General features: G+C 59.3%; 52 protein-coding genes and 1 pseudogene (2 of these 53 cut by a window edge). 20 read left to right on the plus strand and 33 right to left on the minus strand.

Features of this window, described 5'->3' with window-relative positions; genetic code table 11:
- From C3Y91_RS30555 to C3Y91_RS30610, 12 genes are all read right to left on the minus strand, one after another.
- On the minus strand, positions 1-1537 hold the 5' portion of the coding sequence (locus tag C3Y91_RS30555; RefSeq protein WP_024322142.1) for a putative PEP-binding protein. It extends 41 nt beyond the left edge of the window; only the first 1537 of its 1578 coding nucleotides appear in the window; the start codon lies at positions 1535-1537; its stop codon lies off the left edge, out of view.
- Positions 1521-1865, minus strand: coding sequence for an HPr family phosphocarrier protein (locus C3Y91_RS30560; RefSeq protein WP_018074530.1), 345 nt, complete (start codon positions 1863-1865; stop codon positions 1521-1523). The genes C3Y91_RS30555 and C3Y91_RS30560 overlap by 17 nt, the downstream gene beginning before the upstream one ends.
- Complete coding sequence (gene dhaM / locus C3Y91_RS30565) at positions 1865-2263, minus strand: dihydroxyacetone kinase phosphoryl donor subunit DhaM (protein ID WP_018480881.1); 399 nt, start codon at positions 2261-2263, stop codon at positions 1865-1867. The genes C3Y91_RS30560 and dhaM overlap by 1 nt, the downstream gene beginning before the upstream one ends.
- Entirely contained in the window at positions 2260-2880 is a 621-nt protein-coding gene (gene dhaL / locus C3Y91_RS30570; protein WP_024322141.1) for a dihydroxyacetone kinase subunit DhaL, read from the minus strand. Before dhaL ends, dhaM begins: the two co-directional genes overlap by 4 nt.
- A 47-nt stretch (positions 2881-2927) precedes the next feature.
- Positions 2928-4571, minus strand: a complete 1644-nt coding sequence (locus tag C3Y91_RS30575) for a dihydroxyacetone kinase subunit DhaK (protein ID WP_024322140.1) — start codon at positions 4569-4571, stop codon at positions 2928-2930.
- 53 nt (positions 4572-4624) lie between these two features.
- The gene (locus C3Y91_RS30580) at positions 4625-5632 is read right to left on the minus strand and encodes an ABC transporter ATP-binding protein (protein ID WP_024322139.1); all 1008 of its coding nucleotides are present in this window, start codon (positions 5630-5632) and stop codon (positions 4625-4627) included.
- Positions 5625-6722, minus strand: a complete 1098-nt coding sequence (locus tag C3Y91_RS30585) for an ABC transporter ATP-binding protein (RefSeq protein ID WP_024322138.1) — start codon at positions 6720-6722, stop codon at positions 5625-5627. The genes C3Y91_RS30580 and C3Y91_RS30585 overlap by 8 nt, the downstream gene beginning before the upstream one ends.
- A gap of 3 nt (positions 6723-6725) precedes the next feature.
- Positions 6726-6938: a hypothetical protein gene (locus tag C3Y91_RS30590; RefSeq protein WP_024322137.1), complete on the minus strand. Its 213-nt coding sequence runs from the start codon at positions 6936-6938 to the stop codon at positions 6726-6728.
- Positions 6935-7888: a carbohydrate ABC transporter permease gene (locus tag C3Y91_RS30595; protein WP_024322136.1), complete on the minus strand. Its 954-nt coding sequence runs from the start codon at positions 7886-7888 to the stop codon at positions 6935-6937. Before C3Y91_RS30595 ends, C3Y91_RS30590 begins: the two co-directional genes overlap by 4 nt.
- Positions 7885-8853, minus strand: a complete 969-nt coding sequence (locus tag C3Y91_RS30600; RefSeq protein WP_024322135.1) for a carbohydrate ABC transporter permease — start codon at positions 8851-8853, stop codon at positions 7885-7887. The genes C3Y91_RS30595 and C3Y91_RS30600 overlap by 4 nt, the downstream gene beginning before the upstream one ends.
- 121 nt (positions 8854-8974) lie before the next feature.
- Positions 8975-10300 carry an ABC transporter substrate-binding protein gene (locus C3Y91_RS30605; protein ID WP_024322134.1) on the minus strand — a complete coding sequence of 442 codons (1326 nt, stop codon included), beginning with the start codon at positions 10298-10300 and terminating at the stop codon, positions 8975-8977.
- 80 nt (positions 10301-10380) lie between these two features.
- On the minus strand, positions 10381-10701 hold the full coding sequence (locus C3Y91_RS30610) for a hypothetical protein (protein ID WP_155249528.1): 321 nt from the start codon (positions 10699-10701) through the stop codon (positions 10381-10383).
- A 168-nt stretch (positions 10702-10869) separates the two neighbouring features.
- On the opposite strand from C3Y91_RS30610, the gene C3Y91_RS30615 reads away from it, so the two are divergent.
- From C3Y91_RS30615 to C3Y91_RS30635, 5 genes are all read left to right on the plus strand, one after another.
- Positions 10870-12315 (plus strand): MFS transporter, encoded by a 1446-nt coding sequence (locus tag C3Y91_RS30615; RefSeq protein WP_168576155.1) that lies wholly within the window; start codon positions 10870-10872, stop codon positions 12313-12315.
- A gap of 276 nt (positions 12316-12591) precedes the next feature.
- On the plus strand, positions 12592-13656 hold the full coding sequence (locus C3Y91_RS30620; protein ID WP_168576156.1) for a sensor histidine kinase: 1065 nt from the start codon (positions 12592-12594) through the stop codon (positions 13654-13656).
- Positions 13657-13883: 227 nt separating this feature from the next.
- Positions 13884-14435 (plus strand): DUF924 family protein, encoded by a 552-nt coding sequence (locus C3Y91_RS30625; RefSeq protein WP_168576157.1) that lies wholly within the window; start codon positions 13884-13886, stop codon positions 14433-14435.
- A 92-nt stretch (positions 14436-14527) separates the two neighbouring features.
- A complete protein-coding gene (locus C3Y91_RS30630; protein WP_168576158.1) occupies positions 14528-17062 on the plus strand; it encodes a mechanosensitive ion channel family protein in 2535 nt (844 codons plus the stop codon).
- 112 nt (positions 17063-17174) lie between these two features.
- Positions 17175-17441, plus strand: coding sequence for a hypothetical protein (locus C3Y91_RS30635; protein WP_017994411.1), 267 nt, complete (start codon positions 17175-17177; stop codon positions 17439-17441).
- 21 nt (positions 17442-17462) lie between these two features.
- On the opposite strand, the gene arsK is transcribed toward C3Y91_RS30635, so the two are convergent.
- The 7 genes from arsK to C3Y91_RS30670 are packed head-to-tail and all read right to left on the minus strand — an operon-like array spanning position 17463 to position 21850.
- The gene (arsK, locus tag C3Y91_RS30640) at positions 17463-18698 is read right to left on the minus strand and encodes an arsenite efflux MFS transporter ArsK (protein WP_130681931.1); all 1236 of its coding nucleotides are present in this window, start codon (positions 18696-18698) and stop codon (positions 17463-17465) included.
- Complete coding sequence (arsH, locus tag C3Y91_RS30645) at positions 18695-19420, minus strand: arsenical resistance protein ArsH (protein ID WP_012757882.1); 726 nt, start codon at positions 19418-19420, stop codon at positions 18695-18697. Before arsH ends, arsK begins: the two co-directional genes overlap by 4 nt.
- Positions 19395-19823 carry an arsenate reductase (glutaredoxin) gene (gene arsC, locus C3Y91_RS30650; RefSeq protein ID WP_033182206.1) on the minus strand — a complete coding sequence of 143 codons (429 nt, stop codon included), beginning with the start codon at positions 19821-19823 and terminating at the stop codon, positions 19395-19397. The genes arsH and arsC overlap by 26 nt, the downstream gene beginning before the upstream one ends.
- Complete coding sequence (locus C3Y91_RS30655; RefSeq protein ID WP_062943711.1) at positions 19820-20527, minus strand: aquaporin; 708 nt, start codon at positions 20525-20527, stop codon at positions 19820-19822. The genes arsC and C3Y91_RS30655 overlap by 4 nt, the downstream gene beginning before the upstream one ends.
- Entirely contained in the window at positions 20524-20967 is a 444-nt protein-coding gene (gene arsN2, locus C3Y91_RS30660) for an arsenic resistance N-acetyltransferase ArsN2 (RefSeq protein ID WP_075224899.1), read from the minus strand. The genes C3Y91_RS30655 and arsN2 overlap by 4 nt, the downstream gene beginning before the upstream one ends.
- Positions 20967-21497, minus strand: a complete 531-nt coding sequence (locus C3Y91_RS30665) for an arsenate reductase ArsC (protein WP_029870665.1) — start codon at positions 21495-21497, stop codon at positions 20967-20969. Before C3Y91_RS30665 ends, arsN2 begins: the two co-directional genes overlap by 1 nt.
- Positions 21494-21850, minus strand: coding sequence for an ArsR/SmtB family transcription factor (locus C3Y91_RS30670; protein ID WP_003540616.1), 357 nt, complete (start codon positions 21848-21850; stop codon positions 21494-21496). The genes C3Y91_RS30665 and C3Y91_RS30670 overlap by 4 nt, the downstream gene beginning before the upstream one ends.
- Before the next feature lie 42 nt (positions 21851-21892).
- Between C3Y91_RS30670 and C3Y91_RS30675 the strand changes: the two genes are divergently transcribed.
- On the plus strand, positions 21893-22417 hold the full coding sequence (locus C3Y91_RS30675) for a DUF6428 family protein (RefSeq protein ID WP_130681927.1): 525 nt from the start codon (positions 21893-21895) through the stop codon (positions 22415-22417).
- 107 nt (positions 22418-22524) lie between these two features.
- Here the strand turns inward: C3Y91_RS30675 and C3Y91_RS30680 are convergent, their stop codons facing one another.
- Entirely contained in the window at positions 22525-23508 is a 984-nt protein-coding gene (locus C3Y91_RS30680) for a squalene cyclase (protein WP_168576159.1), read from the minus strand.
- Positions 23509-23908: 400 nt separating this feature from the next.
- Here C3Y91_RS30680 and C3Y91_RS30685 point away from each other — a divergent pair, with 400 nt between their 5' ends.
- Together C3Y91_RS30685 and C3Y91_RS30690 are read left to right on the plus strand one after the other, a co-directional pair.
- Entirely contained in the window at positions 23909-24739 is an 831-nt protein-coding gene (locus C3Y91_RS30685; RefSeq protein WP_024322123.1) for a response regulator, read from the plus strand.
- A 186-nt stretch (positions 24740-24925) separates the two neighbouring features.
- Positions 24926-26257, plus strand: a complete 1332-nt coding sequence (locus tag C3Y91_RS30690; RefSeq protein ID WP_018074553.1) for a diguanylate cyclase — start codon at positions 24926-24928, stop codon at positions 26255-26257.
- 109 nt (positions 26258-26366) lie between these two features.
- Here the strand turns inward: C3Y91_RS30690 and C3Y91_RS38795 are convergent, their stop codons facing one another.
- The 3 genes from C3Y91_RS38795 to C3Y91_RS30705 all read right to left on the minus strand — a co-directional run bounded on the left by C3Y91_RS38795 (position 26367) and on the right by C3Y91_RS30705 (position 28965).
- Positions 26367-27386, minus strand: coding sequence for a GlxA family transcriptional regulator (locus tag C3Y91_RS38795; RefSeq protein WP_003540607.1), 1020 nt, complete (start codon positions 27384-27386; stop codon positions 26367-26369).
- A gap of 295 nt (positions 27387-27681) precedes the next feature.
- Entirely contained in the window at positions 27682-27882 is a 201-nt protein-coding gene (locus tag C3Y91_RS30700) for a hypothetical protein (RefSeq protein WP_024322122.1), read from the minus strand.
- Between the two features lie 714 nt (positions 27883-28596).
- Positions 28597-28965 (minus strand): helix-turn-helix domain-containing protein, encoded by a 369-nt coding sequence (locus tag C3Y91_RS30705; protein ID WP_168576160.1) that lies wholly within the window; start codon positions 28963-28965, stop codon positions 28597-28599.
- Between the two features lie 58 nt (positions 28966-29023).
- Here C3Y91_RS30705 and C3Y91_RS30710 point away from each other — a divergent pair, with 58 nt between their 5' ends.
- Together C3Y91_RS30710 and C3Y91_RS30715 are read left to right on the plus strand one after the other, a co-directional pair.
- Positions 29024-29326 carry a DUF6634 family protein gene (locus C3Y91_RS30710; RefSeq protein WP_168576161.1) on the plus strand — a complete coding sequence of 101 codons (303 nt, stop codon included), beginning with the start codon at positions 29024-29026 and terminating at the stop codon, positions 29324-29326.
- A 1-nt stretch (position 29327) separates the two neighbouring features.
- Positions 29328-31187 (plus strand): AAA family ATPase, encoded by a 1860-nt coding sequence (locus C3Y91_RS30715; RefSeq protein ID WP_168576162.1) that lies wholly within the window; start codon positions 29328-29330, stop codon positions 31185-31187.
- A 604-nt stretch (positions 31188-31791) separates the two neighbouring features.
- Here the strand turns inward: C3Y91_RS30715 and C3Y91_RS30720 are convergent.
- Entirely contained in the window at positions 31792-32424 is a 633-nt protein-coding gene (locus tag C3Y91_RS30720; protein WP_168576163.1) for a hypothetical protein, read from the minus strand.
- A 99-nt stretch (positions 32425-32523) separates the two neighbouring features.
- Here C3Y91_RS30720 and C3Y91_RS30725 point away from each other — a divergent pair, with 99 nt between their 5' ends.
- The 4 genes and pseudogenes from C3Y91_RS30725 to tnpB form a co-directional block, all read left to right on the plus strand.
- A complete protein-coding gene (locus C3Y91_RS30725) occupies positions 32524-33102 on the plus strand; it encodes a hypothetical protein (protein WP_168576164.1) in 579 nt (192 codons plus the stop codon).
- A gap of 237 nt (positions 33103-33339) precedes the next feature.
- Positions 33340-36600, plus strand: a complete 3261-nt coding sequence (locus C3Y91_RS30730; protein ID WP_168576165.1) for a hypothetical protein — start codon at positions 33340-33342, stop codon at positions 36598-36600.
- On the plus strand, positions 36597-42461 hold the full coding sequence (locus C3Y91_RS30735) for a DEAD/DEAH box helicase (RefSeq protein WP_168576166.1): 5865 nt from the start codon (positions 36597-36599) through the stop codon (positions 42459-42461). Before C3Y91_RS30730 ends, C3Y91_RS30735 begins: the two co-directional genes overlap by 4 nt.
- Positions 42462-42474: 13 nt before the next feature.
- Positions 42475-42792, plus strand: a pseudogene (gene tnpB / locus C3Y91_RS38225) (IS66 family insertion sequence element accessory protein TnpB); the annotation flags it as partial.
- A 265-nt stretch (positions 42793-43057) separates the two neighbouring features.
- Here tnpB and C3Y91_RS30745 read toward each other — a convergent pair.
- The 3 genes from C3Y91_RS30745 to C3Y91_RS30755 form a co-directional block, all read right to left on the minus strand.
- Complete coding sequence (locus C3Y91_RS30745) at positions 43058-43738, minus strand: hypothetical protein (protein WP_168576168.1); 681 nt, start codon at positions 43736-43738, stop codon at positions 43058-43060.
- 73 nt (positions 43739-43811) lie between these two features.
- Entirely contained in the window at positions 43812-44720 is a 909-nt protein-coding gene (locus tag C3Y91_RS30750) for an ImmA/IrrE family metallo-endopeptidase (protein ID WP_343227751.1), read from the minus strand.
- Positions 44717-45043, minus strand: coding sequence for a helix-turn-helix domain-containing protein (locus tag C3Y91_RS30755; RefSeq protein WP_168576169.1), 327 nt, complete (start codon positions 45041-45043; stop codon positions 44717-44719). Before C3Y91_RS30755 ends, C3Y91_RS30750 begins: the two co-directional genes overlap by 4 nt.
- A 194-nt stretch (positions 45044-45237) precedes the next feature.
- Between C3Y91_RS30755 and C3Y91_RS30760 the strand changes: the two genes are divergently transcribed.
- From C3Y91_RS30760 to C3Y91_RS30770, 3 genes are read left to right on the plus strand one after another with little or no spacing between them, the layout of a single operon-like run.
- A complete protein-coding gene (locus C3Y91_RS30760; RefSeq protein WP_168576170.1) occupies positions 45238-46677 on the plus strand; it encodes an SMODS domain-containing nucleotidyltransferase in 1440 nt (479 codons plus the stop codon).
- A gap of 12 nt (positions 46678-46689) precedes the next feature.
- Positions 46690-47460 carry a hypothetical protein gene (locus C3Y91_RS30765; protein WP_168576171.1) on the plus strand — a complete coding sequence of 257 codons (771 nt, stop codon included), beginning with the start codon at positions 46690-46692 and terminating at the stop codon, positions 47458-47460.
- Positions 47461-47469: 9 nt separating this feature from the next.
- Positions 47470-48333 carry a CBASS oligonucleotide cyclase gene (locus tag C3Y91_RS30770; protein ID WP_168576172.1) on the plus strand — a complete coding sequence of 288 codons (864 nt, stop codon included), beginning with the start codon at positions 47470-47472 and terminating at the stop codon, positions 48331-48333.
- A gap of 829 nt (positions 48334-49162) precedes the next feature.
- Here C3Y91_RS30770 and C3Y91_RS30775 read toward each other — a convergent pair.
- From C3Y91_RS30775 to C3Y91_RS30790, 4 genes are all read right to left on the minus strand, one after another.
- Complete coding sequence (locus C3Y91_RS30775; protein ID WP_168576173.1) at positions 49163-50290, minus strand: hypothetical protein; 1128 nt, start codon at positions 50288-50290, stop codon at positions 49163-49165.
- 157 nt (positions 50291-50447) lie between these two features.
- On the minus strand, positions 50448-50933 hold the full coding sequence (locus C3Y91_RS30780) for a hypothetical protein (RefSeq protein ID WP_168576174.1): 486 nt from the start codon (positions 50931-50933) through the stop codon (positions 50448-50450).
- 289 nt (positions 50934-51222) lie between these two features.
- Positions 51223-51960 (minus strand): abortive infection family protein, encoded by a 738-nt coding sequence (locus C3Y91_RS30785; protein WP_168576175.1) that lies wholly within the window; start codon positions 51958-51960, stop codon positions 51223-51225.
- A gap of 223 nt (positions 51961-52183) precedes the next feature.
- Positions 52184-53212 (minus strand): hypothetical protein, encoded by a 1029-nt coding sequence (locus C3Y91_RS30790; RefSeq protein ID WP_168576176.1) that lies wholly within the window; start codon positions 53210-53212, stop codon positions 52184-52186.
- Positions 53213-53359: 147 nt separating this feature from the next.
- Between C3Y91_RS30790 and C3Y91_RS30795 the strand changes: the two genes are divergently transcribed.
- On the plus strand, positions 53360-54715 hold the full coding sequence (locus C3Y91_RS30795; protein ID WP_168576177.1) for an SIR2 family protein: 1356 nt from the start codon (positions 53360-53362) through the stop codon (positions 54713-54715).
- A 307-nt stretch (positions 54716-55022) separates the two neighbouring features.
- On the opposite strand, the gene C3Y91_RS30800 is transcribed toward C3Y91_RS30795, so the two are convergent.
- Together C3Y91_RS30800 and C3Y91_RS30805 are read right to left on the minus strand one after the other, a co-directional pair.
- Positions 55023-55793: an SOS response-associated peptidase family protein gene (locus C3Y91_RS30800; protein WP_168576178.1), complete on the minus strand. Its 771-nt coding sequence runs from the start codon at positions 55791-55793 to the stop codon at positions 55023-55025.
- 97 nt (positions 55794-55890) lie between these two features.
- Positions 55891-56346: a hypothetical protein gene (locus C3Y91_RS30805; RefSeq protein WP_168576179.1), complete on the minus strand. Its 456-nt coding sequence runs from the start codon at positions 56344-56346 to the stop codon at positions 55891-55893.
- A 152-nt stretch (positions 56347-56498) separates the two neighbouring features.
- Between C3Y91_RS30805 and C3Y91_RS30810 the strand changes: the two genes are divergently transcribed.
- Both C3Y91_RS30810 and C3Y91_RS30815 read left to right on the plus strand, forming a co-directional pair.
- Positions 56499-57011: a thermonuclease family protein gene (locus C3Y91_RS30810; RefSeq protein ID WP_168576197.1), complete on the plus strand. Its 513-nt coding sequence runs from the start codon at positions 56499-56501 to the stop codon at positions 57009-57011.
- A 309-nt stretch (positions 57012-57320) separates the two neighbouring features.
- Positions 57321-57671: the 5' portion of a hypothetical protein gene (locus C3Y91_RS30815; protein WP_168576180.1), read on the plus strand. Its footprint extends 1047 nt past the window's final position; 351 of the gene's 1398 nt are visible here — the first part of the coding sequence; the start codon lies at positions 57321-57323; its stop codon lies off the right edge, out of view.

Genomic DNA, 57671 nt, shown 5'->3' on the forward strand with positions numbered 1-57671 from the left:
TGATCGCCGATCTTATCGCGGGACGCCGGGCCGGCGCCACGGAAAAATGCCGGAGGCCGGCGGCGAGCAGCCCGGGCAGATAGTGCGGATTGCCGGCCATGTCGCCGCAGATGCTGACTGGCTTGCCGGCGGTCAGCTTCACCGCCTGGGCAAGCAGCCGGAGCACCGCAGGCGCCGCATTGCCGGCATCTGCGTCGATATCGTCGCGAGAGGAGGCGGCGAGATACTGGGTAAGATCATTGGTGCCGAACGAAAAGAATGCTGCTGACCCGAAAGTATCGAGCATCAACGCTGCGGCCGGCACCTCCACCATCATGCCGATCGGCGGCATCCGGTGGAGCAGGGATCGGCGGCCGAGCTTTTCGGCTTCCTCGCGGAACAATTCGCGCATCCTGTCGATCTCGTCGGGAAAGGTCACCATCGGCAGCATCACCGAAAGCCTGCCAAAGACGGCGGCGCGCAGCAGGGCGCGGGCCTGGACGCGGGCGATTTCCGGCCGGGCAAGCAGCAGTCGGATGCCGCGCAGGCCAGAGGCCGAGAGACCCGGCAGGTCTTCGGGGCCGGCAAGCGGCTTGTCGCCCCCGATATCGAGCATGCGGATCGTCACTGGCCTGTCACCCGCCTGCTCCAGCACGCGGCGATAGATCGCCAGCTGCCGTTCCTCATTGGCGGCATCGGCGACCGAGGTGATTGAAAATTCCGAGCGCATCAGGCCGACGCCAGCCGTTGCCGGATCGAGCGCGTCGATCTCGGCGGGGTCGTTGATGTTGATGGAGAGCAGGATCGGCACGCCGTCCGCCGTGCGCAGTTCGCTGCTTTCGTTCTGCGTGTCGGCGGTAGGCGCCTGTGCAGGCGCGAGCGGCGGGATCAGCATGCCGCCTGCCTTGAGTACGACCGCACCGGCGTCGCCATCCACGCCGACAGGATCTCCGTCTGCGGCCGAAAAGCGACCGGTGCCGATCACCATCGGTACCGATTTGGCCCGGGCGAGCAGGGCGACATGGCCGGCGGTGCTGCCTGCGAACAGCGCGATGCCGCCGCCTTTCGACCAGTCATGGGCGAGAAAGCGGCTCGGCTCCATATCCTTGCCGACGAAGATCGAACCGGGCGGAAAATCGGCGATCGGGGTGCCGGCGAGCGCCCCAAGCACACGGTTCTTGATGTCGAGAATATCGACGGCGCGTGCCCGCATCTGCTCCTCGTCGGCCGCTTCGAGTTCGCCGATATAGGCGTCGAGGGTGGCGACCCAGGCAAAGACGACGTTCTCGTCGGCTTCCATGCGCGCGCCGGTCGCTTCCGCGATGGTCGGATCGCGCAGCACCTCGATCTGGAAATCGATGATATCCCGGCTTTCGGCATCGGCTCCATCGGCAAGGCGCTCCAGCTCGCCTATCGAGATGTCGATCGCCTTCTCGAGCGCGCCGTATCCGCCGGCCGTGCTGGGCGCGGGAGCGTCCGGCCGCTCGGCCAGAAATGCCGGGCCGGATGCGATGCCCGGGGATGCGCTCTTTGCTGTCAGCCTAAGCGGTGCGGCCATGTTTCTTTTCCTCATCGAAGTTGCGCTCGATGAGTTCCTTCAGGGCGCGGATCGCCTCCTCGGCGAGAATGCCGTCGGCGCGAATCCTGAGGATCGATCCTTTTCGGATTTTCGCACCCATGATCTTGATGATGCTCTTGCCGTTCAGCCAGACGTCGCTGCCGTTGACGGCGATCTCGATCGAACAGGGGAAGGACTTGGCAAGCCGCGTGAAGGTAACGGAGGGGCGGGCATGCAGCCCGACGCCGTGCTTGACTTCTACCTCCGTCTGGCAATTCACGTGCAATGGATGGGGCTCCTGTTTTTCACTACGCAATCCTGTTGTCATCAGGGGGACAGTTCCTCGGCTGTGGCGACGACCTTGGCCAGCGACGCGCCCCCCGACGCCTCGGCGGCGGCGATGACGGCGCCTTCGACCAGCGGCGCGTTGCAGATGGAGACGAGGGCCGAGCGGGGAAGCCCCAGCATTTCGATCGCCATTTCGCTGTTGGTTTCGGCGCCGCCGAGATCGACGAAGACGGCGACGCCGGCATCGGACCAAGCGGCCTCGATTGCCCTCAGGATGCCGCCGGCATCGGTGCCGAGTTCACCATGGACATTGCCGCCCGACCAGGCGAGCGGTACGCTGTCGCCCACCATTTGCCGCACCATATCGGCGATCCCCCGTGCCACCAGCGGCGAGTGGGAGACGATCACGATACCCACATTTGCGGTCTTTCCATTCATTGCGGACGATGCTCCCCGAGATAGCGACAGATCGCCGTGGTCAGCAGCGCACAGCTCGACGCGCCGGGATCGACATGACCGATCGAGCGGTCGCCGAGATAGGCGGCGCGCCCGCGCATCGCCTTCATGTCAGCGGTGCGGTTGGCGGAACGCTCGGCCCTGCGGGCGATTGCGCCGAGCGGCGAGCGGCTGGCGAGTGCCGCATGCACGGGATAGAGCACGTCGAGCAGGGTTTTGTCGCCGGCATGCGCCCGACCGCGTCTTGCGACGGCGTCGATCGCCTGTTTCAGCACCTGCGAAAAATCGGCCTTCTCGTCGTTTTTGCGAAGCTCGCGACCGATCTCCATCAGCAGCGTGCCGTAGAGCGGCCCGGCCGCACCGCCGACATTCATCACCAGGGTCAGGCCGATCTTTTCCATGGCGTCGGGGAAGGGCAGGCTGGACAGGCTTTCGCCTTCGGCGCTCACCGCCTCGCAGCCGCGCCGCATATTGGTTCCGTGATCGCCATCGCCGATGGCGCGATCGAGCGCACAGAGGTGATCGGTGTTTTCCGCGATCGTCGCGCGGCACACCTCGATCAATCCTGCCACAAGCACCGGTTCCGCCTGCACTGCCATCCCTCCCTGTCGCCGCGCCGCCCGCGGGCTTTTGAATTTCACCCCGGTCAGGCGAGGCTTGCCGCCACGCCAAACGCGCCGGCAACCGCCACGGCGCCGGGATCGGCAACGCCCGCCAGATCCCTTTCGCCGACATAGGAGGCGCGTCCGGCGCGCGCCTTCATCATCGTCTTCGTCGACTCGGCACCGGCTGCCGCTGCCTTTGCCGCTGCGACGACATCGCCGGATGCAAGCGCCTGCAGGGCAGGCGACAGTGCATCGACCATCGTCCGGTCGCCGACTGCGGCTCCGCCATAGAACGTCATCCTGTCGAGCCCGGCAAGAAGGGCGGCTGATATATCGGCCTTGCCAGTCATCGCCTTTGCTGCGGCGGTGAAGAAGATCGACAGCAGCACGCCGCTCGATCCGCCCATGCTGGTGCCGAGGATATCGCCGAGCGAGGCAAGCGTTGCGGCCGGCCGGTCGAGCGGCAGCGTGTCGAGGCGGGCCAGCACGCTGCGGGCGCCCGTCGCCACCGTCGAGCCGGTATCGCCGTCGCCGACGCGGCCATCCAGCCGGTTGAGCTCGCTTTCCTGTGAGATCAGATGCTCGCAGAGCGCCGTGATCAGGCGGCGGTTGCGATCATTTTCTCCGGCCTTGCCGTTGGCGCCGTTCAGTCCGGCTGATGTTCTCGGTGCGGCGATGATCCTAATCTCGTGGCGTTCGACGGCCGGCATCCAGGCATGCGGCTCGACCGCCGCCGCCAGCGCCGCCTCGCGCTCGGCATCCAGCCGGACCAGCGACAGCGAGAAGCCGTTCATGTTGAGCGCGGTCATCATCGGCGCCGGGCCGATGATCAGCTGGACGCGGCGGCCAAGCGGCGAGGACAGCACGGCATTGGCGATGACGGTCATTTCGAGCGGCGGCACGGCGCCGAGATTGTTGATCAGAAGGGCATGGCTTCCCCCTTCGCGCAACGTCGGCAACAGGCGTGCCACCATGGTGGCGACGATATCGGCGACCGGCTGCAGCGTGATACGTTCGACGCCGGGCTCGCCATGGATGCCGAGTCCGAGCTCGCCTTCGTTCTCGCCGAGGCGGCTCTCATGCGCCTGGCCGGGCACGCTGCAGGTGGACAGCGACATGCCGAGCGAGACGATATCGCCGGCTGCTGCCGCGGCATGGGCTGCGACCGTCTTCAGATCCTCGCCCCTCTCGGCGTGATAACCAGCGATCTTGTGAACGAACAGCGTGCCGGCGACGCCGCGCGGCTGGTTGATGCCGGGGATGGCGATATCGTCGGCGACGATGACCATCTCGACGTCGAAGCCCTCGGCGCGCGCCTTTTCGGCGGCAAGGCCGAAATTCAGCCGGTCGCCGGTGTAGTTCTTGACGATCAGCAGGGCGCCCTTCGGGCCGGCAACGGCGCGGATCGCCGTCAGCGCGGCATCGACGCTCGGCGAGGCGAAGATTTCGCCGGATACGGCCGCCGTCAGCATGCCCTTGCCGACAAAGCCGGCATGGGAGGGCTCATGGCCGGCGCCGCCGCCGGAGATGATCGCCACTTTCGACTTGTCCCAGTCCGCGCGCAGGATCACCTTGATGTCGGGAAAGCTGTCGAGGCGGGCCAGACGACCGGCACTGCTGGTCAGAAGCAGACCATCCAAGGCTTCGGTGACGATGTTTTCCCTGCGGTTGAAGAAGTGTTTCATCGATTGAGACCCGTCTGTTTGTTTTTCATGCCATCATCATGTCTGTCTGCCGGTCAGGAAAGACGCTGTCCACCGGCGTCGAAATACAGTGGATCGCGCAGCGTTAGACTGATCCGGTCGCCCGGGGCGATCGCCAGATATGGATCTGCAAGTGTGACGAGCTTGTGATTGCCAGCCCTGATGTGCAGATGGTTCTGGTCGCCGAGATGCTCGATCCAGTCGATCTCGGCATTGGCATCCTTGCCGACAATGATGTCGAGATGTTCGGTGCGCGCGCCGACGGTTTTCGTGCCGGCCGGCGGCTGGCCGCCGGGGAGCAGGTCCGCCGGCAACAGGTTGATATGCGGCTGGCCGAGGCGGGCGGCGACATGCAGGTTGGCGGGATTGCCGTAGATTTCGCGCGGTGTTCCCACTTGCATCAGCCGTCCCTCGGCGACGATGCCGATACGGTCGGCCATGGTCATGGCTTCCACCTGGTCGTGGGTGACATAGAGCAGCGTCGAGCCAAGCTCCTTCTGGATACGCTTCAGCTCCAGGCGCAGTTCGGCGCGCAGCTTGGCGTCGAGCGAGGACAGCGGTTCATCCATCAGATAGATCGCCGGCCGGCGCACCAGCGCGCGGCCGATCGCGACACGCTGCATCTCGCCGCCGGAAAGCCTGGTCGAGCGGTTCTCCAGCTTGTGGTCGATCCTGACCATGCGCGCGACCTCGCGGACGCGACGGTCGATCTCTTCGGTGCTCAGTTTGCGGACCGGCGCCTTCAGCGGGAAGGCGAGGTTCTCGTAGACCGTCATATGCGGATAGAGCGAATATTGCTGGAAGACGAAGGCGACGTCGCGTTCGGCCGGAGCTTCGGCGGCGACATTGCGGCCGCCGATTTCGATGCGGCCGCTATCGGGCTTTTCGAGGCCGGCGATCAGCCGCAGCGTCGTCGTCTTGCCGGCGCCTGTGGGACCGAGCAGCACGACGAACTCTCCGTCGCGGATCGAGAGATCGAGATCGACTAAGGCCTGGGTGTCGCCGAAGCGTTTGGCGAGGTTCCTGAGAACGACATCAGCCATGCCGGGTCTCCTGATAGAGCGAGGACGGTACGGCACGGCCCGACGTGCAGTCGAAGAGCGCGAGTTTCGCCGGATTGAATTCCAGGCCGACCCTCTCGCCGATCTGGAAGCTGCGATGGGCGGGAACGCGGGCCTTGATCAGGCCGCCCGGGGTTTCCACAGCCACGACCTGGTTGGTGCCGAGATATTCGCTGCCATAGACGGCGCCACGCAGCGCCGAGGCATCGTTGAAGCGGATATGCTCCGGCCGCACGCCGAGGGCCAGCTCGCTCTCGGCCATGTCCTGGTGGATCTCGGGAACGGCGACGTCGATGCCGTCGAGCAGGATGGATTTGTCGCCGCTTTTCAAGCCGGAGGTGAAGCGCATGAAGTTCATCGGCGGCGAGCCGATGAAATCGGCGACATACATGGTCGCCGGCTTGGCATAGATCTCCTGCGGCGTGCCGAACTGCTCGATGACGCCATGGTTCATCACGGCGATCTTGTCGGCCATCGCCATTGCCTCGTGCTGGTCATGGGTGACGTAGACGGTGGTTGCGTGGATGCGGTTGTGCAGTTCGCGCAATTCGTGGACCATGATCTCGCGGAACTCGGCATCGAGCGTGCCAAGCGGCTCGTCCATCAGGAAGCATTTCGGACGCCGGACGATGGCGCGGCCGAGCGCCACGCGCTGCCGGTCGCCGCCGGCAAGGCCCGATACCGAGCGGTTGAGAATATGGTCGATCTGCAGCAGGCGCGCGGTCTCTTCCACGCGTTGACGGATTTCAGCCTTGGCCATGCCCTGCGACAGCAGCGGGAAGCCGATATTCCTACGCACGTTCATATGCGGGTAGAGCGCGAAGAGCTGGAAGACGAAGGCGATGTCGCGGGCGCTGGCGCGGTTGAAGGTGACGTCCTCGCCGTCGAGATAGATCTTGCCGCTGCTTGGCAGCTCGAGGCCGGCGATCATGCGCAGCGTGGTGGTCTTGCCGCAGCCGGAAGGCCCGAGCAGCGCCAGGAACTCGCCGTCATGGACGGTGAAGCTGGAATCCTGAACTGCGACGAAGCTGCCGAATTCCTTGCGAAGATTTTCGATCCGGATGTCCGCCATGGTTTACTCCGGGAATTTCGAAACGATGATGAACATGACGGTGCCTGCAAGCAGGGTCACCAGCGAATAGGTGTAGAGTACCAGCAGGAAGGGCTGGAACAGCATCAGGAAGCCCAACCCGATCAGCACGGTCGCGATGGTTTCCATCGGGCCGCGGCGCAGGAAGAACGGCCGTTTCGGACGGGCAGGGGTGGGTGTTTCGATCAGATGGCTCATTTGCGGACGGCTCCGAAGGTGATGCCGCGCAGCAGTTGTTTGCGCAAGAGAATGGTGAAGACGAGGATCGGGATCAGGAAGATCGTCGTACCGGCCGCGACCGCCGGCCAGTCCTGTCCGCCTTCGCCGATGATCGTCGGGATGAAGGGCGGCGCGGTCTGGGCCTCGCCCGAGGTCAGAAGAGCAGCGAAGGCATATTCGTTCCAGGCGAAGATCAGGCAGAAGATCGCGGTCGCGGCAATGCCCGTCGTTGCCTGCGGCAGCACGACCTTGCGGAAGGCCTGCAGTCTCGTATAGCCGTCGATCATTGCCGCTTCCTCGTATTCGCGCGGGATCTCGTCGATGAAGCCCTTGAGCAGCCACACGGCGAGCGAGACGTTGACGGCGGTGTAGAGCAGGATCATGCCCAAGGCCGTGTCGGACAGGCCGAGCTCGCGATACATCAGGTAGATCGGGATGGCGACGGCAATCGGCGGCATCATGCGCGTCGACAGAATGAAGAACAGCAGGTCGTCGGCGAGCGGCACCTTGAAGCGGGAGAAGCCGTAGGCGGCGAGCGTGCCGAGAAAGACCGCGAGGAAGGTGGAGCCGAAGGCGATCACCAGCGAATTGACGAAGCGCGGCACGAAGTTCGACGGGCCGGCAATCACCATGTTGCGCTTGCGCGTGACCTCATCGCAGGCGCCGGCCGGCGCCGGCAGCGAGGCGATATAATCGGGCGTCTGCCGCGTGCGCGTGGTGAACAGGTTGCAATAGCCTTCGAGCGACGGCGTGAAGACGATCTTGGGGGGATAGCTGATCGAATCCGGCGGCGACTTGATGCTGGTCAGGAAGATCCAGACGAGCGGAATGAGGGTGATCAGCGCATAGACGACGACGATGGTGCCGGCGATGCGCTTGCTGGACAGGCTCGGTTCGACGACCGAATGGGCTGAGTTGGCGGCGCTCATCGTTGCTTCACCTTGTTCAATGCCTTGACGTAGATGTTGGCGAGGCCGAACACCGCGACGAAGAGGATGATGGCGAAGGCCGAGGCCCGACCGGTCGCCCAGCTTTCGAAGGCGGCGCGTTTCAGGGTGATCGAGGCGACCTCTGTGACCGAACCCGGCCCGCCGCCGGTGAGCAGCGTCACCATGTCGAACATCTTGAAATTCTCGATGCCGCGGAAGAGCACGGCGAGCATGATGAAGGGCAGGGCCATCGGCACGGTGATCGACCAGAACTGGCGCCACGGCGAGGCACGATCGACCTCGGCCGCCTCGTAGATATAGTCGGGGATGGAGCGCAGGCCGGCGAGGCAGATCAGCATCACATAGGGCGTCCACATCCAGGTATCGACGATGACGATCGCCCATGGCGCCAGCGAGACATTGCCGAGCATCTGGATATCCGATGTCGGAATGCCAGACACCAGCGACACGGCATAGGCGAAGAGGCCGATCTGCGGCTCGTAGAGGAAGCGCCAGAAATTGCCGACGACGGCGGGCGACAGCATCATCGGGATCAGGATGATCGTCGTCCAGAAGGCATGGCCGCGAAACTTGCGGTCGATCAGATAGGCGAGCGTGAAGCCGATCACTGTCTGCAATACGATCGTCCAGAAGACGAAATGCGCGGTGGTCTGCATCGCCTGCCAGATATCGGGATCGTTGAGGACGCGCTGGTAATTTCCGAAGCCGACGCCCAGGACCGGCGCATTCGGCCGATTGGCGCGGTAATTGGTGAAGGAGAGATAGACTGCCCAAAGCAGCGGGAAGATGTTGATCGCCAGCAGCAAGGTGATGGCAGGCGCAATGAATAGCCAGGCGATCGCCCTGTCGGAGAGGCCACGGACGCGCCGGGCGACCGAGACCGGCGTTGCCCTGGCTGTCGCGTCGGCTGCCTTCTCGACGATGGAGGATTGGGAAATAGTCAAGTTTTCACCTGGTCTTTTTGGGTACGGGGCTTTTGGGATATGAGAGATCTGGCGGCCCGGCTCGTCTGCCGATCCGGGCCGCCACCCTGTCGAGGATGGCGCGCATCAGGGATGCCACGCGTCAGATCTTGCCGTCGTCCTTGAAGACGTCGCTCCAGTCTTTCACCAGACCGTCGAGCGCTTCCTTGGCGGTGCCATTGCCGGCGACCGCGTAGTTATGGACGCGCTTCTGCATGGCCTGCAGCAGCGAGGCGTAGCTCGGCTCGGCCCAGAAATCCTTGACGATCGCCATCGAGTCCAGGAAGGCCTGGGCATAGGGCTGGCTCTTGGCGAAGCCCGGCGCGTTGACGACGGAGTTCAGGCAGGAAAAGCCGCCGAGTTCCCACCATTTGGCCTGCACATCGGGCTGTGCGAACCACTTGATGTATTGCAGGGCGGCATCGCGCTTGTCGGAATAGGAAACCACCGAGATGCCCTGGCCGCCGAGTTGGGCGAAATGCGCCTTTTCAGCTGGATTGGGGAAGAAGCCGATCCTGTCGCCGCCGACCTTCTCGTCCTTGTAAAGGCCGGGCCAGGTGAAGGCGAAGTTCATCTGCATGGCGACCTGGCCGGATTTGAAGGCGTCGGCGGATTCGACCATGTAGACGTTGGAGCTGCCGGGCGGGGTGCAGCAATCATAGAGCGACTTGTAGAATTCGAGGCCCTTGACCGCGTCGTCCGAGTTGACGAAGCCTTCCATGTCATAGGGCTTCTTCGGGTTCTCGTACTGGAAGCCCCAGTCGTAGAGGACGTTGGTGACGCCCATGGTGATGCCTTCGGAGCCGCGCTCGGTATAGATCGAGGCGCCGTAGACGGTCTTGCCGTCGATCTGACGCTTCTGGAAGAACTCGGCGATCTGCTTCAGTTCGTCGTAGGTCTTCGGCGCTGCGAGATCGTGGCCGTATTTCTCCTTGAATTCCTTCTGCAGTTCCGGCTTTTCGAACCAGTCCTTGCGGTAGGTCCAGCCGACGACGTCGCCCATGGCGGGCAGCGCCCAGTAGTTCGGGGTGTTCTTCGGCCATTCCGAGTAGCCGACGACCGTCGCCGGCACGAAGTCATCCATCTTGATGCCTTCCTTGTCGAAGAAGTCGTTGAGCTTGACGTAGTGGCCATTCTCGGCCGAGCCGCCGATCCACTGGCTGTCGCCGATGATGAGATCGCAGAGCTTGCCGTGGGAATTCAGCTCGTTGAGGAAGCGATCGGCATAACTCGTCCAGGGAACGAATTCGAACTTCATCTGCGTGCCGGTCTTGGCGGTGAAATCCTTCGACAGCTCGACGAGCGCATTGGCGGGGTCCCATGCGGCCCAGCACAGCGTCAGTTCATCGGCTTTGGCGAGATTGGGCAATGCCGACGACATGACGAATGCCGTGGCCAGCCCGAAAAGGGCTTTCGATGTTTTCTGCATAAGTTCCTCCCAGAACCAAGGGCCGGCTCCCCGCCGGCGTCGCATGTTCACCCACTTCAGAGAATGCTCACATGAACTCCTCAATCATCATGTTTAGCAATATGTTTAGTGATATCTATTTTTATAAACATTGCAAGCGCCAATCGTTGCTGCAATGCGACAGGTGTCGCACCACATCGGCGGATAGTTTTGGGGCCGATCTTTTCGGCAGATCTCGAAAAATTCTTTGGCGAGCGTACCGATGCAGCGACATCTGGCCTCGCTGCGACATGGATCGCACGGTATGGACTGCGCGCCGCTCCTGTTTTTCCCCGGAACGGATCAAGCTTGGCCTCGCTTCGGCGGGGCCTTTTTCTTGAATCCTTTCTTGGGATCGATAGTGGCCAGCTATCCGGCTGCATCGGGAATATTCCTGCGTAGTGCGAGATTTAGCCTTTCCGGCCGGATGCAACGGGCGTATTCAGCCAGTGCGCGGCTTTCCATGTCCGCGCTCCTCAGCGCGGCAGATCTTCGATCGGCTTCCTTCCCGTTTCCCTGCCGCGTCATCCGGAATTTTCATTGGCAGATCGATGACCACGGCAGAGACGAGCGAGAATGGGCAAGAGGCGGCGAGCGGCCGCCAGGCAAAGATCGTGGCGCTGGTCGTTGCCGTCTCCTTCTTCATGCAGATCCTCGACGGCACGATCGTCACCACCTCGCTGCCGCAGATGGCGGCGAGCTTTAACGTGCAGCCGGTGTCGATGAGCATCGGCATCACCGTCTACATGCTGACGATGGCCGCCTTCATTCCGCTGTCCGGCTGGCTCGGCGATCGGTTCGGCGCGCGCCGCATCTTCCTGATGTCGATCGCCGTCTTCACCGGCGCCTCGCTGTTCTGCGGGCTGTCCGGCAGTCTTGCGGAATTCGTGCTGTGGCGCGCCGTCCAGGGCGCAGGCAGCGCGCTGATGACGCCGGTCGGGCGCATCATCGTGCTGAAGAACGCCCGCAAGTCGGAACTCGTCCAGGCGATCGCGCTGATTACCTGGCCGGCGCTGACGGCGCCGGTGCTCGGCCCGGTGCTCGGTGGCTTTATCACCACCTATGCCAGCTGGCACTGGAACTTCCTGATCAACATCCCGATCGGCATTCTCGGCATGGCGCTGGTGCTGCGCTTCGTGCCGGAGCAGCGCGAGACCAATCCCGGTCGTCTGGATTTCCTGGGCTTCATCCTGAGTGCCGCCGGGCTGACCTTCCTGCTCGCCGCGCTGGAACTCTCGGTCAAATGGGACGGCGGGCGTTTGCCCATCATATCAATGCTGGCGGCGGGCATCGTGCTGTCGGTCATGGCGACGCGGCATTTCCTCGCCGTCGACAATCCGCTGCTCGATCTTTCGGCTTTCCGCATCCAGACCTTCTCGATGTCGACACTGTCGGCGGGCACGGCCTGCCGGATGGCGATCAATGCGACGCCGTTCCTACTGCCTCTGCTGTTCCAGCTCGGCTTCGGCCTGAGCTCGATTGCCGCCGGCACCTATCTGCTCGTCTATTTCCTCGGCAATTTCAGCATGAAGGCGGTGACGACGCCGCTGCTGCGCTTCTTCGGCTTTCGCACCGTGCTTGGGGTCAACGGGCTGATCGCGGCGCTTTCGATCGTCGCCTGCGGTTTCCTCTCGCCGGAGACGCCGCCGTTTTTCATCCACGCGCTGCTTTTTCTCGCCGGCCTTTCGCGGTCGATGGAATTCACCGCGTTGAACACGCTCGCCTTCGCCGATATCGGCCCGGCGCAGCGAAGCTCGGCCTCGACGCTGTCGAGCATGCTGCAGCAAGTGTCGATGCTGCTCGGCGTGGCTGTGGCAGCGGCCGTGCTCAACATCGCTTCGGCCCTCAGGGGCGCCGACAATCCCGCTCTTGCCGATTTCCGCTGGGCTTTCGTCGTGGTCGGCGCGATCGGCATCGTCTCGTCGCTGCGCTTCCTGCAATTGCCGGCAGAGGCAGGGGCCGAAGTATCCGGCCATCGGAAATTCCAGAAAAATTAGCTTATCCGCGGAACCAATCGGGCGGCTTAGCGTTTATGCATCTCATTTCAGGTTTTTCGTTTCCCCATCTAAACAGCTTCCAATGGGGAGCCTCCCCAGGCCAGGATCATGTTCTGAAAATGCCGGCTTCCCGACATCCTCCTTCCATTCCGCCTGGGACAAGAGCGAGGGATAACCGCTGTTTACCCCAAGCGGCCAATGCAATACGACATTGCCATGCGGACGACTCGGACGCTTGCGGGCGGTCGTCGCTGCGAGAGAACGCCGGGAGACGGAATGAATAATTCTAGCGGCGATGCGGATGCCCTGATCCACATCCTCTATATCGACGACGACGAGGGGCTTGCCCTACTGATGCAGAAGAACCTGCTCCGGCGTGGTTTTTCGGTCGAGTGGGCCGAGAGCGGCGCTGCCGGGCTTGCGAGACTCGGCGAAGGCGGTATCGACGCCGTCGTGCTTGATCATGTCCTGGCTGGCGAGACCGGCCTCGACATTCTGCCCAGCATCACGGCGATGCCGGATCATCCGCCGGTCATCTATGCGACAGGTTCGGACGATACCAGCATCGCGGTCGCGGCGCTGAAGGCCGGCGCCGACGATTACATGCTGAAGGGGATCTCAGCCGATTATTTCGACCTGCTCGCCGCCGCCCTCGAACAGGCGCTGGAGCGGGCGCGTTTTCGCCGCGAGACGGCGCAGGCGCAGGAGGTGATCCGCCAGCAGCGCGACCTTGCCGAAATGCTGCTTGCCGAAGTCAATCACCGTATCGCCAACAGCCTCGGCCTCGTCGGCGCACTGATCCGCATGCAATCCTCGATGACCACGGACCAGGTGGCGATCGACGCGCTGCACGAAACGCAGATGCGCATCAACGCCATCGCCAGCGTGCACCGCCGGCTCTATACCAACAGGCAGGTCGGCTCGGTGCAGGTCGATGAATATCTGGACAGCCTGCTCACCGAACTCGAAACCTCGATGCGCGACGACAAGCGGCCGCACCGCATCGTGCTCACCGCGCAGCCGGTCAATCTGGCGACAGACAAGGTGATCACGCTCGGGCTGATCGTCAGCGAACTCGTCACCAATGCCTTCAAATATGCTTATCCGGACAGCGTGCCGGGTGAGATTCGCGTCATCGTCGACCAGACGGACGACGCATTGCGCGTCGTCGTCGAGGATGACGGCGCCGGTTTCGACCCGTCGAGCCCGGCCAGGGGAACCGGTCTCGGCACACGCATTCTGACGGCAATGGCCGCCAGCCTGAAATCGGATTTCGCCTATGACCCCGGCCACAACGGAACCAAGGCGACGCTGGTGTTTTCGTTGCATGAGGGGAAGTAGGGGATTTCCCCCGTCCGGCACTGAGTTTGCCGCCCCCTCATCCGCCTGCCGGCACCTTCTCCCCGCTGGGTAGAAGGGGAAATGAGGCGCCGCCGCAAGTCTCTTCTCCCCTCGGGGAGAAGGTGGCGGCAGCCGGATGAGGGGGCCTCACGGCACGCCGTTTACCCTATATCTACAACAGCTTGCAGGCGCCGCATTAACAAGCCTAACGCAAGGGGAGAGGAAACATGGCGACGATCCGCACACCGAAGGAAGTGTATGATTTCTGGTTCGTGAGATGCGGCCGGGAGCTGTGGTTCCGCGCGACGCCTGACCTCGATGCGGAGATCAGCACGGTCTTTCGCGATACCCATCTTGCCCTTGCCGCGGATGTTGGCGCCGAATGGCGGGCGGATGCGGAGAGCCGGCTGGCGGCTGTGATCGTGCTCGACCAGTTTCCCCGCAACATCTATCGCGGCACGCCGCTTGCCGTTGCGACCGACGGGCTGGCGCTTCGCGAAGCCAAACTCGCACTGGCATCCGGCGCCGACCTGGTCGTAGAAGCCGCGTGCCGCACCTTTTTCTACATGCCCTTCGAACATGCCGAAGACCTTGGCGAACAGGAGCGATCGGTGGCGTTGTTCACCGCGCTTGGCGATGAAGAATATCTCGATTATGCGATCCGCCACCGCGACGTGATCGCTGCCTATGGCCGCTTTCCGCACCGCAATGCCATGCTCGGGCGGGAGTCGACGGCGAGGGAATGCGACTATCTCTCCAAGCCCGACGCCGGTTTCTAAGCCTTTCCAGGGAGCTTCCGCCTTTCTGTCGCCTTTCTTTACTAAGACAAGCTGGCATTCTATTCCGATGACAACCTTTCCCGGAGGCGCTTTTGCGGCTGAGACCGATCCTGCTTCGCACCATTCTTCTGCTGACGCTGGCGGTTGCCGGCGTGCATTTCAAGGGTGCTGCGGCCTTGGCGCAGGAGCCGCAGGCACCGGCGTCCGCGCAGGCGCCGCTTGCCGATACGCCGCTCGACCAGGCGACGAAGGAGATCGACAAGGCGAAGGTCCAACTGACGGCGCTTCAGGACGGCGTCAAGCAGAATGCCGACAATGACGATGCCCTGGTCGGGCTTGCGACCAAGGCCGATGAGCTCAGCCGCGCCGTCATCACCATATCGGTCAATCTCAGGCCGCGTTTCGACCAGATCAAGAACCGGCTTGCCGAGATCGGCGATCCACCGAAGGACGGGCAGCCGCCGGAGGCCGAGATCGTCACCCAGGAGCGTAACGCGCTCGCCGCCGAGCGCGCGCAGATCAACGCGCTGACGGGCGACGCCGAAAACCTGTCGATCACGGTGACGAAGCTCGTCAACGAGATCACCGAGATGCGGCGGCGGCTGTTTGCCGATACGCTGCTCAGGCGTACCGAGATTTCGGTCTCGGTGCTCGACGATGCCGGCAGCGCCTTTGTGCACGAGGCCAGCGAATTCTCGCAGGCCCTGTCGAGCTGGGCCACCTTCGTCTGGAAATTCAAGCGTTTCCCGATGTTTGCCGCGATCTTCCTGTCGCTTGCCGCGGCCCTGATCCTGCTCTCCGGCAGCTACCGGCTGTTCGGCTCCTACCTGCAGCGCGACGAGGCTGTCGAGAACCCGTCCTATATCGGCCGGCTGTCGATCGCCTTCTGGTCGACGTTGATCCGCACCCTGGCGCTCTCGGTGCTGCTCGTCACCTCGTTCTTTTTCCTTAACGGGTTCAATGTGCTGAGGCCCGACATCGCACCTGTCATCGGCGCGCTGTTCGGGGCGATCGGGCTCGTCTATTTCGTCGGCCGCTTCGTCAATGCCATCTTCGCACCGCACGAACCGCGCTGGCGCCTCGTTCGGCTTTCCAATCTCGGCGCGCGCTCGATCGGCTACTGCTTGCTGGCGATGGCGATCGTCAACGCGCTTGATTATCTGTTCGGCACGATCGGCGAGGCGATGGGCTCGCCGCTGGTGCTGACCGTGGTCAGAAGCCTGATCGCCGCGCTGATCATCGGCCTGATCCTGATCGCGGTCTCGTTCGGAAAACCGATGCTGGCGAAGAACGGTGATCCCGATGCGCCGGGAAGGCATTGGCCGCGCGGCATGGCGATCATCCTGCGGGTCGTCGGCACCGCCCTCATCCTCACCGCGCTCACCGGTTATGTCGGGCTGGCGCGCTTCGTCGCCACGCAGCTCATCATCACCGGCGCGGTGGTCGTCACCATGTATATCGGCCTGCTTTCCGGCAAGGCGATATCAAGGCAGGAAAGCTTCGGCGACACCTTCTTCGCAAGCTTCCTGACGCGCCGTTTCAAGCTCGGGCCGGTGGCGATCGACCAGGCCGGCCTGCTTGTCGGTCTTGCCATCTATGCGGTGGCGCTTCTCGTCGGCATCCCGCTGATCCTGCTGATGTGGGGCTTCCATGTGCAGGACCTGCAGATTCTTGCCTATAGGCTATTCACCGAGGTCAGGCTCGGCGGTATCAGCATCTCGCTGCTCGGCATCTGCACCGGCATTCTCTTGTTTGCCGGCGTCTACCTGCTGACGCGCTGGCTGCAGCGCTGGCTCGACGGCAATGTCATGGCCAGAAGCCATGTCGATCTCGGCGTGCGCAATTCGGTCAAGACGGGCATCGGCTATCTCGGCGTCGGCATCGCGGCGATCATCGGCGTTTCGGCGGCCGGCATCGATCTGTCGAGCTTCGCGCTCGTCGCGTCCGCACTTTCGGTCGGTATCGGTTTCGGCCTGCAGAACATCGTCTCCAACTTCGTCTCCGGCCTGATCCTGCTCGTCGAACGGCCGTTCAAGGTCGGCGACCATGTCGTTTCCGGCACGGCTGAAGGCATCGTCAAACGCATTTCGGTGCGCGCTACGGAGATCGAGACCTTCCGCAAGCAGTCGATCATCGTGCCGAATTCCGAGTTGATCAACGGCCTCGTTGGCAACTGGACACACCGCAACAAGATCGGTCGCTCGGAAATTCCGGTTTCCGTCGCCTACAACGCCGATCCGCAGCAGGTGATGGACATCCTGCTGGAACTGACGGCCAAGATACCGCTCGTCATGCGCAATCCCGAGCCGCATGTCGAATTCCTGCGCTTCGGGCCCTATTCGCTGGATTTCGAGCTGCGTTTCTTCCTAGCCGACATGGGCGACGGCATGGCGGTGCGCAACAATCTCAGGATCGAGATCCTTAAGCGCTTCAGGGCCGAGGGCATCGAGATCCCGCTGCCACAGACCGATCTTACCATCCATCGAGAGGCTCGTCCCGCGCTTGCCGATGCGGGCAGGGATCAACCCAACGAGCAGGAAAACTCGGCGGACACGCCCATGGAGGAGGAAGAGCAGCCGGTGCGGCAATTGCGCAGCAAGACGGCAGACGGCAATCGGAAAGGCTGAACGGGTCATTCAGCCATCATTCACAGCTATATGTGCATGATCTCCACTATCGGGATCGCTGCCGGGGGCAGCACCGATCGTTCGAGGGGAGGGCGCGCCAGCGCCGCCGCACATGATGGCAAGATTTGCCGCCGTTCTGCTTGTCCCGCTGCTTGCCGCACCCGCGGCTGAAGCGGCATCCATCACCAACACCGATCCAGCCGCCGTCGTGCTCGTCATCACCGAGAGCGGCCAGCGCGTCGAGGTTGTGGTCGATGCCGGCGCTTCGGAAAACCTCTGTGCTTCCGGCTGCTTCATGACGACGCCCGACGGCGACCGCATCGGGCTCGACGGCGGCGAGACGATCGACATCGTCAAGGGCTCGGCCGTCGTCAAGTAGCGCCTGTCCCGACTAATGCGCTCAAGCTTCTCCGGGATTGGGAACAGGTTCCGGCCGGGCAACAACCGGGCGCGTCAGCCGCGTGATGGCGAAGAATGCGGCAACGGCGACGGTGCTGAGCAATGCAGCGATCGATAGTGACCATGATACGCCGAGATAGCCCATCAGGAAGGCAAGCGCGAACGGCGCCATCGAGGAGACGACGAGACGAACCGACATGATTTGTCCTTGCCGCCGGCCGTAGCCATCGCTTCCGAAGAGCGCGAGCGGCAAGGTTCCGTAGACGATGCTGTTAAGCCCCGAGCCGAGGCCGAAGACGACGGCGAAGACCAGCGCACCGGGCACCGAGGGTGCGGTGGCGATGAGGATGACAAGGGCTGTCGGCAGCAGGATGGCGCAGATGATCGCGAGCATCACTTGCGACAAGCTCTCGCCAAAGACCATGTTGATGAGGCGGCTCAGCACCTGTGACGGGCCGAAGAGCGTTCCGACCACCACTGCCATGGCGCCGAGGCCGAGGGCCGACATCACAGGCACCATGTGAACCAGAAGCGCCGAGTTCACGAAGCTTTCCAAAGCAAAGCCTGTCACCATCAGGATAAAGGCCAGCCTGCGCACCGACGGCGGAAGGCTCGGCTCGACGCGTTTTGCGGCCTCCTCTCCGGTCCGTCCCCTGGTTTGGCTGACGCCACGGGAGAGCCAGGCATGAATGGGAAGGCAGACAACGAGATTGAGCGCGGCGAAAATCAGATAGACGTTCTGCCATGAGAGATGCGCATGCAGCGCCGTGGTGATCGGCCAGAAAATGGTTGAGGCGAAGCCGGCGATTAGGGTCAGATAGGTGATGCTGCGCTGGGCGACCTGCGGCCTGATCTGCACGAGCAGGGCGAAGGCTGCGCCATATTGCACCAGGTTCGAGGCGATCTCGATGCCGATCAATGCCGCGACGAAAGCGATCTTTCCCGGCGCGAAGGCGCAGGCGACGAGGGCGGCGGCGGCAATCGCCGAGCCCGACGTCATGATCCTGCCTGCGCCGAAGCGATCAATCCACGTGCCCATGAGAGGTGCGGCCAGACCGCCGATCAGAAGGGCCACAGAGAGCGCGCCGAAGATCCATTCCGATGACCAGCCCAAATCACGGGCCATGTCGGGGGCGAGGATGCTGAAGCTGTAATAGAGCGATCCATAACCGATGATCTGCGTCAGCCCGAGCGCGGCAATGGCCGCTACCGGTGGTCGTTCGGTGCTGATTGTCATAGGGATCTGAGGCTCACGCGCTGTTCGAGCTTTTCGGCTTCTTCCTTCCTCTCGCTGTAGCGGTCGGTCAGATAGTTCGAGGCATCACGGGTCAGCAGCGTGAACTTCACCAGTTCCTCGCAGACGTCGACGACGCGGTCGTAATAGGACGAGGGTTTCATACGGCCGTCCGCGTCGAATTCTTGGAAAGCTTTTGCAACCGAGGACTGATTGGGAATTGCGATCATCCGCATCCATCGTCCAAGAATGCGGAGCTGGCTTACCGCATTGAAGGACTGGGAGCCGCCAGAGACCTGCATCACCGCCAGCGTCTTGCCTTGCGTCGGCCGAACCGAGCCGACCGACAATGGAATCCAGTCGATCTGCGCTTTCATGATGCCGGTCATCGCGCCATGACGTTCGGGGCTGACCCACACCTGGCCTTCAGACCATGCCGACCATTCGCGCAACTCCTGAACTTTGGGGTGGCTCGCCGGCGCCGCATCAGGCAGCGGCAGACCTTCCGGATTGAAGATGCGCACTTCGCAGCCGAAATATTCGAGCAGCCGCGCGGCCTCCTGTGCGAGGAAGCGGCTGTAGGACACTGCTCGCAACGAGCCATAAAGGATCAGGATGCGCGGCTTGTGCGTCGAGAACGCCGGCCTGAGCGCGTCCATATCCGGTTGACGCAGATGCATCGGTGATATGGCAGGCAAATCAGACAATGCGCTTGCCTCCGGCATCGAGCACCTTCTCGCCGTCTTCCTTGGTGAAGGCGCCCTGATGCGTTTCCGGCAGGATTTCGAGAACAAGTTCCGACGGCCGCGACAGACGCGTGCCGAGCGGCGTGATGACGAAGGGCCGGTTGATCAGGATCGGGTTTTTCAGCATCGCGTCCAGCAATTGCTCGTCGGTAAGATCAGGGTTGTCGAGGCCGAGCTCCGCATAGGGCGTGCCCTTTTCGCGGATCGCCTCGCGAACACTCAAACCTGCATCCGCAATCATCTTGATTAGCTGGTCGCGCGACGGTGGGTTTTTCAGATATTCGATAACGTTGGGCTCAATGCCGGCGTTCTGGATCATCGCAAGCGTGTTGCGCGAGGTGCCGCATTCGGGGTTGTGATAGATCGTAACATCTATGGTCATGAGGCGGATTCCGTCTTGGTGAGAGTTTCAGGATCGCGGGCTTCCATCAGCAGCCATCCCGCAAGCATCAGCGCCAGCAAGGCGCCGAGGACTTCAGCGGCGATAAAGCCCGGTAGATCGATCGGGCGGATGCCGGAAAAGGTGTGCGTCAGCGATCGAGCAATCGCGACGGCGGGATTGGCAAAGGACGTGGAGGCGGTGAACCAGTAGGCGGCGGTGATATAAAGGCCGACCAGCCATGCCACGGCATCGGCGCGAAAGCGCACACCGGCTAAGATGACGAAGACGAGGCCGAAGGTTGCCGTCACTTCAGAGAGCCATTGCGCGCCGCCGGTGCGCACGGTTTCCGAGGCCTGCAGCACGGGAAGGGCGAACATCGCATGAGCGAGCATCGTTCCGGCAATGCCGCCGACGATCTGCGCGGCGATATAGGCGGGAACGGAGGAGGCAGGCAGTTCGCGCCGGAGCGCAAACACCAGCGACACGACCGGATTGAAATGAGCCCCGGAAATCGGGCCTAAGATCGTGATCAGGACGACGAGGATTGCCCCCGTTGCCAGCGTATTGCCGAGCAGCGCAAGCGCCGTATCGTCCGTCAGGCTATCCGCCATGATGCCCGAGCCGACGACGGTTGCTACGAGCAGCAGCGTGCCGAGCGCTTCGGCGACCAGTCGTCGAGACGGGGGAAACATCGGCGCGCTCATGCCGGCAGGCTCCGGACCATCAGGGCGGCCGATGCCGGGCACAGACTTGCGGCCTGCCGCGTCGTCAGGATCTCGGCCGGCGCTTCATCGCGGGTGATCGGACGAAAGCCGAGCGATTGAAAGAAGGAGGCGGCTGTTTCTGTCAACAGATAGGCGGCAGTGGCGCCTTTCCTTTGTGCCTGATCGAGCAGGCTAAGGGTGATCGCATGGCCGAAGCCAAAGCCTTGCTGATCGGACAGCACGACAATGGAACGCAGGAGTACAGTCTCGCCATAGAGTTCCAGCCCGCCGAAGCCGACCGTCTCGCCGCCACGTGAAAACCGATAGAAGCTTCGGCCGGCGTCTGTGAGGTCATCGACCGGAAGCCCGGCGCCTGCGAGCGCGCCGCGAAGTCTGTCGTCGTGCCCTTCCAAGGCCTGCTGGTTCAATTCGAAACCCATCAGCTCGCCTTGGGCTGTTTAATGCTGGCGCCTTCCATTGTGCCGATCTGGCGCAGGTGCGATTCCAGGGCGAGCTTGTCGATCGAGGAAAGAGGCAGGCTCAAAAAGGCGCTGATCCGGTTCTTGAGGAAGCGGGCGGCCTGCGCGAAAGCGCGGCCTTTGTCGACTTCGCTGCCCTCGACGACAGCGGGGTCCTCGACGCCCCAATGGGCGGTCATCGGATGACCGATCCAGACGGGGCAAGCCTCGCCGGCAGCGCTGTCGCAAACCGTAAAGATGAAGTCCATCTCCGGAGCGCCCGGCTCGGCGAATTCGTCCCAGCTCTTTGAGCGGAAGCCGACTGTTGGGTAGCCCTGCGCCGCAAGCTCCTTCAGCGCATAGGGATTGACTTCACCCTTCGGCTGGCTGCCGGCCGAATAGGCCTTGAATCGACCCTTGCCTTCGGTCTCCAGGATGGATTCCGCCAGGATCGAGCGGGCAGAATTACCCGTGCAGAGAAAGAGCACATTGTAAATGCGGTCAGGGGTCATTGCAATTTCTCCTTCATTTTAGGGGTACAGCAGGCCGCAACCTCCGCGGCAGGTGCGCAGATTTCCGGATGCCCGGAACAGCAATCTTCCATCAGAAAGCGAACCAAGCCACCAAGTGCCTCGTAGTTCGCGGTGTAAATGATCGATCGGGATTCACGCTGTTGCGCGATCAACCCCGACCGTTCCAGCTCTTTCAGATGGAAGGAGATATTAGAGGGCGAGACCTCCGCCTTCTCAGCGATCGCGCCTGCCGCCATGCCGTCGGGACCCGAAACCACGAGCATGCGGACGATGTGAAGGCGGGTTTCCTGCGAGAGCGCGCCGAATGCGATGAGGGCTTGACGTTGATCCATATTTCAATAATCCTTGAATCATTGAAACGAGGATTAGCGCAAATGAACGTCATCGACAACAGCAAAATTCAAGAGAACGAAATCGATCTCGGCCTGCTGCTCAGTGTGCTTACCGGCGCCAAGGATTCTCCGCTGATTTTCTATTACGACGGCAAGGCGGTAAAGCCTGGCTATCATGTCACCGAGGTCAAGGCGGGCCAATTCTCGGCGTTGGATTGCGGCGCCAATCCTGAAGCGTGGGCGGAAATCTTCATCCAGCTCTGGGATATCGAGGAAGGCGACCGCACGCATATGCCGGCCGGCAAGTTCCATGCAATCATCCGCAAGGTTTCCGATCATGTGCAACTGGATGGTTCGGCGAAGCTGACCTTCGAAGTCAGCGACGGCGTGCGGCCAATGCAGCTTTATTGCGCAGCGATGCCGGTTCTCCGTGCCGGCGCCGTCCATGTTACGCTTTCGCCGCGGCCGGCAAGCTGCAAGCCGCGCGATCGCTGGCTGGCACAGGAAAACAGCAAGGCGGCGGCCTGCTGTGGGCCGCAAGCGGCAACGAGCGGCTGCTGCGCTTGAGGACACAGGAGATCGCGCGGCAGGGCAGGGTGGCGGCGAGATCAGAATCATATTGACTGACCACCAGTCAGTCATAGGTGCATTTCCTGCGGGCGCTGGGTTTGCCGTCAGGCATTGATTGAGGGCTGGGTATCCCACCATCTGAGCACCCGCATCGCCCGGAGCGTCACCCACCGCGAGGGCTTGCCTTGCCCATCATCGACCTCGAACCACACCCGACCTGCGGGGCTGTCGTCGAGCGGCCAACTGCCGTCCTGCAAGCGTCTGGAACGAAGGTGGTCAATTGCCTCGCCGAGGCGCGGATCGGGGTCGGTGCCGGCCAGGATTGCGCTGGAGCGGAAATAATCGAGCGCGCGCAAAATGTCGTAGCGCCAGCGGTTCGGATGCAGGAGGCGCAGGAAGCGCTTGTCGGCCGGCTCGCCGGTGCCAAGGCGGCGGAAGAGGTTGCGGGCCAGCAGAAACTCCTCACCCGTCCTGCGCGCCTCTCGAGACCGATGCGTGCCGCCGGTCGCTCTCTGGTATTCCAGCAAGCCTTCCAGCACGTTGATGGTGCTGGCGAAAGACGAGCGGACGGAGCCGTTGATCCGCTCGCAGTTCCAGCCGCCGTCGTCGAGACGCTCGCCGGCCAGCGTGTCGACGATGGGCGAGACGTCGATCCCAAAATAGGCGCCGTCGGCAACGGTGCGGCCGTTGATGCACTCCTCGACTCCGCCTTCCCAATAGGGTTGGCCGCCCTCTTCCCAACGGGCGTTGGCGCCGATCAATTCGACGGTGCGCCTGGCGCAGCCGCAGGCGGGATCGAGACCGAACTCCCGCAATTGCGACAGCGAGAAGGTTGTGGCCGTCCACGGCTGGCCATGCTCCTTCCACTCGCGCGGGTCGAAATCGGCGGGCAGGAAGGCGCCGCCTGCCCATTGCCCGTCCTCGTCCTGGCAGGAGAACAGCCTGGCGCCCCAGCCCTCGGTCTCGATTTTGGTTCGCTCGGCCATCCATTCCCGCTCCGGGGCGTCAAGCAGGTCGCGCATCACCTGCCACCGGATCGACGGGTCGGAGTCGAGAAGCCATTCGATCACCGGATCGGATTGGATCATGGGGCGAACCTGTCGGCGAGTGGGGGTGGATGGTTTGTTATAATCGCTTCGGCCAAGCGGTGCCACCCGAAGGGGTGCGCGGGAAATCGTCTAAATCCGACATGGTCGCGGCAAGCGCTGGCGCTTGCCATGTTGCGGCCGGACTAGGCCAGGGAAGGCACGAAGTTGAAGATCGAAATCCCTCGGGTCGACCTATAATGCGACGGTTGTCGGCGAAAGCGCGTTCGATGCCGAGAATGCGCGCTTCGCGCCTGATTTCTTAATCATATCCGCAAAGAAATCGGAGGCGACCCCATCGGGCCGCCTCTTCATTTATATCTGGGCGCGCCGATTAATAATTATTCAAATCAATTGATGTATCAGTTTGATCCGGGGACAGATTTTACATCAAAGGTTTGCTATGGCGTTTCTAGGTATTTCGGGGATGCAATATTCCGGGGAAATGTTTGCCGGTGCGCGTATTATTGTCGCGGAAGATTCCAACGTATTCACCTCGATGATCAGCAAACGCCTCAAGGAGCTGTTCGACATCGATGTCGAGATCTGCCGCAGCTTCGAGGATCTGCAGGTTTCCTACGACAAGTCTTCCGATCCGATCACGCTTGCGATCTCGAACATCAATCTGCCCGGCGCCGAAAACGGCGAGGCGCTCGAATATCTGGTCGATCTCTCCATACCCACAATCGTCTTCACCGGCACTTTCCATGAAAAGATGCGCGACAAGCTGATGGCCAAGGATATCGTCGACTATATCCTCAAGGACAATATCTTCGCCGTTGATCTGCTGGCGGAATCGATCTGCCGCTTCCTCACCAATCATCGCCACCACGTGCTGATCGTCGACGATAGTGCGACTGCGCGCGCCCTGCTGTCGAGCCGGCTGAAGCGCTACAATTTCCGTGTCAGCGTCGCCGAGAGCGGCGGCAAGGCGCTGGAAATCCTGAAGGCCAACCGCGATATCGGCCTTGTCATCACCGACTACAATATGCCCGACATCGACGGCTTCGAGCTGACGCGGCGCATCCGCGCCAATATCGGCTCGCACGAGCTGCGCATCATCGGGGTTTCCTCCTCTTCGAACCGGCTGCTTTCGGCACGATTCCTGAAGGCCGGCGGCAATGATTTCATGCTGCGTCCCTTCATCGACGAAGAGTTCTACTGCCGCGTCAACCAGAACCTCGATACGCTGCTGCAGATTCAATCGATGCGCAAGGAGCGGGCGGTTGCCTGACGGCTCTTCCAGTATCGGTATCGCCAGGGGGCCGGATATCACGGTCGGGGACAGTCGCAGAATTTCTGCAATTACAGGTAATGTCGCCGTTATTTGTCCCCTTCACGCGCACACGCCTCTCGGTTATCGTCCCCGCCGGGGAAAGGGCCGAGTCGAGCCCATCGGACGCATCGGGGAGTAGGGGCTGTGGCTTTTCAAGCGGATTTCCAGCGAGATGGCATCGGGCTGCGCTCCGGCGGGCTCAAGATACTTCTGGTTGAAGATTCCCGGATGTTTTCCGCCGTTCTCTGTCACCGGTTCCAGACAGAGCTCGGCCTTGCGGTCAAATCCTGCCCGTCTCTCAAGGCACTTCGCAAGGAACTTGCCGACGACGGTCACGGCTACACCATGGCCGTCGTCGATCTCAACCTGCCGGATTCGCCCTATGGTGAAGCGCTCGACTGCACGATCGAGCACGACATCCCGGCGATCGTCTTCACCGCGACATTCGATCTCAACACGCGCAACAAGATTATGGAGCGCAACGTCATCGATTACGTGCTGAAGGACAATGAATTCGCACTCGACAATCTGGTTGCCACCGTCCGGCGGGCGATCTCCAACCGCAAGACGCGGGTGCTGGTCGTCGACGATGTCGTCTCGGCGCGCCAGGTGCTCGTCGACCTGTTGAAGGCACAGCAATATCTCGTCGTCGAGGCAAATTCGGGGCTTGAGGCGCTGGCAGCGCTCGAGGCCTACAGCGATATCGAACTCGTCGTCACCGATCACCACATGCCCGATATGAGCGGCTACGAGCTGACGCGGCGCATCCGCCATCGTTTCGGTTCGGACAGGCTGCGAGTCATCGGCGTTTCCTCCTCCAACGACCGCATGCTTTCGGCGAGTTTCCTCAAGGCCGGCGCCAGCGATTTCGTTTACCGGCCCTTCGTTGCCGAGGAACTGCAATGCCGCATCGCCAACAACGCCGAAACGCTGGCGCAGATGCGGCAGCTGAGGGCGGCGGCGGCCTGCGACTACCTGACTGGTCTCTATAACCGCCGCTATTTCTACGACAATGGCCCGAAGCTGGTGAATGAGTGCCTGCGGCTGAAGGTGCCGAGTTCCGTCGCCATTCTCGATATCGACCATTTCAAACGGCTGAACGACACCTATGGCCACGAGATCGGCGACAAGGTACTGAAGGCTGTCGCAAACAGGCTGTTTACGATCTTCGAGGGCAGCGACAATCTTCTGTCGCGGCTCGGGGGCGAGGAATTCGCCATCCTCTTTCCGCAGATGGATTCCGCTGCCGCCACCAAGCTCTGCGACGAGATCCGCTCGGACATTTCGCGACTGAAGGTCACGGCCGACGACGAGGAACTGGGCGTTACGATTTCGATCGGCATTGCCGAGATCGGCGGTTACGAGACCTTTGAGAATTACCTCAACGCTGCCGACCAGTTCCTCTACATGGCCAAGCACAGGGGCCGCAACCAGGTCTATTCCGACGCCAGGATGACGGAAGAGGCGGCGCAGTAGGCCGCTTCTAGTCTCCCGCCATCATCCTCGGCCTTGTTGCCGAGGATCTGCTGAGTATCAGCCGGTGGTAGATGCTCGGGGCAAGCCCGAGCATGACGTCGTTGATATCTCAGGCCGCAACCGCCTGGCGTGCGGTCGCCATGGTCATCTTGCGCTCGGCGCGCTCCTGCTGCGGCGAGCGATGGTAGAGTTCCCGATAACACTTGGAGAAATGCGAGGCCGAGACGAAGCCGCAGGCGACGGCGACCTCGACGACTGGCATCGAGGACTGCACCAGGAGGTGGCGCGCACGGTCGAGGCGGATTTCCAGATAGTAGCGGGCCGGTGAGCGGCCCATCTCCTGGCGGAACAGCCGCTCGATCTGGCGGCGGGAGAGGCCGGCGCCATCGGCGATCTCGATCAGCGACAGCGGCTCGGCGAGATTGCCTTCCATCAGCTCGATGATCGACAGCACCTTGGCGTTCTGAACGCCGAGGCGAGCGCGCAGCGGCAGGCGCTGGCGATCGTGCGGGTTGCGCACGCGGTCGGTCAGATGCTGCTCGCAGATACGGTTGACAAGGCTTTCGCCGAAATCTTCGCCGACGAGGTTCAGCATCATGTCGAGCGAGGCGGTGCCGCCGGCGCAGGTGTAGAGATTGCCGTCGATCTCGTAGAGATCGGCATAGACCTCCGCCTGCGGGAAGGCTTCCGAAAAGCCCGGCAGGTTTTCCCAGTGGATGGCGCAGCGCTTGCCGTTCAGGAGGCCGGCCTGGGCAAGCACATGCGCGCCCGTACAGAGGCTGCCGACGGCAACGCCGCGATTGTAGCATTCACGCAACCAGGCATTGACCGACTTGTTGTTGAACTGCTCGACATCGATGCCGGAACAGACAAGCACCATGCCCGGCCGATTTTCGCCGCCGAGATGACGGCGTTCCTCGGCAAGCGAGGAATTGGCCTCGACGCCGATGCCGCAGGAAGAATAGACCTTTTCTCCATCGACGGAGGTCAGCCGCCAGGTATAGGCCTGATAGCCGAGCATGCGATTGGCGATGCGCAAGGTGTCCACGGCCGCCGAAAAGGGCAGCATGGTGAATTGCGGTACCATAAAGAAGACTACCGAACGCTTCTTGATCTGCATCCTGTTCATAGCGAAATCCATGCTCGAGGGGCGATGACACATTCGTTGCGCGGAATGCGTCGCGCCGATGTCCTGAAAGCGACACTGGCATGGAAAAATGCGGCCGGGAAGAGCAAATATGCGACATCGCCCGCGATTTGGCTGGTCAAACTACCGGAATGGCCGCGGATAGGGCAGATGACGGGCTGATAGGCGACTGAAATTCAACGCTGAAAACAGGTCGAAAACACGGGGTCAAGAGACGAAAAAGGCGGCGTTGCACAACGCAGACGCCGCCCTTATTTTGGGAGGAATGTCGCATTCATTACATGGTCCGGTGTTTGCTGTCGTCCGTGCTCGGCCAGCCGATGTCCTTGCGAATGTCGAAGGGCATGGCTTCGATTTCGCGGGCCGTCTGCCAGCGCGTCCAGGCGAGCACGAGCTTACGGGCATAATGTGCCAGATCGAAGCGGCTTTCACTGGAGGTGAGGGACTTACCACCACCGCGATAGGTGAGCGTGGTCATTTTCCGGTTCCTTTCTTGGGTCAGGGGCATGGTCGTCAATGGGAGGTTCGTCCATGTCCATGATCCCAATATGGGCTTTGAAAACTCATCATTCAAACGAATAGAACTTATGGATAGCATCAGAGATATTGAATGATCGCGGTGCGCCCGGCGGTCGATGGCGACACCATTGTTATAGGATCAGTCCAAAATGATCTTTTCACCGAAAAAATTGATACACCTTGTAGGTCACCCCTTTGTTTTCGCTATCATATTTGGTGCAGGGGTTGGTGAAAAATATCGAGCTATTTCATCAAATAACTCCCTCGGTTTCGTGCAAAAGCATTCTCCGGTTCTGCTTCTGAAGGTCTCAAAGCAGGCCTGAATCGCTTTTTTTTTTGATGCGGTTGGGCACCGTTTCATAGGGCGCATCCGCCGGCGGAAAGGATGCCGGCACCAACTACTTGGAACTCTGCAGCCAACGAGGACTTTCTCGATACGAATTGCGGCTTCAAAATCGCATTCAGTCGCGCCGGTAAATATCAAATGGTTTAAATATCAAAGGGTTAGAGCCACGCCATCGGTCGCGCCATTAGCGCTTCGCCAACTCCCAGCCCAGCGAATTGAGACTTTGCTTAGGAGAAAGAGACATCGCCGATTTAAGCCGTCTATTTGGAGCGGATGCAACAAGTGGGGCGTGGAGCGGTTTGCAAGTCTGCGATTCGGACGGGATGGCTACTGACCGAGCGCTGCGCTCTCTGAGTCGTAATCCTTCTGGATAAAATCGGTCTGGATTCCCCACCCCGGACTCGGACCCGGCTCGATGAACGACACACCTTTCGCAGTGTAGTGGCGCATCAGCTTTTCGACGCTCACGATGCCAGCGGTTCCGTTCTCTGCCTTGAAGATTGACTTCGGGCTTACCCCGGAATCGGCAGCGACCTCGGCCTGCGTCTGACCAAGGAGTAGCCGTGCAGCTAAGAGAAGACGGGGCGGCGGTCTCATGTAGGATTGAGTGTCATCAAATCCTTCACCGCGCAAATAATAGTTGACACGTACCATTCCATGGCACAAAAAAGCTTCCGATCGGTCAAAAAGTACCATTGAGTCGCATTATGAGGCCGCGGCGATGCTGTCGCGGACGAATCGATGTCAACGAGGGATGACCATGTTCCAATGGATAGACAGCCAAGCGACAGAGCGCCTGCTGGAGGACATTCGCCGAGCGAATGCGGGCGAAATCGAAAGGGGCAGCATTGCCAATGCGCCATTACTGGATAGCTATCGGGCCGTTCTCGGACGCGCCTACGCGCTATCGGGGATCGTGAGCGGCCATCCCCGTCTTCACGACGGCAAGGAGATCATAACCAGTCAGCTCTTCTACTTGGATCCCGATCGCGGCATCGCGCGGACGATGAACAACTGGTATCGCCTGTCCAAGCGCGATCAGGGCAGGGGGAACTAGCATGCAGTTCGTGAATGCGAAGGCCCGAAACGAAAAGCTTTCAAAGGATACAGGTGTTTTCCTAGCAGGTTGTGGCTTGGTTCGTGCCACGAGAGCGATCGGCCGACTGCGGTATGGCGTCAATGGCTTCCTGATCTTCGTTGTTCCTCAGGGATATCGCACTGAGGAATACGAAGCAGCCGCCTTTGCGATCATCGGTGCTGCACGCGATGACTGGGTGGATAAAGAGGTCAGAGTGCGCCTCGCGAACCCCGCCCGGAAGAAGGGCGCTCCCCATATGCTGGTATCGATATTCAATCTGAAGGGCCTCGACATACTGATCGCCAGAGATATCGCAGAGGTTCCGAAAGACGTGCGCTTCGCGGCCACCGCAGTATTGTTTGTCGAGCCACCGACAGCACAGCACATCAACGCCGTCCGGCGCCTTTCAGGTAAAGCGCCGTTCTCGGACAGCGTTGCAACCATGTTGATCAAGCGGCCTCAGAACGTCTTGCTAGCGGCGGTTCTGAAGCCAACTTTTACCGAAGATAAGATTCAAGAGATCGACGGTTTCGACACGCTGGAAACTGACGGCCCCAATCTGTTCGACCTGCCCGGTTACGATGAGGTTAAGCCCTGGGCGAGGGATCTGATGGAGAATGTATCTCGCTGGCGTCAACGGACGCTGGAATGGAAGCTCGCCCGAGCCGGAGTATTGGTTTCGGGACTACCCGGTACGGGCAAGACTCTATTCGCTTCCGCGCTTGCAACCGCCCTGGGGATGAGGCTGGTTTCCACAACGGTCGGCGCCTGGCAATCGACCGGCACGTTGGATGATATGTTGGCGGCGATGCGAACGACTTTCCAGAACGTGAATGACGCAAAGGGCGCCGTACTTTTCATCGATGAAGTCGACGCAATTGGTACGAGGCTGGCCCGTCCTTCCGGACATCACGGCGATCAATATTGGCAGGTGGTTGTCACAGATTTCCTGACCCTCCTGTCGGGCCTTGGGGAGGGAGTCATAGTGGTGGCTGCCACGAACTACCCCGACTGGATCGATTCCGCGATCCTGCGTGCCGGAAGGATTGAGGACCATTTCACCCTTTCGTTGCCGAACAAACTGACGCGTGCGGAAATTCTGAACCATCATACTGGTGGTGTCCTGCCGCTCGAATCCTTGGTTGATATTGCCGAGGATCTCGATGGGAAGGCGGGTGCGGATCTCGAACGCCTGGTTCGAGATGCTCTAAGGACAGCAAGGAGTGAAGATAGGGAACTTGAGCTGCGTGACCTGGAAGCGCAGCTTCCGGAAAAGCTGCGCTATACGCCGGAGCAATGCCTGAGGCTCGCGGTCCATGAGTCCGGACATGCGTTGGCAGCACTAGCGCTCGGGCATGCGACCGGTGCGATAATCGAGATCAAGGACAGTTTCGATCCGAGCTTGGACGGATTCCTCGGTGGGACAACCACGTACGATCTGGTCCCGGACTACTTCCCAACCGCCACGACTTTGCGCAACCGGATAGCGGTGAGCCTTTCCGGGATGGCTGCAGAGGTTGCGGTGTTTGGAGACCCGTCCATCGGTTCTGGCGGCACGATTGGCAGCGATGTCGAGCGAGCAACGGCTGTCGCTCGGCGGATGGTTGGATCTTACGGTTTGGGCAAAACGCCAGTCTTCATGGGCACCGTCAAGGAACTCGCCGACAAGCCTCTGCCCGAACGGCTGGAAGTGGAGGTCTCGCAGATTATCGGAGAGGAGTACGAGCGCATGCTTTCAATGATGACGGAGGAACGCGAGCGAGTCCTTGCACTGGCAGCCGATGTGGTGACCCATCGTATGGTGAAGATTGAGCGCGGTGGATTGGCGAAGGCGGCTTAAATCCGTCGACACACGCCACCTGGGAGAGGTGATCTCGGCGGGACCGCGACGTCGATGGTGACCACTTTGGCACTGCGATGAATCCTAGATGAGTTCGCAGGCAACCATGTCGGAGGCCGATATGCCAAACGATGAAAAGAACGATGAGGGCAAAGCTGGCAACGTCGGCCCGACTAATAAATCGGAGCACGGCGGCGAAAGGCTCGGTGCAGCACCGTCGAAAACAGGACTCGAGTCCCGCCGGGTCGGACGCAAAATCGTGGGTCAAGGCAAACGCAGAGAACCCCTTAGGAAGCGGGCTGTAGACCCAGACTAGATAAATGGCTCAAGCAAAAGCGGTTGCGCACCGGCTGGATCCGGATGAGCCTTTCGTGGAGGATTCAAATCCAGGGGGGTGGGATGCTCGATATGTCGCGGATCCTACGCGCCCCAGGCCTGTGAGTGGGACAAACCAACCCTTTTCCATTGAACTGGTCCCCGCCATGTGGTGTGCTGACGCCAAATCGCGTTTCGACAGATGCGAATCTGATCGGTCACGTCCTCGCAAGAGCGGTCTCAAAAACGGAGGCTGGCATGCCACACGATGAAAAGGACGATGCGGACGTCAGAAACTGCCGCTGGCAAACCCTGTAACGCTACCCGACTCGAAAAGCTCAAGCGAATACTTCATCAAAGTTGGGTCAATTTCGAGGAATACGCCAAGTTCATAGCCGCAAACGTGTTCGGGATGCGTGACACCGCCGTCCCCACTGTAGATTTCGTTTCTTTCGGGAGGCGTAGTCAAAATGGCGAGCCGTTCGCGATCCAGGGCTTTTTCCGCACGTGGACGTCTAAATTTCTTCATCTCTATCGCTACGAGATTGTCACGCGGAGCAAGTTCGCCTCGGCTGTGCACGATGATGTCTGTGACGATCACGATGACTTTCTCGTTCCCGTTTTTAATGGTTTTCAACTGGCCATTCTGCTTTCGATTGTAATCTACGTCAGCGTAGTATCCTTGGAGATGCTGCCGTTCTATCCCCCGTTCAAGCTTCATTGCCAAACGCCCACACCAAGCACGCTCGGCGGCGTTGCTTGCAATTAACGCGCGTTCCTCCTTCAGGAACTCATTCAATGCCCGACTAAACATCTCACGCAATGCACTCACGGCGATCCTCCCTTCGGCACAAAACCCGTTATATTTAATTGAACCATGCACGACCGATCCAAGTCTCGCAAAGCTCTTTGCATCTGCCACTGCGGTCTGCGCGGGTCAGCCGCGGCTCTCGGAATATAATGAAAGATTTACAGCTTCAGGTTTATTATTCGGTATCCAGGTTATTTATCGGAGCCCATCGTGAATTACATTCCAGGATTCGAGCCGGCCGATTTCGGCAACACGCTCGAAGGCTTAACAAACAGAGCAAATCGGCCCCTCTATAAGAAGGCCACACTGTTCTGGTCCAAGCCCCAGATACTGGACAAGATCAGTTGCAGACCATTCTTTGATGATGATCGGCCATTGCTCTACGCAATTATGCGAAACCATCACTCGATGAAGCGGCGCGACCGGATTTGCTATATCGGTCTGTCCGCGACTCCATCGAATCGGTTTAGAAATCATCCGAAAGCGAGAGACTTGGCAAGCCGACGGGGCGAAACAAGCTTGAGTTATGCCTTTCTCGATGAGGAACAGTCTAAGAATGTGGATCGTATTAAGCCCGCCCTCGAGCAAATCGAACACCTACTGATCTGGACGCTTTGGGAAAGTCTGGAGAACGATCGAAAGTTGTTCACGCTCCCGGGCATGGGCAAGTTTGGTGGTCAGGCCTGGCACATAATCAACGAAGGCTACAGGTTCCGTGGGCAGATGCCAAAGGAGATCGTGTATCCTTGGATGCTCGTCCGGAAGGGCAGGGACACTACCGTCAAATGAATCCTGCCCCGCGCTCGAAGATGCAGGACGTCAACCTGGAGTGCAGCGAACGTGTGCGGTCGCCAGCTTGGCCGACGATTGAATATCTTCGTTCTGCAACCAGTGCTCTCGCTTCCAGGAGCAAACCGCATCTTTTACGCTTAAATAAGAAAGTGACGATTGAGACCCCCTTGATGGATTTATCTCGAGGCGGAGTTGACGTCTTGTATCTGACACCGGGGGGCGTCGCAAAGTTCTATGAATAACAGTCTGATACAGCTAAACGCCGCAGAGCTCGCATTGCGTCGCGCTCTCAAGTCCGCAGGGGCACCCCCGTTTATTGCCCATGCTCCAATCACAGATCGGGACCGGAAATTCATCGAAAAGGAGATACCCCGGATCATAGGCGGCGTCCCGGAAAAAGCTGTGACCATCATTCGACAGTTCCCTGCCGCCACTTGCTGGCTGATGGTGCAAGCTCTCTCCAACGACTACGGGTCAGAGACTCATCGCATCTATGAACCGATCTGCAAGTCTCTTGGACTGTCTGGCTTTCCGGCAACACTTCGGCCGGAATTAAACAAACGATTCAGGTCGGCGTGCATCAAGCTTGGGCTCACGGTAGCGAGCGGCGACGGGCGACAGCATGTCGACGATTATATCGTCCAGTCAGGTGTTGCATTGCATCAACTCAAATACCTAGCTGAGGCGTTCGTACGAGCTGAAGCCGTTATAGGTACCCCTGTAGATGATGACACTGAACGCCTGAAGGCTTGGGAGCGAAGAGCTGTCGACTTTGCAAACCCGGGGCTAACCCGAATTCGAAATATCGTGAATTGGGATGAGAGCGCTTTCTACTCCCAGCTTTATGCAAGACTACGGTCGGGAATCCATGCCACGAGCACGATCGAAGCGGCTTTTGCGGAACAGGTGGATGGCGTAGAGAAGTCTGGAAAGTTCAGTCGAGCCTCGCTTGATGAACCGGTCCGCCTCCTTTTTGTCGAGGATTCCCTCGTGCTCGCCGCCCCAGCCGCTGCCGGTGTCTATGTCGCCTTCAATGGGCGGAGAAAGTGGGTTGGACCTGGCCGGCGGCTCCATCTAACACCTCCGTGGCCCGTGGAAATAACCTGGACAAGAGAAGACAGGGAGGGCGAATTCGTTCTCTCGCTGCCTTCTGAGGAGCTACCGATTTTTCTCTTTGACCCGGTTTCCGGCAGTCAGTTGAAAGTGCTGAACAACAAGCTTGATCATATCGCCGCCTCTATAGGATCCACCGAAGTAGCCATTGTCGGACGACGGCAGTTCACCGCCAACGGCTCGATGAGTTTCGAGCTAGGATCTTCGGCTCACGCACTTATCATGGCAATGGGTTCTGGTATTGAACTGAACGCGGGAAGCCGGACCGTCCAGTTAAAGCCACCCATGCGGCCCGCGGTGGAGATCAATGCCCAGAAGATCGCAAGCGGCAGCGCTGGTGATCTCTTTGGCATGCCCTCGTCGCTGGTCGTTCGTTTCCCCAACGGAAGGCCGGAAGGCGACCTGGTCCTCCAGCTTTCACACCCTTCGTTTGCGAGCGACCAATTTCTGAGTATTCCGGAGGGAGCGGAAGTTGAAATTCCGCTACTTGAAAAGCTTCAGGCCGGGCTAGCGGGGCCTTTGCAGGTCTCGGTCGGGTTTGGCGCGGGAAACCGCGTATTGTTCCGATCAAGCACGTGGATATGGCCAGGCCTGCGAAGTCTAATCGATGGTGTCAAATTCGACGGGCCAATCCCACGAAATATTCGAATAAAAGAGTGCCAGCATCTCGTCGTAGACAATAATCGGCTCCACCTGGATCTGAGTGAGAGCTATCGCTTAGCAACCGTGGTGTTCGGTAGTCACGCCGGAGCGCCGGACTCCAAGTCGTTTGCTGTTTACCGCCCCGGCACCACGGTTTCGATCGTCGACGAAGATGGATTTGAGAGGGAGGTGCAACACGGTGCGTCGCTACCGGTTCTTCCCAACACCACGTCCTCACTTCTAATCCGGAGCGACGATCTCAATGCGGCACTTGACGTTCGAGGAACGGTCTTTCCCGGGGCTTTCGGAAGAAGCGGGACACGTCGAATCCCGTTGGCGTCCCTTGCCACGCCCGCTCCTCATGATCACGTGAACCTCTGGCCGGACGGTGACGTCAACGCCGTACGCTCGCTAGTCCGGATTTCTGCATCGACAACGCCTAGCGACTTTTCAGTGGAGCGAGACCGCGGCAAGGGTCGCACATCGGTTAAATTCAGGCTGCGTGTCCCGATCGCCGGGATTCGTGTCGAGATTTCCGATCTTGTAACCAGCGAGCTTGTGGCCCGCCCGGAGTTGTATTTAGGTCAAGAGCTTGCGGATGCGGCCGATCAGATCACGGTAAAGCAGGCATCTCGTTCAGATAACGACCATATTGTCGAATTCGCAATCAGACCAAGTCCGGGGTGGCCAGACATAGGTATAGGAATCATTTGGGTTCTTCACGCCGGACACGAGAGATGGTCGGAGCTCAGGTCTTCACGCGGAGATACGTTCCCTTTGCTGATATCCGCTCGAGTTCCTACTATTCAAGAGCTGAGCGAGCTGGGCCTATCCGAGAAACTTTATATGGGGACGACAGAGTTTTTGAATCGGTGCCATGCTACCGAAGCAGAATCGGCGTTGAGAACCTGTCAGTCTCTATGGAAGGGCGCTGGTTCAGAACTTGTTCGGAATGCAGAGCAAACGAATCCGCTTTTTCGAAGCCTGACCATCCCGATGCCATTGGACGCGAACAGTACTTGGGTCCCTTTGCATCATCCCATCGAAATCGACCCGGATCTGCTGTCGTCTTCGTTCGTCTCTTTTCAAGGGCTTAAGGGATGTGATGAAGATCTCAAGGAGCTCTTCAAACTTCATATTCTGGCGGAGATGGGTAACATCACAGATGCCATGGCCACATTTTCGGTGTCGCCGATCTTCTACACGTCCTTTGCCAATTTTGCGACGGAAGCGCGTCAGAGCGCGCCTCGATTGAGAGGTTTTGAGATATCCACTTACGTGGCCAATGCTTCCGCGGGAGATGCGGAACTGGCTGCCTTCTGGAAGCCCCGGGATCAACGACTTACGCTCAGGCATCACAGTTGGTGCATGCAGCGATTTGTGAATCGTTTTGAAACGATCGCTCCCGACGGGCAGGAACAAAATGGGCTCAGAACTCAACGGCTCAATCAGCTAGTCAATTCCGGCCAACGCGAGTTGCGAAAGGCCGCACTCCCGGCTCCCGAGGGCCTATCCGAAAGATTGACTCTATCGACCGCACTACCCGGCTTCGTCTCGGAATTATGCCGTCACGCCCGAATGGGCCAGAGCCGTCAGTTTTGGGAAACGCTGACAATGAAGATTGAACGGCCTTCTTCGGAGGTTCTTTCCGATGTGGGCTTTCTCCTCCGGCTCGCCCCCGACCTATTCGCATTCTATTTGCTCCTTTGGGAGCTAGTACGGAGATCTGAAGCCGCATGACCGATCTTGACCCACTTAAACTGCGCGACAGCCTTAGTGACACCCTCGCCCGTTACATTTCAACGGCGGTTCCAATCTCTCAGGAAAAAGCTCCGCGGCTCGCCGAAGCCGTACGCCGCAGGATTCAAAGTAGCGGAATGGAACTCGTAAAGGGGCCATACCTGGAAAGCCTTCCGGACTTTGAAAAAAGGCGCAGCATCAGCGGCCTTGTCGATGAGGGCATATTGGCTGCGGAGTGGCGGAAGATGGCGGATACCGGCGCGCGCCGGCTTTTCGAAAGACAACTTCATCGTCATCAAGATGCGGCGATCGCTCGAAGCAAGGAAGCGAACTACCTTGTCGCCACCGGTACCGGGTCGGGGAAAACTGAAGCCTTTCTCTATCCCCTAATCGACGCGCTTTTGAGGAATCACGACAAGAAACCTGGTGTCAGGGCTATCCTCGTCTATCCACTGAACGCGCTTGCAAATGATCAGCTCTACTACCGGATCGCCAAACTTTTGCTGAACGAGTTGGGCGATCCGGGCATCACTTTCGGGCGCTTTACGGGCCAAATAAAGTCGGATACGAACCGGGCGGAAGAAGAACAACGCCTCTTAGACAATCCAGCTCTCATGGAGGCGCTTGGTCACCCCGGCAAAATCTCCAGAAGCTGGCTTTTGTCACGCGCGGAAATGCTGGAGACGCCGCCACAGATCCTTGTCACCAACTACGCGATGCTCGAGCATCTGTTGCTTCTACCGCGCAACAGTCCGCTTTTCGCCAATTCGGATATACAGTTTCTCGTATTAGACGAAGTCCATAGTTACGCTGGCGCGCAGGCGATAGAGGTCGCCTTTCTTCTGCGTAAATTGAAAACCCGGCTTGGTATCAAACCCGGTCAGATTCGATGCATTGGCACCAGCGCGAGCCTTGACGAAGAACGACTCGATGAATTGGTCGATTTCGCCGAAAGCCTTTTCGGAGAGCCATTTGGAAATCCCGAGGACGCCGTAATTCGAGGAAGGCGGCTCCGTCATCCGGGATTCGAGAAGGCATCAGCGCACGTACGACTGGAGCCGCGCCAATGGGCGTTTCTCTGTGACATGATCCAGGATTTCAACGGCCTGCCGGACCAGACCGTACAAATGTGGAACCGGATGTGCGCCGAGCACGATTGCTTCAAGGTCGATGGAGCAGACGTTCATAGCGAGTTGTTTGAGCTAGCTCTTTCCTTCACGGCCGTTCGAGATCTGGCGTTGATCCTTTCGCAGGGCCTGGACAAATTCGAGCGGATCGCATCACGCTTGTTCCCGAACGCCGAGGCGGACTTGAGGGAAAAGGCGCTGAGAGGGATCGTTGCTCTCGGTGTTCTCGCAAAACGTGACCCCGCAGAATTTCCTCTGCTGCCAGCCCGCTATCATCTTGCCGTGAGCGGCATAGAGGGCGGGGTCGTAGCGCTTGACAAAGATAATCCTGAAAAATGGACGGACTTCCGCCCGCAGCGCTCATACGCGGCAGACGATGGCCGACCATATTTTCCGATCATGATTTGCAGAAATTGTGGCGAACCGTTCCTTGAGGCTTGGGAGGAAGGAGCTACGTTGTCAGGAAAGCCACGCGCAGGGGCGACGCGTCGGATCCTTCAGATATCCCCCTCTGCTGCGGGCCTGGATACCGACACCGACGATGACGACAGCGGCGAAATGGACATGGAGCAACTGTTTGTCGATCCTGGTACGGGTCACGTGACGCCCACCGCTCTTCCAGAATCTGTGTGTCTACATTCCGTGGGCCTGATTCAATCGCAAGACGGCAGGACATGGATGCTCCCGAAATGCCCTTCTTGTGGTGATAATGGCGGGCGTTTTGCCGAGCCAATCTCCAGTCTCCATCCCGGTGATGACGCGTACGCCGCAGTAGCGACACAGCAGCTAATCGAAGCGCTGCCCCCCAGCCGTGGAGACGGCGAACCAAAACCGATGAGTGGACGTAGGCTCCTTGTCTTTTCTGACAACAGACAAGATGCAGCATTCTTCGCCCCGTTTTTTGAGAGGACGAGCAGAGATCAAGCAATTAGGGCTGCCATTTACTCTTCGCTGGTGAAAGTAGCAGAGCCACTTGATCTTACCGATCTTACCGACGAAACCCGAAAACGTCTGTTGTCCGGAGGCGGTGATTTTCGACTTCTTCGCCCCGGCTCTCTGGAGCGCCTCAATACGCGCCAGGCAAAACGCAGACTTCTGAATATAATCACCGGCGAATTTTGCCGTGGCGGCGCAACACGTAGCTCCATCGAAGCCCTCGGGCTTGCATTTGTCGACTATAAGACATCCGAGATGGAGAGAATTGCAGCAGCGATTTCCGCTGCCGTTCCATCGACGCGGCCGTACGCGTCTGAGTTAGTGCGCCTGTTCTTGGACATTCTCCGACGCCAGCGCATCATTTCAAATCTCGACGAGGAACTCGATCTGGAGGACAGCTCGATCTGGGGAGAGGGACAAGACCAGAGATATCGGGTTCTGGTAGAGCGCAAGACTTCCAAAGCCGGTGCGACCGTGGGACTGCTTCCGGGATCCAGGGAGAACCGCTTTAGTTGGTTTCTCGTGAAGAAACTCAAACTGAGCGACACCGAATCCACTGCGGTTCTTTCCGCTTTCTGGCATAGTGCCAACAGAGGGGAGCTTCTTAAAAGCTACGGTTCGGGTCGCGCGATCGATCCTTCCGGAATCATGGTCGCCGACGGCAGGGCGTATCCTCTTTATCGTTGCATCACATGCGGAACACGAACCATCCGATCGGTTAACGGTCATTGCGCGGCTTGGCAATGCGAGGGTTTGCTCAAAGCGTTGCCTGCGGACGAAAGAACAGCTTTCGAACGCGAGAACCATTATGTTCAACGCTATATCGACAGCAGGACGCAGGCCGGTCTCGCCAGAGAGCATACAGCCGCGATCGGCGTGCAGATGCGTGAGGAGATCGAGGATAGTTTTCGAAAAGGCGATCTCAACCTTCTAAGCTGCACGACAACCATGGAAATGGGTGTCGATCTCGGAGATCTCGAGGCGATCGTATGCCGCAACGTACCTCCTTCGATTTCAAACTATCAACAACGAGCGGGCCGAGCAGGGCGGCGCGCGCAGGCCGCCCCTGTGGCACTGACTGTTGCGCGAAACGGCAATTTTGATCAGGAACAGTTCCGATATTTCGATGAGTACCTTCGTAAGAAACCCGCGGTGCCATACATTTCGCTGGAGAACCCTGACTTCTTCAGGCGGCACCAAGTCTCTACGATTTTGCGTCACTTCCTCGAGAAAAGGATTGGCAATGTCGATCGAACGGGCGCGCCCCGAGTGCGCGACCTGCTCGGAGTTGCTTTCGGTGTCGCCGAGACCGAGAAGTTCAAGGCGCAGGTTGATTTCTTCCTCGAAGCGCCAGCCGGTCAGGTGGCCCTCCGGGAGGCGACATCGATCGCAGGCCAGCTACCTTCCGATCTTCGTCGAATTGGGTTGCGCGACGCGGAACTGGCCCGTCACTTCAAATCCCAGCTTGATCATTTTGCCGATGACTTCCACATTCGCTGGCAAACCCTGCAAGATCGGCGATTGGAAGCGCGCCAACAAGATCGTGACAACGTGGCTGCGAGGCTCGGCGCAGAGCAGACCCGCTTGCTCGAACAGTTCCTGGTTGAGGCGCTATCCAAGGCTGCCGTCATTCCCACCTACAGTTTTCCGGTGCATAGCTGCAGACTTGAAATCACCCAGCAATCGGGACCGGCATCGGCGTTCGGATCCACGGACAGTCCAATTCAGCTCGACCGCGCGGCCACGATGGCAATCAGCGAATACGCTCCGGGTGCGGAGGTGATTGCCGCCGGGCGCATCTGGGTGAGCGCTGGGATCGTCCGCTACCCAAAGGATTTCATGCCCGATCAACAGGCGCGGATCTGCCAATCCTGCCAGCATGTCGAAATCAGACGGTTCATCGAAGACTTTCCGCCAGACTGCGCGCAGTGCGGTGGCGGAACCTTCGACCGCGCTCCTTTCATAGAGCCAAAAGCATTCATGACTGCTTACTCCGAACGCGAGGGACGGGATCCTGCATCTTCCCGCATTCGCCAGAGGCCTGCAGAAGAAGCTCGGCTCGTTACTCGCGTTCCAGAAGGCGCTTATGTGGAAACCGAAATTGACAGGGTTCGCACGTTCTACGCGCCGGCACAGCCGACGGGTTTGGAGGTGAAGCCCAAAGGGCAGTTGTTCGTTCTCAACAGGGGACCCAATCGTGCGGGCTACTTCAGGTGCATGCGCTGCGAACACAGCGAGGCTGCGCCAAGAGCCGCTTTGGTCGGCAAGGCGGTTACCACATCACACAATAATCCGCGAACTGGCGACCGTTGCTCCTGCACGACTTTGTCTCACCCAGTGAGCCTCGGCCACGTGTTCGAAACGGATGTCAGAACCGTCGCATTCGATGCGCCGATTCCCGAGCCGACGGCTGATGATCCGGATGTAGTTGCAAACTACCGGACTAGGTTCCTACGCACACTGGCTGAAGCATTGCGGATCGCAGCAGCAAGGCTCCTGAATGCCGATGGACGGGATTTGGCTTCGACGATGCAGATCGACGATGGTCGTCCGACGGTCGTCTTATTCGACGCTGTGGCGGGCGGAGCAGGCTATTCGCGCCGCCTCTGCGAAGCAGGACGATATTCCGCCGGTAACCTTCTGGCACGTGCCATCTCTCTACTTGATTGTCCGGCTCAATGCGGAAGCGCCTGCAGTCAGTGCCTCAGCGACTATCGAAATCAGATGTATTGGGACGAATTGGATCGTCGTCCCGTTCTCAATTGGATGAATGAAATCGCGGGGCGTGCTGCCGTTCCCGAAGGTGTGCCGGACGACGCCGTACTATGGCGCTCGCCTTCGCTTGAAGGCCTTGGTGAAAAGCTTCGGGGGTCTACTGAAGTGACCTTCTTTGCGCCTGAAATACTTCCTTCGGAGGGAAGCGGCGGTTCGCTAGCCGTCGCACGTTTCATCCGAGGTCTCTCGGAAAATTCGCCCGACCGCAAGATATCGATCGTCACGGAAGGCGACATGACGCTTCATTTCGCCGGCCTCTCTACCGACGGTCTCGAAGCCGTCGAGTTGCTGGCTCTTCTCGAACGCGCTGGTCGGCTCCAGATATTCAATTCGAACGGCCATTCCCAAAACACCCCAAGGTTATTGGCGACTTCCAGCGACGGCGAACTCGGGGTCTGGACTGAGTATCGGCCTCCACTTATGGCCGACTTGCTCCAAGGAGCCGTCTACATCGTCAACTCGTTGCCCGACAGCAAAGCCAAGGCCATTCGTGAGACCAAGTGGAAAGCAAGACTGGCTCAACATGCGCTCGCCAGCCTACTTGCCGATACAAAGACTTGGGATTTCCAGCCCAGGCAGGCAAGGTTGTTCAATCAGATGTTCGCGGCAGCTCGCGATCGAGTCGGAGAGGTGACGATCCGTGATCCGTACCTTCTGTCCGGGGAGCGCAACGCAAGATATCTCGAGCAATTCCTTGGAGAACTGAAGCGAAGCGGTGTCGGCATGAAAAGCGTTGTGTTGGTATGGCGGGAAGGCGACTCCCGAAAATACGCATACGAGCCGCCCCATCAGCAAAAAAAGGTAGCGAGCGCGCTTATTGGCAGGGCTTTGGGCAACGTCCCCGTCAGCTTTCAAGTTCAGGCTGCTTCCGACCGAAATCATTTTCACGACCGTCAGTTGCGCATTAGGTATCCGGACGCATCCGGAAAATCAGAAACGCTGGTCTGGGATGTCAGCTCAGGGATCGATAATCTTATGGATATTAGCAAGGAGGCCAAGGTGTATCTGAGGAAGGGGATATAAGGTCACGAAGCGCCCGTTTACCGGGACGGTCTTCGTGTTCCGGTCGCGCAAAGCGGATCGGCTGAAGCTGATCTACTGGGATGGCAGCGGGCTGGTGATGGCCTACAAGCGGCTGGAGGAACATACCTGGCTACGACGCGCGCCCTGCAAGCGAGTGAAAGGAAAGAAAATGGAGCTTGTACTAGCCGCAGATCCCATGTGCTCGTGGTGCTATGGATTCGGCAAGCAAATGGGGTTGCTACTTGAGCGGCGTCCGGACGCCTCGTTGAAGATCGTCCTCGGTGGACTCCGGGCGGGCGCGACCGACGTTCTTGATGACGCGGGCAAGTAGTTCAGACTACATCATTGGGCGAAGGTCGAGGAAGCCAGCGGCGTATCGTTCATGCGAGCGGTTTGGCGCGCACTGTGCTGGTCGTCAGCGTAAACCGAAGCAGCACTGCTTGGCATCAGCGTAAACTGCGCATTCGGTGGCCTTTTGTGGGTCCAATGACCTGTGTTCCAAGCTATCTCCAGAAACTGGATCGAGCCTTTCGAACCAGCATGAAACCTTCACAGGATCCCTTGTCCATTGACATCTTCATTCCGCGCGGTGAGGCCTAATACGTCGGCCCTGAAGCTCTCACGATATCGAACGCCTCCTCGACGTGCTCGTGGAGGAGACGCAGTCGCAGTCTCTGAGGAGAGGTATTGTTTGCCGAGGGGAAAAGGGGCGCGAAGTAATCCGGGCGCGTGTCAACGAGTGTCTGATCTATGCGATGGCTGTTGTGCTTCAGCAGATTGTTGAGGCGATTCAGATTATCGAGCTGCGGACTGATAGGGTAAATTTTTGCGCTCTCGGCACTCAGTATCCCGAAGTGATCGCGCCTGCCATGAAGCCTCGTCCATGCTCTCGCGGACCGCTCCCAATAGTGAAAGGCGCTTGTAACGAACGCCTCTCGCACGACACTGACCGCCAAAATGGCGTCCATCTCTGCCTGGGCGAGCGAATGCGCGGTGGAACCAAGTAAGATGCCATCCTCATCATATTCCGCGTCATCGATACCGGCTTGCTCGTACTGCGAATAGGCGTGGGCAGCGTCACGAAGCGCCTTACTCATCGTATCGGCCGATGCCCGATATGCATCACAGATGCGGTCGATGCCCGTCTGATATCGGAAGGCTTTAAAGCTCTCAGGCAAAAACGCCATAAACGTCTCGAATCCTTCCCTAGAGACCTGTGCGCCTACGTGGCGCACACAAAATGCCACCCCAGAAACAGGATCGTCAAAAGCTGACATGAAGCTCTCAACAATCAGAACTCATCTCTGTCCGAGGGACCGCTTAGTTGGAGGCCGCTTAGCCAGTCATGGTCTACGCCCGCGTCCCCAGTCGGAAAAACTGCGTATACGAGTCCTGAAAATCATCCTCGTCCTGATAGGCTGGCGCCTTGCCTTCAAAATGTAAAAGCGTCAGCTCGAAGTCATATCGATCTGTCCTCATGGACATTTCGAAAGCCGGCTCCGGAAACCAAACGCCTGCCTTCTGCTGAATGCCCTCCAAGGATTCGTCTCGCGACAGCTTGCTAATAGCAAGCGAAGCGGCGGGCAGTTCAAACAGGTCGCTTTTAGTCCGGAGAAAGCGACCTGACTTGAGGGCCGCCTCGCTCGACTTCGCCCAGAGCGCAAATCCATCCACGGATGCGATAGCCATCGCCCTTGTCGTTGTGTATTCGAGCCATCTCAGTGTCGCGGCCGTCAGCGAAACCCCGTATCGATCCGATGCGTCTCCGAGCCGGTCGAGGCCCGCAAGCTGATCCGAGGGTATGCGGCGTCGGTAGTCATCGAGCGGCATGAGGAGGTTCGCCGCGAATTCGTTGGCTTCCTTTTCGATGTCTCTGCCAGCTCCGTGCTCCACAGCCTCCTTCGTGCAGTGGAACCCGCCGTCGAAATCCGGATCCTCGTCGACGAGCTGGCGATGGAGAACAAAATGACCGAGTTCGTGTGCAATGGTGTAGGCTCGGCGCCCAGCATTCTGCTTCCGGTCATGCATGATCGCCCAGCGCCGCGGCTTCGTGTCGCCCGGCACGAGGGCACCTTCGCACCCAGGGAGATCACGCGCGACGACCTGCTCAATGTGGCTATGTGGCGAGATCTGTCGCGTATACTCGAGCGCTAGCTCGCCTACGTTCACAGGGCCACGGTCGAACCTGTCATTGCCGAGGACAGTGTTCAGTACTAGCGAGATGTTGTTGGCGGCGCTCCGCGGCGACTTGATCGTCACTCCTTCTTGCCTCCAAGAAGCCTTGCCATGGCACGGATTTTCTCCCGGGTATCGTCGGGCATCTTGCTATACTCCCGGAAGAAGGCTTTGTCTTCGGCATCAGCGAGCGTGACCTCTTCGCGTCCGATGAGATAGTCGGTGGTAACCCCGAGTGCCACGGCGATGGCGGCGAGCTTCTCTGCAGACGGACGCGGAGGGTCCTTATTCTCGAGCTCCCATATGTAGCTCTTGGAGGAACCGGTCTCAGTCGCGAGCTGATCAAGGGTCAGCCCCTTCTTCGTGCGCAGCTCCTTGATTTTCTTGCCGAAAGTGGGCTGGGTCATGGCAGAATCTCTCATCGCTTCTTATTGTTCGGTGTAGCTATACAGTATGGGCCTTGACTCCGGAAATCAACATCCCCATCTTGTTCGGAGTAGCGATACTAAATGAAGCATTACAGTGAACCATTTTGGGAAACGCCCGCTGTTAGGTCAGAAGGTACCTTGGCAGCAGCGCCAGAACGAGATCGGAAAGAGGCATGAAGCTCGTAAATGATTTCAAGGATTTCCTTAAGGATACCGTCAACCTCAATCAGACGCGCATCGACTTGCTCTCAGCTCGTGTCGACGCCATCAAAGATTTTCTCAGGGCGTCTGACTGGGACCCGCAGGTCCTTCAATTCATCCAGCAGGGGTCGTGGGCGCACGACACGATCATCCGTCCCGTCGACAAGGGAGAGTTCGACGCTGACCTGCTCGTGAAGGTCAAACCCGTCGACGGTTGGAGCGCCGCCCAATACGTGAAAGAACTCGGTAGCGTCTTCCGCGATAGCAAGCGCTATGGCGAGATGACGGTCGTCTACGATTACTGCGTCACCATCACCTACGCCGATGATTGCAAGATCGACATCGCGCCGTTGCTGACGGATCGCAAGTACCAGGGAACCCTCGAGGTCTGCAACAAGCGCGCCGACGAATTCGAAGAGTCTCAGCCGATCGAGTACACCCGCTGGATCAAGGAAAAGAACGGATACTCCGGCAACAACTCCTTCCGGAAGGCAACGCGGCTGATCAAGTACATCCGCGATATCAAGAAGCGGTTTAGTTGCCAGTCAGTTCTGCTGACGACCTTGATCGGCCATCGGATCGAGTGGTGGGACAAGGACACGACGGCCTTCGCCGACACGCCGAGCGCCCTCCAGACGATCATGGCACGGCTCGATGACTGGCTGCAGGAACGCCCTGAAAAGCCGAGGGTGGAGAACCCGTCCCTAAAATCGCAGGACTTCGCGGATCTTTGGAACGACACCCAGTACGCAAACTTTCGCAATTTCGTGCACAAGTACCGGACGTGGATCGATGAAGCCATCGAGGCCCCGAGCCGCGCCGAAAGCATTGAGAAATGGCGCAGGGTCTTCGGCGATGACTTCGCAAAGGGCGAGAACGTCAAGAAGGCCGAGGCTTCAGTTACCGATCGCGCACGGGTCCTTCTCATGGACACAGCCGCCCATCTTGACGGACTTGTCGACACCGTGATCGATTGTGGGGTGGGAATCCTTCCGTCCATCTTCAACAAGCCACCACATCAGCAGGCACCGCCCTGGCCGATGGCGGAAACCGTCTCGCGCAATGTTCAGGTCTTTGCGGAGCATAGCGGTACCAAGCTGAAGGGAAGGGGGCACCGGATCAGTTCGGGGGAGGCGCTCGCTCCCAGTGGCGGGCTCTGGTTCGATGTGCGCATCAACAAGTTCCAGACCGTGCCATCCGACTGCTACGTTCGGTGGCGCATCACGAACACAGGCGCCGCCGCGATGGGCCAGAAATGCGGAAGGGGCGGCTTCGAAAAACCGACGGATGGCGATCGGCGGTGGGAAGGGCTGCAGTATCGGGGAGTCCATATGGCCGAGGCCTTCATCATCAGGCAACGCGATGATCGTGTCGTCGGCCAGAGCACCCCATTCTACGTCGTGATCAAGTAAGAGGAGGAATGAATGCCTAAGGTCGATACCGTCAGTAAGAACTACTACGCCCCGCTCGCGATGATGGACGCCATCGGACGTTGGCTGTTTTGGGCGATCTCCATTCTGTCCATTGTGACTCTGTTCATCGACAAGGCCGCGCATCCACAGGCCAGCACCGCTCTTCAGATTGCGTTCCTGATCGCCGCTATGCTCTTCTTCGTGCACGGACAGGTTCAGAACATCTACCTCTTCCCAAGGGCTGAGGATGCCAGGCGGCAAGAGGCGCTATCGAACAGCTTCAGCGTCGCGCTTTCGCATGAGGAGACGATTGGCTACTACAATAACGACCAGACGAATCCGCTCAGGAGGTTGGCCGCGAATTCCATGGAAAGCGTATTCTTCACGCGCTCCATTGTTCGCAAGATGCTGAGGTCTCAGCGCATAACGACGCTTGGCTATCTCGTGGTCTGGATTGCGGCGATGGCGTATCCCTCCACCGATCTCGAGGTCATCGGCGTTGCGGCGCAAGCAATCTTCAGCGGGGAGATCGTCGGACGACTGGTTCGCATGGAATGGCTGCGCATGCGCTGCGAACACCTCTTCGACGACTTCAACAGGCTCTTCAACGGCGGTCGGGGGGCATCCAAGTCCATCACTCAGGCCCAGATCATCGAATTCTTCGCCTCCTACGAGACAACCAAATCGACCGCTGCGATCCTCCTCTCCACGAAGATCTTCAATGAGCAGAACCCAACGCTGACAACCGAATGGGAGCGCATACGCGCTCGCATCGGTATCTGAGGTGCGTCGATGGCCACGACCATTGCCGGCGCCTTCCAACAGTTCAAGGCCAATCTGGAGATCTCAAGTCTGCAGGAGAGCACGACTTCCACTCGCCAGCAGAATGTGCGAGATGCAGTCTCCAAGGACTTCGTTGTCCTCGATACGTTCCTTACCGGATCCTATCGCCGCAGCACGATGATCGCGCCCCTCAAGAGCGCCGACATTGATGTGTTCGCCGTCCTTGATCCGAGGTACTACGCGGCCCAGAATCAGCACACGCTGCTGACGTCGGTAAGGACCACGCTCAAGAAGAAATACCCCTCGACACCAAGGATAAAGCCCGACGGACAGGCCGTGACCATAACGTTCACGGATTTCGAGGTCGACGTCGTGCCGGGCTTCTATCGGAACGGCGGAGGCTTCCTCATTCCTGATGCCAATCTCAAACGGTGGATCCCTACCGATCCGAAAAAGCACGTGGAGCTTTGGTCCCAATCCAACAAGGCTCACAACGGCGCGCTCGTTCCGCTCATCAAGATGCTCAAATGCTGGAACCGGGCCAATGGGAACCTACTTCGCTCCTTCCACCTTGAAGTTCTCGTTCGGCATGTTCTTCAGGACGTCACCATCAGTGACTACGCCAGCGGTGCCCGTTGGGCGTTCGACAAGATGAGGGGGAAGGTCTGGGTTAAGGTCGCCGACCCGGCCGGCTACAGCGATGATGTCGCCTCATATCTCGCCAAGTCGGAAGCGGACAAGATCATTGCCGCCCTGCATAAGGCGTATCGTAAAGCGGTTGCCGCTGAAAGCAACGCTAGTTACGGCTTCGTGAGGTCAGCGATCGAGGACTGGCAGACTGTCTTCGGCGATTACTTCCCTGGATATGGATGAGAGGGGCATGGTGCCCAGGCATCTATGTATCTGGCCGCGCTCGCCTTCAGTATCTCGATCCCATGGAAGGCAATAGAGGTCCTTGACACCTTCCCGCATGTTCTTTATTCGTTCCCGCCCATGAACACCTCCGCGCGCCACTCGATTCGAACACGCTGACGCGCTCCCGGCTTCGTCCGGTGCCGCCCAGTTCTGCGTTTCGTTTTCGAGGGATGGCATGAAGAGAGTCTCGAATGACCGGAGGGACGATGCTGTCCCGCACAAGGTCACGCTTTCACCGACCTATACCCCGATGGCGACCTTCAAGTGCGATGGTCCCCGCCAAGTTCCGATCACAGCAGGCGAGGGACTTCGCGTGCCTGCTTGATCTTGATTCCTATGTCGTTCGATGGAGCGCCGCGCCACCGCTGCTGCGTTGGCGACGACGAATACCAAGTCGACTTCCTCGCGCCGACGGCGGAAGGCGGTCCTTTCCTGATCGATGTCGGCCAGGAAGAGCCATCGTCACCGGTCTGGTTCGCCAGCGTGATCGAACCCATGGGACACCGATACCGCCCCGTGGCGCTGGGCGAGTTCGCCGGCAGCTTCCGTCTAGGGAATGCGAGGATCTTCTCCGATACGGGTTCTACCGAGCGGCGCTCGGCGACAGGATGCGTCTCCTGGCCGGTCTCGAGGAAATGGGATCGCTCACGATCGCGGAATGCCTGTCGGCGATCCGGGAAGGACGGCCGATGCCGACACTGGCCTCGCTCATCCTCCAAGGATCCCTGGAGAGGACGGATGACCGACCCCACTTGATCGGTGGGTCCTGAGGTCTTTCGGCTTACACTCAGCTTGGCAGGTCGATCTCGCGAAGCTCATTGAGTCTCTGGTCATAGACGGTGTTCAAGCATCTCGCGTCGCCGCCGCAATCGTTGCGGTCCTTGAGCCACCTGCGCTGCACCTCGAGAAGGCGCTTGCGAACTGATTTATCGATATTGTTTCGCACCCACATGTAGATGGAATTCATCGCGCGGTCTTTCGGCCAGAGTTCCGGTGTCCGGCACAATGTTACCTCGGTGGGCGTTGAGGCGGATGTGCATGAGAAGCTTGGCCCATCCACGCCAGTTTCCTGTCCTTGCCCTCGCAGATGCGCCTCCGTCTCGATGCAGAGCAGGAGCGCACCCTTTTTGTTCAGCTCCGCCTTCACCTCGTCGAGAAGCGGTGTCCAAAGATCGATCCACTTGTCGGCGCCCACGAGTTTGTTGCCCTCCGCGAATGCCGCTTCGTGAGCGCGTTTGACCGCTGCCCTGTCTGGCTGCAGGAAGGGCGCGCACCTGGACTGGAGCAGTGAATACGCGACGAACCTGTCCGCATAGACATCGACAGTGGGATTTGCCGACGGCGTGGTGATGCTGCCCCCATCCACGTTGTAGGTTTCGATACCCAGCATTCTCGCGCGCTCGGGGGTGAGCAGTAGGAAGTCGTTCGGGCCCGCAGTTGTGAAATATCGTATGGCCTCGATGCGGAGACCTAGATGGGTTAGATATGAGCCGATTTCGGCATTCGCGACACCGCTCTCGCGATACTCGCCGTTCTCTTCCCGATAGGCCGCGTGAAAGCCGATGAGGGAGGTGTCGGACATGTACCGTCGGACACCGGAGACCCAGATCAAGCCGCAGGCGGAGAAACATTCCTGATCGGCGGCGACCATTGTCGAGAAGCCCGACATCCGGATCGTCGCTCCGATCTGCAATGCTTCCTTCACAAGCCCACCAGGGCTTTTCAGGATGACGGACGCACGCTTGAGCCCCTCGGACAGTTTCGAGAATTTCTTGCCGTCACCTTGCTCTATCGGTCCCCGCAAGCTGATGAGCGGAGCGTCGATCCCCGGAAGATCGATCTTCTCGATTTCTGCTGCTTGCGCGACCGTGCAGCAGTATAGCGCCATCCCGACCAGCAAGCCCAGCCACTTCATCGCAAACATCCCAGCCACCCCCCTGGCGAGCTTATGACCCCATCAATGGTATGCCTATCCCCACGCGAAGCGGTACGTTTCACTACAGAGGAAAGCTCCATCATGGCTCTTCTCCTGAATAGGGAGTTCCGTCAACGCGATCTGGGTGTAAAGGCCCTCAGACCCTATATGCAGACCGCATTTCGGGGCCTTCCTGAGGATCTTCATCGAACCTGATAGGCAGCCAGAACCACTCCCCAAGACTCGGGGAGACCGGCATCGGTGAAACTCCGAGGTTCCGTTGATAGTGTTTCGTCATCGCCTTCAGACGGCGTTCGAAAGCTTCCTTCCCGGGAGCGCCGGGATCCTGGAACCTGTTCTCCCACTCCAGTGGAAATGCCTTCAGCACCATCATTGCGCTCCGCCGCGAGAACTCACGCTTGATGGCGGCCCTCATCGTTTCCCAGAAGCCTGGCATGGGATGGGGAATGACCAGCCGATGGAAAACGACGATCGATCCGTAGTCGAGCGGGTTCTCCCATCCGTCGGACCAGCATTGTCCAACGGCGGCTGCCATTTCGTAATCCTCCTGGCTGTAGCTGTCAGCAGCGTCCTGAAATTCTACCGCACTCACGAAGCCGGAAGAGTCCCATTCGAAGAACACCGCGTGCGCGTCTGGCGATCCCGGACGCGAGAACTTGAGCGAAACGTAGCGCTTCTTGAAGTCAGTCTCCTCGATCCGGAAATATCGGCCCCGGCCGCAGGACACAGTAATCCCGTGACCTAAGTCCTTGACCCAAGTGTATTTGAGAGCCTTTGTTTCAGGGGCGGTCGGCTTGCCGATGAGCTGCGACCGCCGTTCTTCGAGCCACCTTCGCTGCGCCTTGTCCAGGGAAACCTCCGCCCACTATCGAACGTCATCAATCAGACACGGGAACCTTGTCCCACATCGATCACCCGCCGCATCCCGACTCAGCGTCTTGAGCAGTTCGGATGAGCCACGCTGCTAGGACGAGTCCGTTTGAGGCCACGAGGCTGGCATCCGATGCACGAATTTCGACCTCCTCACCGACAACGCGTCCATGACCTGTTCCCGCCAGGTTGCGCAGCTCATTAGCGGTTTCGATCATGACCTTCGCGCTACTGGCGATCTTGCGGAGATGTTCCTCACCCGCTGTCGTTGGCGCTGTCGTGCCGATCAAACCAAGGAGGCATTGCGTGCAAAGAGCGGGAAAATCGAGCTTTTCCACGTTCGCATGCCCTCTGCGCTTGAGGATTGTTCGCATCGTAGCTTCGAGAAGATCCTTGGTCGTTCCAATGGCTTGATGCGGGTCTCCAGGGAGTGAGGCTTGAATCCTTGCAGCGTATGGTTTGACATCGATGTATGCGCTGGAGTCGGCCACCTCCTCTAGGCCGTGTGACAGCGCTACGACCATAGGGTCAGCGCTTCCATCCCACACGTCCATGAGGTCCCGGTGGTTTTTACGGAGGCGCATCTGTATGTTGGTGCGTTCGACGAGGTCGATGATTGCGGCCGGCTTCAAATGGAAAAGCTCGCGCACGAGATCAAGAACGCAGCCTTCGTGATCCGGATCGTCCCATTGCAGGCTTCTGAGGAAGCGTGAGTGGTCTGTAATGCGTCCATTGAGACCGAAGCGGACATCGAATTTCTTCCATTCGCTTTCCGACATATGTACGGCTGAGGGCCTCAGCAAGGGCGACTTGAAATTCTCCGGCGAGATCGTCGTTCTCGGTGAATTCCTCACGAATCGATTTCTTAGTGTTCACGCAATTCTTCTCCAATCCTGCGGCGATGCTATATCGCTCCGGACCCAAAATGCTACCTGTTTAAGCATTGTATCGGGCATTCCGCTATCAGCCAGCCGCTCCTTCGGAACCCACCCGCCTGAAGCATCACGCAGGCAACGCCACCATCTCGGCGATGTCCGACAGCGCCCCCAGTTCGATGTTAAATGCTGCCGCAGGCATCTGGCTGGCGGTGGGGAAGGCGCACAGCCGCCACTCCCGCTGGTAGGCGAACTGGAAATGCTTGAGGTGCACTGGTCTCTCGTTCCTGTGAACGAACGAGCACGGGTCGTAGTAGCTAACGGGTCCGACCTTGATCTTGACCCCAGGCCACAGCTTCTTCAATCCACTCTCGAACCGTGATGCGAAGACAGCCGGCTTCCGGATAATGAGCGCCGCGTCGGCGTTGAAGTCATCCGGCATGCGACGGTCGATGTCACGGCAAGCGCACCAGAGGACGTAATCCGGGCAACGCACCGTTTCCTTGATAAAGCCGTCCTCGATGGCTCCCTCGAAGCCGCTCTTCGTCTTGGCGCGTGTCCTGCCAGCTCTGACAGCGTCGAAGGCTGGGTGGTGGAACTGTCGTTCGCTCTCCAGATCATGCATCGCCTTCGACAAACTTGCCTGGGAATAGAAGGTCGACGGCGTGACCCGCACTTCGCCATTATTGAGCATCTTCTTGATGTGCTCTCGCTGTCCGAACTTCACGATCACGCCGTCGAGAGTCTCGGGATAACCCTGGAAGAGACGTACACCTGTGGGTTTGCCTTTCGCAAAATACCTGTTCATCATCGCGTTGCCATCCGAGATAAGCTTGGCAGGGACGCCACCCCGTGTGCCGAACTCCATTGTCAGGTGGCTGAACAGGGGGCCGAACATCCCCTTCTCATCCGCGAAGTCCTCACGCGGCGCGATCTGTCCCGCTGATGTGAGGCGGACGTTGGTGTGGTATTGATCCAACCATCGCTGGGCCAGATACTCTTCGCTCGCGAGCATGAGGTACGGTGTCTGGCAGTATTCGTAGCGCCACCAGTCGCTCCGGGGCAACGCTCCCGTCTGGTCGATGTTGGCCTTGTAGCGGGCTGCGGAATGTCTCCAGTAAGCCGCTTTCTGATTGAGTGTATCACTCCACGACATCGCGCGAATCCTAGGGGCTGCGTCTCCACCTGTGGATACTCCGGCAACAGATCCTTCGCAACGAGGGCGCGCATAAATTCCAGTTGACAACTACTTGACTCCGGCCGCGGCTCATATCGAATCCATATCCTGGGCAGGAGGTGAGTCGTGGAGCAGGAATTGTCATACAGGCAGAAGGCCGATGCCGCCGTGCGCGATCTGCTGCTGGAGTTCGAGTGCCAGCCAATCCTGTTTGTCGGCAGCGGGCTGTCCAGGAGATACTTCGGTGCCCCTAACTGGCATGAGCTTCTGAAGGCAATATTCCAGAGAATTCCGAACGGTCCCGATACATACGAGTACCTCCGGCAGAAGCACGACGACGATCCGGTCGCGATCGGATCTGTTCTCGCGGACATGGTCTTCGAATGGGCATGGAAGGATGCGCGCGGCGAGTTCCCGGAAGAGTTCTTTAATTCGAAGGTCGGCAAGGACTCGTTCCTGAAACATCTGGCATGCCAGCACATAGCTGAAATCACGCCGCCTATAGCTGGAATCGAGGACGCTGCGCTCCAGAAGGAACTGGAGGCGCTGGCAGACATCAAGCCGCACGCTATCATCACCACCAACTACGATCTCTTTCTCGAGCAGATATTCGACGGTTACGAGCCGATCAGCGGCCAGACCATCCTCAGATACAACACCAACAGCTTCGGCGAGATCTTCCACATCCATGGAGACGTGTCCGATCCCAAATCGATCGTTCTCACAAAGCGCGACTACGACGAGTGGACAGAAAAGAAGAAGTACGTGTCAGCGAAATTGCTGACGTACTTCGCCGAGCATCCGGTGTTCATCGTGGGCTATGGCCTGAACGATCCGAACGTGAAGGCGATCCTTCGCGACATCGGCGAGCTCGTCGCGGACGAGAGTGGCCTCATTCCGAACGTCTACCAGATCATCTGGAGGCCGGACGCTGTCGAAAAGCATCCGCCGGATCAGTCGATCTTCGCAGTCGAAGGTCGTGAGTTCCGGATCCGAGCGATCCACACGAACGACTTCGATTGGATCTTCAAGGCGCTGAAGAGCCAGTCGGCGTTGACGTCGATTAATCCGAAGCTCGTCCGCGCTCTCGCAGCTCGTACGATGAAGCTCATTCGGCACGACATACCGTCAGGGTCCGTGCAGGTCGACTACGATGTTCTTGAGCGTGTCGCCGGCGAGAAGGACTATCTTCCAAAGCTCCTGGGCATCACGGTTATCGACAACCCGAATCAGTCCCACCCCTATACACTGACGCAGTTGTCTCAACGGATCGGGTTGCCGAACTGGCAGGCTGCGAACCACCTCCTGAACCGGATCAAGGACGAGAAGGGTGTCGATCTCCGCTCCTCGGACAATCGATACCACTGCAAGATCAAGACCGGGAACAAGGCGTCTAGCATGACCCGCAAATGGTCCCACGAAGGAGTCGCGCTCCTCAAGAAGGTGTATGACGGTGAGGAGTACCAAGTAGCTTTGCAATGAGGTTTCGGCCAAAGACTAGGTTGTTGTATGAAGGATTCGAAAATGACTGAATTGCCAAGTGTTTGGACGGCGAAAACAGCTTTGCTTTCGCTTTTGAAGTAAATCCTGAAATAGACTGCCTTTCGTTGCGCTCGTGCTCAAGGTGCGTGCGGCATGTTTGCGCGGCAAAGTTGATCTCGACAGAGAACGAGCAGTTATAGATTCTTGCGGTGCAGCCTCTTCGTCTGTTTCGGTGTCGACCCACCCCTCAACAAATAACGACCGAACAGGTTCTATCGTTGAATATCGACAATTTTTAAAGTGCTGACTAAAGCAAACTTGCCTGCGCGTGTTCTCCCTCCTTCGACACGATGCTGGATCCGTACACTTCGCGTGACGTGATCATGATCGCGTCGTTCGGCGCCGGGCGCGCGAGATGCTGGGCTTCTTCCCAGGGCGCACGCATCCAGACATCCTTTTCCTCCTTCGTCAGCAGCAGGACGGGCATCGCCTTCCAGTGAATGGGCTTCACGATGTCGTTCGGGTTCGTCGTCAGGAAACCGTATAGGTCGTCTGTCGTCAGCCCGTCTTTCACCTTCCGTACGCTTGTCCACTGCGGCACGTGGATCCCTGCGAAGAACATAAGTTCTTTGCTTTCGTCTCGCCCGAACCAGGCATTCGGGACTTTCCCTCCGGGCTCCTGACTGTCGGGATCGGGTTCAGCGAAAGTTGTCACCGGAACGATGCATCTATGCTCGACGCCAAACCATTGCCTCCAATGCTTGAGATTGAGCTTCCGGACATTCGTCACGCCGCGATCAGGCTCCATCCGCAGGAGTTCGTCCATATCGAAAGACTTCCCCTTGGCCGCGAGTTTCGCGGCACGGCCTTCGGCAGCTTCCTCTTGGACGCGCGTCGGAGATGGCAGACCCCAGCGGGCATGGACGAGCTGCTTGCGGCCGTCGGCAGTGTTGCGGACGATCGGCCCCATCTGGTCAGGATTCATTTGATAACTGGGCATCAAGTTGATCATGCTCTCGGCATCGATCGCCCACTTCCGAATCCAGTCCTTGTCATCCATGCGGTACAAGTTGCACATCTCGCCCGAACCTCCTCCGGCACGTCAGTTGCGAGCGCCAGGATCCTTGCCGTCGGTGACGTTTGTCAACCCAGGTCGGGTTGACGCTGGAAGGCAGTCAATGGATCTGTCCGCTTGCCTCTGCCTCATTGAGATTGATCGCGTGATCGGCGAAGGCGTCGAGGTTCTCGAAGAACTGCATGCCTGTGAGGAATTTATAGACCTTCGCGATCACATCCTGAGGATCTTTAAACTGGTACCAAAGGGGCGGCGTAGCGAGGTCATGCATTTCGCCAGTCGATTTCACCATCATGAGGGAGCGGTACATTCCGCATCCGTCACCCGAGCGAACATCGATTGCAATATCGAACCTGCCCGACGGAGCGCCCGAGTGCTTGTTGTGAACATTTGCCGTCATAAGCTGGATGTCGGGTCTACCCTGGATCGCCTTCACCATCTCGTCGTGGGCCCCGACTATCTTAAACGGGGCGAGCGGCCCCCAGTAAAGCTCGGTCATCGGAGCTACGGGCACACCAATGAGCACAGCTCCGCCACCGTTCGAATGCTTCTGCATCGTCGTTCTCCACCTTTATTTTTTCAGATTGGCGACTTTTGTCACCTGGATGTTCTTATTATGTTCTGATAAATGGTGATGTCAACAATTTTGACAAGAGAGTGATTCCGTTGTCTCCAACCTGCTGTTTTATCTGAATATTCATGAAGTCTATGCGCAAGCGAATCCTGCTGTTTCTGCTGCTCTTGGCCGGGCTGCTTCCCTCATCCGTATCTGCCGGAGCAGACCAGTTTGTGGGTCGAGCGTCGGTCATCGACGGCGACACAATTGAGATCGCCGGGCAGCGGATCCGCCTGAATGGGATCGATGCTCCGGAAAGCTGGCAAGCATGTCACGACGCTGCGGGGAGGCCGTACCGTTGCGGCAAGGATGCCGCGTTCGCACTCGACGAGTTCCTTTCGAAATCGCGCCCGATCCGCTGCGTGGGCCACGGCAAGGACAGATATCGGCGAGTTGTTGCCGATTGCTTCAGGGCAGATGGGCAGAGCGTGAATTCCTGGCTGGTCAGGCAGGGCTGGGCGATCGACTGGCTCCGATACTCGAAGGGTGTGTTCCGGGGCGATCAGGCAATAGCCCAGGCAGCGCGTGCCGGGGTTTGGCGTGGGTCGTTCGAATTTCCATGTGAGGCGAGGGCAGCGCGCCTAAAGCGGCGGGCGGCCTGCTGATGTGCGAGATTCGCCGATGAATCCCGCCAACCTACAAGGGCCGCTGCGCGCCAGTAGCAGTCGTTGGCCCGGCATCCTGGAGCGACCGATTTGGGGCCGTGAACGGCTCGACCGCTTCCCGAGAGCGAAGCCAGGAAAGCAGACATGCGTTTGCGTTCGAAACAGATAGTAGGTTCGAATCTCGTCCGGCGCGCCATTTCACCGGACAAAATTCGAACCAGCGTCACCGCCGCTGGGACTGCTCCGAGCAGCCCAAGGCGCTTGACCTTATCGTGACTAGGTGACAGCGTAGCCGAGAGCCTTTCTTGCTTGCTCTGGATCACCGTTGGTGGAGCAATGCGCAGCACGAGACGAGATTTCCTCAAGCAACTGACAGCAGTCGGCCTCGGCTCAATGCTTCCCATCTCCATGTCGACCAAAGCGCACGCGTTTCCGTGGGCCGCTGTCGCGCTTGCAGTGGGGTCTTACGTTGCCGGAATGATTGCGAGTCACAATAGGCGGAACGTCGAAGCCTACATGCTGGCTGCCATCCGACAAGAACTACGCGTTGCGACGCTCCAACTAGCATCTCTGCAACTGGCCGTGGCGGCAGTACTCGATGAACTTGCTAAGCTCCCGGCGATTTTCGAAGAAGGATTAGCGAAACGCTCTCTACTAGAC

The sequence above is a fragment of the Rhizobium ruizarguesonis genome (assembly GCF_012349115.1).
Taxonomy (GTDB): domain Bacteria; phylum Pseudomonadota; class Alphaproteobacteria; order Rhizobiales; family Rhizobiaceae; genus Rhizobium; species Rhizobium ruizarguesonis.

Coding starts and splice junctions, on each gene's coding strand:
- C3Y91_RS30560 (WP_018074530.1), bottom strand. CDS start 1,865: ATGACAACAGGATTGCGTAGTGAAAAACAGGAGCCCCATCCATTGCAC.
- dhaM (WP_018480881.1), bottom strand. CDS start 2,263: ATGAATGGAAAGACCGCAAATGTGGGTATCGTGATCGTCTCCCACTCG.
- dhaL (WP_024322141.1), bottom strand. CDS start 2,880: ATGGCAGTGCAGGCGGAACCGGTGCTTGTGGCAGGATTGATCGAGGTG.
- C3Y91_RS30575 (WP_024322140.1), bottom strand. CDS start 4,571: ATGAAACACTTCTTCAACCGCAGGGAAAACATCGTCACCGAAGCCTTG.
- C3Y91_RS30580 (WP_024322139.1), bottom strand. CDS start 5,632: ATGGCTGATGTCGTTCTCAGGAACCTCGCCAAACGCTTCGGCGACACC.
- C3Y91_RS30585 (WP_024322138.1), bottom strand. CDS start 6,722: ATGGCGGACATCCGGATCGAAAATCTTCGCAAGGAATTCGGCAGCTTC.
- C3Y91_RS30590 (WP_024322137.1), bottom strand. CDS start 6,938: ATGAGCCATCTGATCGAAACACCCACCCCTGCCCGTCCGAAACGGCCG.
- C3Y91_RS30595 (WP_024322136.1), bottom strand. CDS start 7,888: ATGAGCGCCGCCAACTCAGCCCATTCGGTCGTCGAACCGAGCCTGTCC.
- C3Y91_RS30605 (WP_024322134.1), bottom strand. CDS start 10,300: ATGCAGAAAACATCGAAAGCCCTTTTCGGGCTGGCCACGGCATTCGTC.
- C3Y91_RS30610 (WP_155249528.1), bottom strand. CDS start 10,701: ATGCAGCCGGATAGCTGGCCACTATCGATCCCAAGAAAGGATTCAAGA.
- C3Y91_RS30615 (WP_168576155.1), top strand. CDS start 10,870: ATGACCACGGCAGAGACGAGCGAGAATGGGCAAGAGGCGGCGAGCGGC.
- C3Y91_RS30620 (WP_168576156.1), top strand. CDS start 12,592: ATGAATAATTCTAGCGGCGATGCGGATGCCCTGATCCACATCCTCTAT.
- C3Y91_RS30625 (WP_168576157.1), top strand. CDS start 13,884: ATGGCGACGATCCGCACACCGAAGGAAGTGTATGATTTCTGGTTCGTG.
- C3Y91_RS30635 (WP_017994411.1), top strand. CDS start 17,175: ATGATGGCAAGATTTGCCGCCGTTCTGCTTGTCCCGCTGCTTGCCGCA.
- arsK (WP_130681931.1), bottom strand. CDS start 18,698: ATGACAATCAGCACCGAACGACCACCGGTAGCGGCCATTGCCGCGCTC.
- arsH (WP_012757882.1), bottom strand. CDS start 19,420: ATGCCGGAGGCAAGCGCATTGTCTGATTTGCCTGCCATATCACCGATG.
- arsC (WP_033182206.1), bottom strand. CDS start 19,823: ATGACCATAGATGTTACGATCTATCACAACCCCGAATGCGGCACCTCG.
- C3Y91_RS30655 (WP_062943711.1), bottom strand. CDS start 20,527: ATGAGCGCGCCGATGTTTCCCCCGTCTCGACGACTGGTCGCCGAAGCG.
- arsN2 (WP_075224899.1), bottom strand. CDS start 20,967: ATGGGTTTCGAATTGAACCAGCAGGCCTTGGAAGGGCACGACGACAGA.
- C3Y91_RS30665 (WP_029870665.1), bottom strand. CDS start 21,497: ATGACCCCTGACCGCATTTACAATGTGCTCTTTCTCTGCACGGGTAAT.
- C3Y91_RS30670 (WP_003540616.1), bottom strand. CDS start 21,850: ATGGATCAACGTCAAGCCCTCATCGCATTCGGCGCGCTCTCGCAGGAA.
- C3Y91_RS30675 (WP_130681927.1), top strand. CDS start 21,893: ATGAACGTCATCGACAACAGCAAAATTCAAGAGAACGAAATCGATCTC.
- C3Y91_RS30680 (WP_168576159.1), bottom strand. CDS start 23,508: ATGATCCAATCCGATCCGGTGATCGAATGGCTTCTCGACTCCGACCCG.
- C3Y91_RS30685 (WP_024322123.1), top strand. CDS start 23,909: ATGGCGTTTCTAGGTATTTCGGGGATGCAATATTCCGGGGAAATGTTT.
- C3Y91_RS38795 (WP_003540607.1), bottom strand. CDS start 27,386: ATGAACAGGATGCAGATCAAGAAGCGTTCGGTAGTCTTCTTTATGGTA.
- C3Y91_RS30700 (WP_024322122.1), bottom strand. CDS start 27,882: ATGACCACGCTCACCTATCGCGGTGGTGGTAAGTCCCTCACCTCCAGT.
- C3Y91_RS30705 (WP_168576160.1), bottom strand. CDS start 28,965: ATGGTACTTTTTGACCGATCGGAAGCTTTTTTGTGCCATGGAATGGTA.
- C3Y91_RS30710 (WP_168576161.1), top strand. CDS start 29,024: ATGACCATGTTCCAATGGATAGACAGCCAAGCGACAGAGCGCCTGCTG.
- C3Y91_RS30715 (WP_168576162.1), top strand. CDS start 29,328: ATGCAGTTCGTGAATGCGAAGGCCCGAAACGAAAAGCTTTCAAAGGAT.
- C3Y91_RS30730 (WP_168576165.1), top strand. CDS start 33,340: ATGAATAACAGTCTGATACAGCTAAACGCCGCAGAGCTCGCATTGCGT.
- C3Y91_RS30735 (WP_168576166.1), top strand. CDS start 36,597: ATGACCGATCTTGACCCACTTAAACTGCGCGACAGCCTTAGTGACACC.
- C3Y91_RS30745 (WP_168576168.1), bottom strand. CDS start 43,738: ATGTCAGCTTTTGACGATCCTGTTTCTGGGGTGGCATTTTGTGTGCGC.
- C3Y91_RS30755 (WP_168576169.1), bottom strand. CDS start 45,043: ATGACCCAGCCCACTTTCGGCAAGAAAATCAAGGAGCTGCGCACGAAG.
- C3Y91_RS30760 (WP_168576170.1), top strand. CDS start 45,238: ATGAAGCTCGTAAATGATTTCAAGGATTTCCTTAAGGATACCGTCAAC.
- C3Y91_RS30765 (WP_168576171.1), top strand. CDS start 46,690: ATGCCTAAGGTCGATACCGTCAGTAAGAACTACTACGCCCCGCTCGCG.
- C3Y91_RS30770 (WP_168576172.1), top strand. CDS start 47,470: ATGGCCACGACCATTGCCGGCGCCTTCCAACAGTTCAAGGCCAATCTG.
- C3Y91_RS30775 (WP_168576173.1), bottom strand. CDS start 50,290: ATGAAGTGGCTGGGCTTGCTGGTCGGGATGGCGCTATACTGCTGCACG.
- C3Y91_RS30785 (WP_168576175.1), bottom strand. CDS start 51,960: ATGTCGGAAAGCGAATGGAAGAAATTCGATGTCCGCTTCGGTCTCAAT.
- C3Y91_RS30790 (WP_168576176.1), bottom strand. CDS start 53,212: ATGTCGTGGAGTGATACACTCAATCAGAAAGCGGCTTACTGGAGACAT.
- C3Y91_RS30800 (WP_168576178.1), bottom strand. CDS start 55,793: ATGTGCAACTTGTACCGCATGGATGACAAGGACTGGATTCGGAAGTGG.
- C3Y91_RS30805 (WP_168576179.1), bottom strand. CDS start 56,346: ATGCAGAAGCATTCGAACGGTGGCGGAGCTGTGCTCATTGGTGTGCCC.
- C3Y91_RS30810 (WP_168576197.1), top strand. CDS start 56,499: ATGCGCAAGCGAATCCTGCTGTTTCTGCTGCTCTTGGCCGGGCTGCTT.